General features: G+C 71.1%; 47 protein-coding genes and 2 pseudogenes (2 of these 49 cut by a window edge). 24 read left to right on the top strand and 25 right to left on the bottom strand.

The features are described from left to right. Window positions 1–1085 carry the 5' portion of an exo-alpha-sialidase gene (locus tag ACFZDA_RS04690; protein WP_391074894.1) on the bottom strand. 25 nt of this gene lie to the left of the window's left edge, so only the first 1085 of its 1110 coding nucleotides appear in the window; it begins with the start codon at window positions 1083–1085; its stop codon lies off the left edge, out of view. A 118-nt stretch (window positions 1086–1203) separates the two neighbouring features. On the opposite strand from ACFZDA_RS04690, the gene ACFZDA_RS04695 reads away from it, so the two are divergent. Beyond that, window positions 1204–1806: a hypothetical protein gene (locus ACFZDA_RS04695; RefSeq protein WP_391074897.1), complete on the top strand. Its 603-nt coding sequence runs from the start codon at window positions 1204–1206 to the stop codon at window positions 1804–1806. A gap of 60 nt (window positions 1807–1866) precedes the next feature. Here the strand turns inward: ACFZDA_RS04695 and ACFZDA_RS04700 are convergent, their stop codons facing one another. Further along, window positions 1867–2097, bottom strand: a complete 231-nt coding sequence (locus ACFZDA_RS04700; RefSeq protein WP_010036946.1) for a hypothetical protein — start codon at window positions 2095–2097, stop codon at window positions 1867–1869. A gap of 58 nt (window positions 2098–2155) precedes the next feature. On the opposite strand from ACFZDA_RS04700, the gene map reads away from it, so the two are divergent. Further along, a complete protein-coding gene (map, locus tag ACFZDA_RS04705) occupies window positions 2156–3013 on the top strand; it encodes a type I methionyl aminopeptidase (protein WP_391074901.1) in 858 nt (285 codons plus the stop codon). A 58-nt stretch (window positions 3014–3071) separates the two neighbouring features. On the opposite strand, the gene ACFZDA_RS04710 is transcribed toward map, so the two are convergent. After that, the gene (locus tag ACFZDA_RS04710; RefSeq protein WP_391074904.1) at window positions 3072–3716 is read right to left on the bottom strand and encodes a PhzF family phenazine biosynthesis protein; all 645 of its coding nucleotides are present in this window, start codon (window positions 3714–3716) and stop codon (window positions 3072–3074) included. A 203-nt stretch (window positions 3717–3919) separates the two neighbouring features. Between ACFZDA_RS04710 and efeO the strand changes: the two genes are divergently transcribed. From efeO to ACFZDA_RS04730, 4 genes are all read left to right on the top strand, one after another. Further along, window positions 3920–5068, top strand: coding sequence for an iron uptake system protein EfeO (gene efeO / locus ACFZDA_RS04715; protein WP_391074907.1), 1149 nt, complete (start codon window positions 3920–3922; stop codon window positions 5066–5068). Window positions 5069–5079: 11 nt separating this feature from the next. Next, the gene (efeB, locus tag ACFZDA_RS04720; protein WP_391074910.1) at window positions 5080–6318 is read left to right on the top strand and encodes an iron uptake transporter deferrochelatase/peroxidase subunit; all 1239 of its coding nucleotides are present in this window, start codon (window positions 5080–5082) and stop codon (window positions 6316–6318) included. Window positions 6319–6323: 5 nt separating this feature from the next. Beyond that, complete coding sequence (efeU, locus tag ACFZDA_RS04725; RefSeq protein ID WP_391074913.1) at window positions 6324–7169, top strand: iron uptake transporter permease EfeU; 846 nt, start codon at window positions 6324–6326, stop codon at window positions 7167–7169. A 125-nt stretch (window positions 7170–7294) separates the two neighbouring features. Continuing rightward, window positions 7295–8296 carry a hypothetical protein gene (locus ACFZDA_RS04730; RefSeq protein ID WP_391074916.1) on the top strand — a complete coding sequence of 334 codons (1002 nt, stop codon included), beginning with the start codon at window positions 7295–7297 and terminating at the stop codon, window positions 8294–8296. A 22-nt stretch (window positions 8297–8318) separates the two neighbouring features. Here ACFZDA_RS04730 and ACFZDA_RS04735 read toward each other — a convergent pair whose 3' ends face one another. Beyond that, window positions 8319–9053, bottom strand: coding sequence for a bifunctional DNA primase/polymerase (locus tag ACFZDA_RS04735; RefSeq protein ID WP_391074919.1), 735 nt, complete (start codon window positions 9051–9053; stop codon window positions 8319–8321). 249 nt (window positions 9054–9302) lie between these two features. Between ACFZDA_RS04735 and ACFZDA_RS04740 the strand changes: the two genes are divergently transcribed. Beyond that, window positions 9303–10223, top strand: coding sequence for a glycerophosphodiester phosphodiesterase family protein (locus ACFZDA_RS04740; RefSeq protein ID WP_391074922.1), 921 nt, complete (start codon window positions 9303–9305; stop codon window positions 10221–10223). Here ACFZDA_RS04740 and ACFZDA_RS04745 read toward each other — a convergent pair. After that, the gene (locus tag ACFZDA_RS04745; protein ID WP_391074925.1) at window positions 10202–10828 is read right to left on the bottom strand and encodes a TetR/AcrR family transcriptional regulator C-terminal ligand-binding domain-containing protein; all 627 of its coding nucleotides are present in this window, start codon (window positions 10826–10828) and stop codon (window positions 10202–10204) included. The genes ACFZDA_RS04740 and ACFZDA_RS04745 overlap by 22 nt on opposite strands. 103 nt (window positions 10829–10931) lie before the next feature. Here ACFZDA_RS04745 and ACFZDA_RS04750 point away from each other — a divergent pair, with 103 nt between their 5' ends. Continuing rightward, window positions 10932–11141 carry a DUF6243 family protein gene (locus tag ACFZDA_RS04750; protein ID WP_391074929.1) on the top strand — a complete coding sequence of 70 codons (210 nt, stop codon included), beginning with the start codon at window positions 10932–10934 and terminating at the stop codon, window positions 11139–11141. Window positions 11142–11243: 102 nt separating this feature from the next. After that, window positions 11244–12587 carry a S28 family serine protease gene (locus ACFZDA_RS04755; protein ID WP_391074931.1) on the top strand — a complete coding sequence of 448 codons (1344 nt, stop codon included), beginning with the start codon at window positions 11244–11246 and terminating at the stop codon, window positions 12585–12587. A gap of 28 nt (window positions 12588–12615) precedes the next feature. Here ACFZDA_RS04755 and ACFZDA_RS04760 read toward each other — a convergent pair whose 3' ends face one another. Beyond that, on the bottom strand, window positions 12616–13602 hold the full coding sequence (locus ACFZDA_RS04760; RefSeq protein ID WP_391074935.1) for a small ribosomal subunit Rsm22 family protein: 987 nt from the start codon (window positions 13600–13602) through the stop codon (window positions 12616–12618). A gap of 153 nt (window positions 13603–13755) precedes the next feature. On the opposite strand from ACFZDA_RS04760, the gene ACFZDA_RS04765 reads away from it, so the two are divergent. Next, the gene (locus tag ACFZDA_RS04765; protein WP_391074938.1) at window positions 13756–14994 is read left to right on the top strand and encodes an extracellular solute-binding protein; all 1239 of its coding nucleotides are present in this window, start codon (window positions 13756–13758) and stop codon (window positions 14992–14994) included. Between the two features lie 70 nt (window positions 14995–15064). Here ACFZDA_RS04765 and ACFZDA_RS04770 read toward each other — a convergent pair whose 3' ends face one another. Next, complete coding sequence (locus ACFZDA_RS04770; RefSeq protein ID WP_391076735.1) at window positions 15065–16180, bottom strand: serine hydrolase; 1116 nt, start codon at window positions 16178–16180, stop codon at window positions 15065–15067. 11 nt (window positions 16181–16191) lie between these two features. Next, window positions 16192–17559 (bottom strand): Bcr/CflA family efflux MFS transporter, encoded by a 1368-nt coding sequence (locus ACFZDA_RS04775; RefSeq protein WP_391074942.1) that lies wholly within the window; start codon window positions 17557–17559, stop codon window positions 16192–16194. 86 nt (window positions 17560–17645) lie between these two features. Between ACFZDA_RS04775 and ACFZDA_RS04780 the strand changes: the two genes are divergently transcribed. Continuing rightward, a complete protein-coding gene (locus ACFZDA_RS04780; protein ID WP_391074945.1) occupies window positions 17646–18680 on the top strand; it encodes a Gfo/Idh/MocA family oxidoreductase in 1035 nt (344 codons plus the stop codon). A 68-nt stretch (window positions 18681–18748) separates the two neighbouring features. Then, window positions 18749–19507 carry an SDR family NAD(P)-dependent oxidoreductase gene (locus ACFZDA_RS04785; protein ID WP_391074948.1) on the top strand — a complete coding sequence of 253 codons (759 nt, stop codon included), beginning with the start codon at window positions 18749–18751 and terminating at the stop codon, window positions 19505–19507. A gap of 278 nt (window positions 19508–19785) precedes the next feature. Here ACFZDA_RS04785 and ACFZDA_RS04790 read toward each other — a convergent pair whose 3' ends face one another. From ACFZDA_RS04790 to ACFZDA_RS04800, 3 genes are all read right to left on the bottom strand, one after another. Next, window positions 19786–20931, bottom strand: coding sequence for a D-alanyl-D-alanine carboxypeptidase family protein (locus ACFZDA_RS04790; RefSeq protein ID WP_391074951.1), 1146 nt, complete (start codon window positions 20929–20931; stop codon window positions 19786–19788). Between the two features lie 120 nt (window positions 20932–21051). Continuing rightward, complete coding sequence (locus ACFZDA_RS04795) at window positions 21052–22038, bottom strand: aldo/keto reductase (RefSeq protein ID WP_391074954.1); 987 nt, start codon at window positions 22036–22038, stop codon at window positions 21052–21054. Between the two features lie 59 nt (window positions 22039–22097). Beyond that, window positions 22098–22424, bottom strand: a complete 327-nt coding sequence (locus tag ACFZDA_RS04800) for a nuclear transport factor 2 family protein (protein ID WP_391074957.1) — start codon at window positions 22422–22424, stop codon at window positions 22098–22100. Window positions 22425–22579: 155 nt separating this feature from the next. On the opposite strand from ACFZDA_RS04800, the gene ACFZDA_RS04805 reads away from it, so the two are divergent. After that, window positions 22580–23137, top strand: coding sequence for a DoxX family membrane protein (locus ACFZDA_RS04805; RefSeq protein WP_391074960.1), 558 nt, complete (start codon window positions 22580–22582; stop codon window positions 23135–23137). 61 nt (window positions 23138–23198) lie between these two features. After that, a complete protein-coding gene (locus ACFZDA_RS04810; protein ID WP_391074964.1) occupies window positions 23199–23543 on the top strand; it encodes a MazG-like family protein in 345 nt (114 codons plus the stop codon). Between the two features lie 22 nt (window positions 23544–23565). Here the strand turns inward: ACFZDA_RS04810 and ACFZDA_RS04815 are convergent, their stop codons facing one another. From ACFZDA_RS04815 to ACFZDA_RS04875, 13 genes are all read right to left on the bottom strand, one after another. After that, window positions 23566–24342 carry a hypothetical protein gene (locus ACFZDA_RS04815; protein ID WP_391074967.1) on the bottom strand — a complete coding sequence of 259 codons (777 nt, stop codon included), beginning with the start codon at window positions 24340–24342 and terminating at the stop codon, window positions 23566–23568. 57 nt (window positions 24343–24399) lie between these two features. Then, window positions 24400–24912 (bottom strand): hypothetical protein, encoded by a 513-nt coding sequence (locus tag ACFZDA_RS04820; RefSeq protein WP_391074970.1) that lies wholly within the window; start codon window positions 24910–24912, stop codon window positions 24400–24402. Beyond that, window positions 24885–26162, bottom strand: coding sequence for an MCE family protein (locus tag ACFZDA_RS04825; RefSeq protein ID WP_391074973.1), 1278 nt, complete (start codon window positions 26160–26162; stop codon window positions 24885–24887). The genes ACFZDA_RS04820 and ACFZDA_RS04825 overlap by 28 nt, the downstream gene beginning before the upstream one ends. Further along, on the bottom strand, window positions 26159–27463 hold the full coding sequence (locus tag ACFZDA_RS04830; protein ID WP_391074975.1) for an MCE family protein: 1305 nt from the start codon (window positions 27461–27463) through the stop codon (window positions 26159–26161). Before ACFZDA_RS04830 ends, ACFZDA_RS04825 begins: the two co-directional genes overlap by 4 nt. After that, window positions 27460–28584 carry an MCE family protein gene (locus ACFZDA_RS04835; protein ID WP_391074978.1) on the bottom strand — a complete coding sequence of 375 codons (1125 nt, stop codon included), beginning with the start codon at window positions 28582–28584 and terminating at the stop codon, window positions 27460–27462. The genes ACFZDA_RS04830 and ACFZDA_RS04835 overlap by 4 nt, the downstream gene beginning before the upstream one ends. Continuing rightward, window positions 28581–29747 carry an MCE family protein gene (locus ACFZDA_RS04840; RefSeq protein ID WP_391074981.1) on the bottom strand — a complete coding sequence of 389 codons (1167 nt, stop codon included), beginning with the start codon at window positions 29745–29747 and terminating at the stop codon, window positions 28581–28583. Before ACFZDA_RS04840 ends, ACFZDA_RS04835 begins: the two co-directional genes overlap by 4 nt. Further along, a complete protein-coding gene (locus ACFZDA_RS04845; protein WP_391074984.1) occupies window positions 29744–30781 on the bottom strand; it encodes an MCE family protein in 1038 nt (345 codons plus the stop codon). The genes ACFZDA_RS04840 and ACFZDA_RS04845 overlap by 4 nt, the downstream gene beginning before the upstream one ends. Beyond that, entirely contained in the window at window positions 30778–32019 is a 1242-nt protein-coding gene (locus ACFZDA_RS04850; RefSeq protein ID WP_391074987.1) for an MCE family protein, read from the bottom strand. Before ACFZDA_RS04850 ends, ACFZDA_RS04845 begins: the two co-directional genes overlap by 4 nt. Window positions 32020–32027: 8 nt before the next feature. After that, on the bottom strand, window positions 32028–32831 hold the full coding sequence (locus ACFZDA_RS04855; RefSeq protein WP_391074989.1) for an ABC transporter permease: 804 nt from the start codon (window positions 32829–32831) through the stop codon (window positions 32028–32030). A gap of 3 nt (window positions 32832–32834) precedes the next feature. After that, window positions 32835–33605, bottom strand: coding sequence for an ABC transporter permease (locus tag ACFZDA_RS04860; RefSeq protein WP_391074992.1), 771 nt, complete (start codon window positions 33603–33605; stop codon window positions 32835–32837). Next, window positions 33602–34531: an ATP-binding cassette domain-containing protein gene (locus ACFZDA_RS04865; protein WP_391074995.1), complete on the bottom strand. Its 930-nt coding sequence runs from the start codon at window positions 34529–34531 to the stop codon at window positions 33602–33604. The genes ACFZDA_RS04860 and ACFZDA_RS04865 overlap by 4 nt, the downstream gene beginning before the upstream one ends. Window positions 34532–34721: 190 nt before the next feature. Continuing rightward, complete coding sequence (locus ACFZDA_RS04870) at window positions 34722–35810, bottom strand: sigma-70 family RNA polymerase sigma factor (RefSeq protein WP_391074998.1); 1089 nt, start codon at window positions 35808–35810, stop codon at window positions 34722–34724. Between the two features lie 54 nt (window positions 35811–35864). After that, complete coding sequence (locus ACFZDA_RS04875) at window positions 35865–36887, bottom strand: lytic murein transglycosylase (RefSeq protein ID WP_391076738.1); 1023 nt, start codon at window positions 36885–36887, stop codon at window positions 35865–35867. A gap of 255 nt (window positions 36888–37142) precedes the next feature. Between ACFZDA_RS04875 and ACFZDA_RS04880 the strand changes: the two genes are divergently transcribed. The 7 genes and pseudogenes from ACFZDA_RS04880 (at window position 37143) to ACFZDA_RS04910 (ending at window position 45706) form a co-directional block, all read left to right on the top strand. Then, window positions 37143–37781, top strand: coding sequence for a hypothetical protein (locus ACFZDA_RS04880; protein WP_391074999.1), 639 nt, complete (start codon window positions 37143–37145; stop codon window positions 37779–37781). Window positions 37782–38032: 251 nt separating this feature from the next. Continuing rightward, window positions 38033–38794: a hypothetical protein gene (locus tag ACFZDA_RS04885; RefSeq protein WP_391075002.1), complete on the top strand. Its 762-nt coding sequence runs from the start codon at window positions 38033–38035 to the stop codon at window positions 38792–38794. A 5-nt stretch (window positions 38795–38799) separates the two neighbouring features. Then, window positions 38800–39066: a DUF6177 family protein gene (locus ACFZDA_RS04890; protein WP_391075003.1), complete on the top strand. Its 267-nt coding sequence runs from the start codon at window positions 38800–38802 to the stop codon at window positions 39064–39066. A gap of 130 nt (window positions 39067–39196) precedes the next feature. Continuing rightward, window positions 39197–39469 (top strand): hypothetical protein, encoded by a 273-nt coding sequence (locus ACFZDA_RS04895; RefSeq protein WP_391075007.1) that lies wholly within the window; start codon window positions 39197–39199, stop codon window positions 39467–39469. Continuing rightward, window positions 39466–43962 carry a hypothetical protein gene (locus ACFZDA_RS04900; protein ID WP_391075010.1) on the top strand — a complete coding sequence of 1499 codons (4497 nt, stop codon included), beginning with the start codon at window positions 39466–39468 and terminating at the stop codon, window positions 43960–43962. The genes ACFZDA_RS04895 and ACFZDA_RS04900 overlap by 4 nt, the downstream gene beginning before the upstream one ends. 76 nt (window positions 43963–44038) lie before the next feature. Next, window positions 44039–44909: pseudogene (locus tag ACFZDA_RS04905) on the top strand (IS5 family transposase). Window positions 44910–45010: 101 nt separating this feature from the next. Continuing rightward, window positions 45011–45706 carry an alpha/beta hydrolase gene (locus ACFZDA_RS04910; RefSeq protein ID WP_391075013.1) on the top strand — a complete coding sequence of 232 codons (696 nt, stop codon included), beginning with the start codon at window positions 45011–45013 and terminating at the stop codon, window positions 45704–45706. A gap of 239 nt (window positions 45707–45945) precedes the next feature. Here the strand turns inward: ACFZDA_RS04910 and ACFZDA_RS04915 are convergent, their stop codons facing one another. Beyond that, window positions 45946–46569, bottom strand: a complete 624-nt coding sequence (locus ACFZDA_RS04915) for a TetR family transcriptional regulator (protein WP_391075016.1) — start codon at window positions 46567–46569, stop codon at window positions 45946–45948. Window positions 46570–46889: 320 nt separating this feature from the next. On the opposite strand from ACFZDA_RS04915, the gene ACFZDA_RS04920 reads away from it, so the two are divergent. From ACFZDA_RS04920 to ACFZDA_RS04930, 3 genes and pseudogenes are all read left to right on the top strand, one after another. Continuing rightward, window positions 46890–47909 (top strand): FAD-dependent oxidoreductase, encoded by a 1020-nt coding sequence (locus ACFZDA_RS04920; protein WP_391076741.1) that lies wholly within the window; start codon window positions 46890–46892, stop codon window positions 47907–47909. 94 nt (window positions 47910–48003) lie between these two features. Continuing rightward, window positions 48004–49635 (top strand): DHA2 family efflux MFS transporter permease subunit, encoded by a 1632-nt coding sequence (locus tag ACFZDA_RS04925; RefSeq protein ID WP_391075019.1) that lies wholly within the window; start codon window positions 48004–48006, stop codon window positions 49633–49635. 1717 nt (window positions 49636–51352) lie between these two features. Beyond that, a pseudogene (locus ACFZDA_RS04930) lies at window positions 51353–57200 on the top strand (protein kinase); it runs 443 nt beyond the window's last position.

Below are 57200 nucleotides of genomic sequence, written 5' to 3' on the forward strand. Positions count from 1 at the left end.
CGCCGGAAGGCGATGGTCTCGTAGGCGCTGAAGTCGCCGGTCTCATACAGCAGACCGACGGTGTCAGCGTCGACGCGCACGAGGTCGGAGTAGGCGGCGGGCAGGCCGTCCACGGTGTGGACCGGGCGCCAGGTGGTGCCGCCGTCGGTGGAGGCGCGGATCGTCATGAGCGCGCGGAAGCCGGGGTCGGCGGGGCCGGAGCAGAGCAGCAGGTCCGGGTCGCGGAGCTGGAGGACGCTCGCCTGGCACACGGGGGCGGTCAGGCCGGCCTGTGGACGGACGGGTTTCACCAGGGTCTCGCCGCCGTCGGCGGAGTGGGCGTCGGCGCGGGTGCCCGGCGAGGGGGAGTCGTTGCGGGTGTTGAAGTAGACGCGGCCGTCGGGGAGTTCGGCGGCGGTGGTCTCGTTGGCGTTGATGTGGCCGTCGGTGTCGTCGTCGACGTAGCCGATCCGCCAGGTCGCGCCCCGGTCGTCGCTGAGCAGGCAGTGGCCGCCGTCGTATCGGCCCTCCGTGCCGTTGTCCGTGCCGGTGGGCGGCAGGGAGTGGTTGGCGGGGACGACGATCCGGCCGGTGCCCAGTTGGAGGGCGTGGCCGGGGCCGGTGGCGTACCAGCGCCAGTGGGGTTCCTCGGCCTGCTGGGTGATCTCCCTCGGCGGGGACCAGGTGAGGCCGTCGTCGTCGCTGTGCCGCACCCAGACACGGCGCCCGTCGGCCGCGCTCACCGTGCCGCGCCGGATGGCGTCCTCGGTGGCGAGCGCGGCGTTGCGTACGTGTACGAGGAGGACGCGGCCGGTGTCGAGGACGACGGGCGCCGGGTTGCCGGCGAGGGCGTCGCCGTTCTCCGCGACGACCAGGAGCGGGCCCCAGGTGCGGCCGCCGTCCGTGGAGCGTTTGAGGACGATGTCGATGTCCCCGAAGTCGTCCCGGGAGCCGACGCGGCCCTCGCAGAAGGCGAGCAGGGTGCCGATGGGGGTGCCCCCGCTTGAGCGGAGCCGGGAGTGGGGGACGGTGACGACGGCGGCGGGGATGCGGAAGGCGGCATACCCCTCCCGGCCGGCGCGGAAGGGGACGCTGGTCTCGGTCATGGGCGGGTTCCCCTGGGTGTTCGACGACGGTACGGATGACCGGTCCATCTGCCCAAGCCGGGCGAATTCATGGTGAATTCCGCGTCACGAGTGACCGGTCCGGGCAGGATGCGGCCATATGGATGCCGTACGGGTCGCGCTGTTGCGAGAAGTGCTCGCCGGGACGGAGTGGCTGGGCGCCACACGGCGGTTCGCCGGTGCGCTGCGGGGGTCGGTGGTGTCGCACGGCGGCGGGCTGCTGCTCGTCGGCACGCCGGAGTACGAGCCGTGGCACCTGGCGGCGCACCTGGTGGACGAGGCGGCGTGGTCGGGCACCCCGGAGCTGGCCCCGACGCTGGTACGGCATGACGCGCGCCCCTCGGATCCGGCGCATCTGGCGGTCGGCCTCGGGCGCCTGGAGGCGGCCCGGCGGGGCGAGACGCTGCTGGTGGTGTCCCCCGAGGGCCTGTCCTCACCCCTGCTTGAACGGGTGTTCGACGCCCGGCGCGCCGGGGCGACGGTGCTGTCCCTCGGCCCCGGTGAGGGCGAGCTGCCGGCGATGGCCCACGAGTGCCTGGCCGTCCCCGACGGCTCGGAGCTGGACCTGGACACGGTGCAGCACCTGGTCAGCGCGGCGGCCGGGGAGAACGCCCTGCCGACGCCGCGCGGCCGGCGCCGCTTCCGGGACAGGGTGGCGAGACTGGCGGAACACCTGACGGCCCCGCCGCCGGCGCGCTGGTAGGGGCGCTAGCCGGTTGCGGTGGTGCGGCTGCGCGAGGGGCGCGCAGCCGCCGGGATGCGCCTACTCGTCGTTACGGCCGCCCGCCGGGGCGTCGTGCCACTTGGGGTCGTTCTCCCACTGCAGGTTGCGCGCGCGGGCGGTCTCCATCGCGTGTTCGGCCTCCGTGCGGGAGGCATAGGGTCCGAACCGGTCCTTGTTGGGGCATTCCGGCCCCTCCTCGACCTTCTTGTGTTCCAGGCAGTAGTACCACTCACCCGGTTTGCCGACCGTCCGCTTCTTGAACAGGGCCATGACCAGCTCCTCTCGCCACCGTCATGTTCCCCCATGGCCGCTGGTTAGACTCGCTGGCATGTCTGGCCAGTCGCTGCTCGTACCGGGGGAGCTGTCCCCCACCCGTTCCGTGCCCGGAAACATCCGCCGCCCCGAGTACGTCGGCAAGCCCGCGCCGACGCCGTACACCGGACCGGAGGTGCAGACGCCCGAGACGATCGAGGCGATGCGGCTCGCCGGCCGGATCGCCGCCCGGGCGATGGCGGAGGCCGCGAAGCTGATCGCCCCCGGGGTGACCACCGACGAACTGGACAGGGTGGCGCACGAGTACATGTGCGACCACGGCGCCTACCCTTCGACGCTCGGCTACCGGGGCTTCCCGAAGTCGCTGTGCACCAGCGTCAACGAGGTCATCTGCCACGGCATCCCGGACTCGACCGTCCTGCGCGACGGCGACATCGTCAACCTGGACGTGACGGCGTACATCGGCGGCGTGCACGGCGACAACAACGCCACCTACCTGGTCGGTGACGTCGACGAGGAGTCGCGGCTGCTGGTGGAGCGGACCCGGGAGTCCCTCAACCGGGCGATCAAGGCGGTCAAGCCGGGCCGGCAGATCAACATCATCGGCCGGGTCATCGAGTCGTACGCCAAGCGCTTCAGCTACGGGGTGGTCCGGGACTTCACCGGCCACGGCATCAACTCGTCGTTCCACTCGGGCCTGATCATCCCGCACTACGACAGTCCGCACGCGACGACGGTGATCCAGCCGGGGATGACGTTCACGATCGAGCCGATGCTGACGCTCGGGACGCACGAGTACGACATGTGGGACGACGGCTGGACGGTCGTGACGAAGGACCGCAAGCGGACGGCCCAGTTCGAGCACACCCTGGTGGTGACGGACTCGGGCGCGGAGATTCTCACACTCCCGTAGCTCCCGGCGCCGCCCCGCTCCGGATCGGGGGTCGGTCGATCTCACCGAAGTACCCGGGTCAGCGTTCGAGGTGCACCCGGCCGCCGACCTCGGTCCAGCCGCCCGGCTGGGGTGCGGTGAGGATCTGGGAGCCCGCACCCTGGGTGATGTTGAGGGCCCGGCCGAGCCGGTCGGTGAGCAGCAGGGCCGCCGCTCCGGTCGCCTCGTCCTCGTCGATCCCGTCGCCGCGTCCGGGGAAGGCCCGGGCCCGCACCCGTCCGGCGGGCTCGTCCTGCCATGCCCAGGCGTACACCCACTCCCCCGGCGGCGGCACGGCCAGGCCGTCGACCTCGGCGGCGCTGCCGTACTGCCGCAGGGTGCGCTGCGGCACCCACTCCGCCCGCGCCTCGATCCAGCAGAACTCGCCGTCCTGCCGGGCACCGACCACCCCGGCGGGCGTGACCAGTTCGGGCACGTCGAGCAGCCAGGCCGTCCCGACGCACGGGTGTCCGGCGAAGGGCAGGCGCAGGGTGGGCGTGTAGATGTCGATCACCCCGCGCTCGGGGTCGTCGACGAACACGGTCTCGCTGAACCCGAGCTTCGCGGCGAACGCCTGCCGCTCGCTCCGCTCGGGCAGCACGGAGCCCTCGCGGACGACACCCAGTTCATTGCCGTATCCGCCGTCCGGCCCACAGAAGACGCGGAGCACGTCGTAGTCAGTCACGGAGGCATTCAAACATCGCGCGCCCGGCCAGGTCGTCCCAGGCGTCCGGACCACCCGGAAAGGGCCAGGCACGCCCACCCCGGTCCTCCCGAAGCGCGACTTTTGACCTCCCCTTGACCAATTCATGGCGGCGATTTTGAGTCACTTAAGTAATCCTTATCTAGCTTAGGTGAGCCTCACCTTCCCCGTAACCTGGAGCTTTCATGCGACCCGCCAGCCCTGTATCCGTCGTGATCGCCGCAGCGGCGGCTCTGACCGCTGTCACCGGCTGTACGGAGAAGAGCAACGCCAAGGACGGCGACCATGTGGTCCACGTGACGGCCACGGACGACAAGTGCGCCGTGTCGAAGAAGGAGTTCCCCGCCGGGCACGTCGAACTGGCCGTCGAGAACAAGGGTTCCAAGGTCACCGAGGTCTATGTGCTCTTCCCCGACGACCGTGTGGTCACCGAACGGGAGAACATAGGCCCCGGCACCAAGCAGCGGGTCACCGCCGAGGTGAAGGCCGGCGACTACCAGATCGCCTGCAAGCCCGGCATGAAGGGCAAGGGCATCCGACAGGCCGTCAAGGCCACCGGCGGCAAGGCGGTCAAGCGCGACCCGCGCCTGGACGAGGCCGTGGCGGCCTACCGCGCCTACACGCAACAGCAGGCCGACGAGACCCTGCCCAAGGCCGAGGCCTTCGCCCGGGCCGTCAAGGACGGCGACCTGGACGCCGCGAAGAAGGCCTACGCCCCCTCCCGCATCGGCTGGGAGCGCACCGAGCCGGTCGCCGAGTCCTTCGGTGACATCGACCCCAAGGTCGACGTCCGCGAGGACGGCCTGGAGGCCGGCCAGGACCCGGCGAAGGACTGGACCGGCTGGCACCGCCTGGAGAAGGCCCTCTGGCAGGACAAGAAGATCGGCGACCGGGAGAAGGAGCTCGCCGGCCGGCTCATCACCGACCTGAAGGACTGGCAGGAGCGGGTCGGCAAGGCCGGCATCACCCCGACCTCGATGGCCAACGGCGCCAAGGAACTCCTCGACGAGGTCGCCACCGGCAAGGTCACCGGCGAGGAGGAGCGCTACTCGCACACCGACCTGGTCGACTTCAAGGCCAACGTCGAGGGCGCGCAGAAGTCCTACGAGCTGCTGAAGCCGGTCGCGCGGGAGAACGACAAGGCACTCACCACCGAACTGGACAAGCAGTTCGCCACCTTGAACACGCTGCTCGACAAGTACCGCCCGGACACGACGTCGTACGACTTCACCTCGTACGACAAGGTCGGCAAGGCCGACCGCAAGGAGCTCTCGGACGCGGTCAACGCGCTGGCGGAGCCCCTGTCCAAGCTCGCCGCCGCAGTCGCGAAGTAAGGGGCCGCGCGATGACGGACAACGAGACGCCCTCCCCCTCCCGGCGCGCTCTGCTCGGCTGGGGCGGCGCCGGCCTGGCCCTCGGCGCCGCCGCGGCGGGCGGAGCCGTGGCGATGGCCCGCACCGACGACGGCCCCGCGCCGGACACCGGAACCGCGATCCCCTTCCACGGCCCGCACCAGGCGGGCATCGCCACCCCGGTCCAGGACCGGCTGCACTTCGCCGCGTTCGACGTGACGACCGACGACCGGGCGGAGTTCGTCCAGCTGCTGAAGGACTGGACGGAAGCCGCCCGCCGTATGACGGCCGGGCGCCCGGTGGGCGAGGGAGGCTTCGGCGGCCTCCCCGAAGCGCCCCCGGACGACACCGGCGAGGCGCTGGACCTCAAGCCCTCCCGCCTGACCCTCACGATCGGCTTCGGCCCGAGTCTGTTCGAGAAGTTCGGCCTGGCGGAGCAGCGACCGGCCGCTCTGGTGGACCTGCCGAAGTTCGCGGGCGACAACCTGGACAAGAACCGCAGCGGAGGCGACCTGTGCGTCCAGGCCTGCGCGGACGACCCGCAGGTCGCCGTGCACGCCATCCGCAACCTGGCCCGCATCGGCTTCGGCAAGGTCGTCATCCGCTGGTCGCAGCTCGGCTTCGGCAAGACGTCGTCGACGACACCCGAGGCACAGACGCCGCGCAACCTGATGGGCTTCAAGGACGGCACCCGCAACATCGCGGGCACGGAGACGGACCGGCTGGAGAAGTTCGTGTGGGTGGACGGGAAGGACGGCCCGTCCTGGATGACGAACGGCTCCTACCTCGTCGCCCGCCGCATCCGCATGCACATCGAGACCTGGGACCGCACCTCGCTCCAGGAGCAGGAGGACATCTTCGGCCGGGACAAGGGCGAGGGCGCCCCGGTCGGCAAGGCGAAGGAGCGCGACGAGCCGTTCCTGAAGGCGATGAAGCCCGACGCGCACGTCCGGCTCGCGCACCCCGACGCCAACCACGGGGCGACGATCCTGCGCCGCGGCTACTCCTTCACCGACGGCACGGACGGACTGGGCCGCCTGGACGCGGGCCTGTTCTTCCTGGCCTACCAGCGCGACGTCCGCAAGGGCTTCATCCCGATCCAGCGCAACCTGGCCACGGACGCGCTCAACGAGTACATCCAGCACGTGGGTTCGGCGCTCTTCGCCATCCCGCCGGGCGTCCGTGACAAGGACGACTGGTGGGGCCGGACGCTGTTCTCCAAGGAGGCCTGAGCCCGTTGTTCTCCAACTACCTGATCGGTCTGCGCGAGGGCCTGGAGGCGAGCCTCGTCGTCTGCATCCTCATCGCCTACCTGGTCAAGACGGACCGCAGGGACGCGCTGCGCCCCATCTGGATCGGCATCGGCGTCGCGGTCGCCCTCGCGCTCGGCTTCGGCTGCGCCCTCGAATTCGGCTCCCAGGAGCTGACGTTCGAGGCGCAGGAGGCGCTGGGCGGATCCCTGTCGATCCTCGCGGTCGCTCTGGTGACGTGGATGGTGTTCTGGATGCGGCGCACCGCCCGGCACCTGAAGTCCGAACTGCACGGCAAGCTGGACGCGGCCCTCGCCATGGGGACGGGCGCGCTGGTCGCCACGGCGTTCCTGGCGGTGGGCCGGGAGGGCCTGGAGACGGCCCTGTTCGTCTGGGCCTCGGTCCACGCGGCCAGCGACGGCAGCCCGCGCCCCCTTCTCGGTGTCGCCCTGGGCCTGTTGACGGCGGTCCTGCTGGGCTGGCTGTTCTACCGGGGTGCCCTGCGCATCAATCTCGCCCGGTTCTTCACGTGGACCGGCGGCATGCTGGTCGTCGTGGCCGCGGGCGTACTGGCGTACGGCTTCCACGACTTGCAGGAGGCCCGCTTCCTGCCGGGCGAGAAGAGCCTGGCGTTCGACATCAGCGACACCGTCGATCCGTCCAGCTGGTACGGCACCCTCCTGAAGGGCATCTTCAACTTCCAGCCCGACCCGACGGTCCTCCAGGTCACGGTGTGGCTGCTGTATCTCATCCCGACCCTGGCCCTGTTCCTGGCCCCGGTGGGTTTCGGACGCGGCCGGACCACCCCAAAACCGGTACGCGACAGGGTCTGACGCCGCTGAGGCGGGTGGGTCCGCAGCTCAGCGGACCCGCGCAGGCCGCCGCAGGCACCCCCCGCCAGGCCGCCGGAGGCACCCGGTAGGGTTCGCCTCCGGAAAGGGGAAGGTGAAGGAACCCGATGAGCAGGGATCGCGACCCTCGAACGCTCCGCAGGTCCGCCCGGAGCGCCCTCATAGCAGCCTCGGTGACCGCTTTGTCGTTGACGGCGAGCGGCTGCGTGGTGGTGCACGGCGAACGGGAGATCCTCCCGTCCACCACCCGCGCCGAAGCCGCCAAGGCCCTCCAGGAGTTCACGACCGCGTACAACGCGGCGGACGAGGCCTACGACGCCTCCCTGGACGCCGACCACACCACCGGCGCCCTGGCCGACATCGACTCGGCCCGCCTGAAGGCCGGCAAGACGAACAACCCGGACGGCAACCCGAACCACACGCCCCTGAAGCTGACGGACGCGAAGTACACGATCCCCAAGAAGGCCGGCTGGCCCCGCTGGTTCCTCGTCGACGCGGCCGGCAACAAGGGCGGCGCCGCCCGCTGGCTGCTGGTGTTCACCCGCAGCAGCCTGGACGACCCCTTCCAGGTCGCGTACCTCACCCTCGTCGCACCGGGCAAGGTCCCGCAGTTCAAGAAGGACGCGGACGGCTGGGCCGAGTCCGTCCCCGTGAACTCGACCGGCCTGGCCGCCACCCCCGGCGACCTGAGCCAGGACTACACGTCCTACCTCAAGAACGGCGGGGACACCTTCGCCGACGGCTCCCACACCAGCCAGTGGCGCGCCCTGCGCGCGAAGAACGCCAAGAAGCCCGGCCTGGTCACGCAGTACGTCGACGAACCGCTGACGAACGGCGACTACCAGCCCCTCGCCCTGCGCACGGCGGACGGCGGCGCACTGGTGTTCTTCACGACACGGCACTACGAGAAGCAGACGGCCTACGCGGGCACGACGTTCCCCATCCCCAACAAGGACGTCCTCGCACTGACGGACGGCGAGGTCAAGCAGTCCCTCCTGATGGAGTTCGTCTCCAACGAGGTGGCCCTGGACCCGCCGAAGGGCAGCGGCAGCCGCAAGGTGACGATCCTCGGCCGGATCCAGGGCATGACCTCGGCAGAGGGCTCCTGAGGGCGGACGAGGCCGGGTCGGCTCAGTGCCGCAGCGGCCAGGCCGCCCCGGCGTGGTCGGTGTGCTCACCGGCGTACCGGGCACAGGCCTCGGTCAGCGTCTCCAGCAGGCTCAGCGGATCCGGCAGCGGATGCTCGGGCCCGCGCACCCAGTGCACCGTCTGGGCCTCGCCGGGCAGCCGCGCCGGCGGTACGAGGACGTAGGAGCCGCGGCAGTGCCACCGCAGCCCGGGGTGCTCGTCCATCGTCTCGGGGTGGCAGTCCAGTTCGCACGGCCACCACTCGTCCTCCTCCTCGGGCGTCCCGCGCGTGAGGGTGAAGAACAGCATGCGGCCGTCGCCGCTCTCTGCGACGGGCCCGACCTCGACTCCGGCGGCGAGCAGCCGCTCCAACGCACTGCGACCGGCATCGAGGGGCACGTCGAGGACGTCGTGCACCATGCCGGTCGCGGTGATGAAGTTGGCCTGCGGCTGATGGCGGGCCCAGCGTTCGATCTGGGCGCGGTCGGTGGTCGACTGCGTCTGCCAGGCGAAGGACACCGGGTGCCGGGCCGGGGTGGGACAGCCCACGCGGTCGCAGGAGCAGCGGTAGCCGGCCGGGTGGGCGGCGGGCGCGAGCGGCAGTCCCGCTCCGGCGGCGGCGAGCAGCAGGGCCTCACGGCCGCCGTCACCGGCGGTCTCCTTGGGCCGGCGCCCGGCGCGCAGCCACCGGGTGAGTTTGCCCTGTAGGCCGGTCCTGCCGCCGTACTCTGCGCTCATCTATCCCCTCGCCTCGCTGTCGTGCGGAACAGCATGCCTCATGCTCCCATCTTCCCGCGCGCCGGGGGGCCAGTGCCCACATCCGGGGCAGGAGGGCCGAGACGGGTACCGGTGGGGCGAGACGGATACCGGAGGGCGAGACGGGTACCGGTGGGGCGAGGCATATGCCCGTGGGGCGAGAGGTACTCCGCACCGTGATGGGGTGTCATTGCCCGCTTTGCCGCGACATGGCGGCCTACCGTGGTCGCCATGGTCACAAGGATCGCGCTGACGGGCCTCGCCTCCGCGGTTTCGGTGGTCTCGCTGACCCTCACGGGACCGGCCGGCGCCGCCCCGGCCCTGCCGGCGGGCATCCGTCCGCCGCAGGGGCGCATCCTCCCCTTGGAGTGGGGCACCGGCCCCCTGACCGTGGCGGCGCTCCCCCGGATCACCTACGTCGCCCACCGCGGCGGCGCCCGGGAGGTCCCCGAGAACAGCATGACGGGGCTGGTGGCCGCCTACGAGCGCGGTACGGCGCAGGTGCTGGACTTCGACACGCGGCTGCTGCGCGACGGGACGCCCGTGGTGTTCCACGACGAGACCCTGAACCGCACCACCTACCTGGGCGGTGAGGTGCGCGGCCTCGACGCCCGGGAGTGGCGGGGCGTCCGGCTGCGTCCGAAGGACGCGCTGCCCGGCAGCTGGCGGTCGGAACGGCCGCCGACGGTCGCCGAGGTGCTGGACCGTTTCGGCGGGCGGATCGTGCTGATGATGGAGGCGAAGGACCCGCGCAGCCTGGACCGGCTGGCCGGGATGGTCCGGGCCCGTGGCCTGACCCGCTCGGTGTTCGTGAACTCCAACGACCCCGAGGTGGCCCGGCGCGTCCACCGCCTCGGCCTGCTCACGCAGTTGTGGCGCTCGGCACGGCAGCTGCGCACGGACCGCCCGGAGCGCTGGCGGTCGTACGTGGACCTGCTGGACGTGGACCACCGGGCGCGTGACGCGGATCTCGCCCGGGCGGTGAGGTCGGGGATCCGGCGGGTGTGGGCGCACACGGTGGTGACGGACGCACAGCGGGACCGGGTGCTGGCGCTGGGCTGCGACGGGGTGATCACGGACGCGCCGGGGCGCCTGGCGCGGCCCGCCCGACAGGGCACCCGGCACGGCCCTCAGCGCGGCGCGAGGCCGTGAAGGGCGTAGTCGACGAGGGTGTCGGTGTACTCGTAGGAGATCGGGCCGGTGTGCTGGAGCCAGCGCTGGGCGAGCGGGGAGATGAAGAACTCCAGCGCGATGCGCGGGTCGATGCCGGGCCGCACCTGCCCGGCGTCCTGGGCGGCGCGCAGCCGGCCGATGTAGAGGTCGAGCGAGGGCTGCATCAGCTTGGCCACGACCTCGCGGCCGAGCCGCTCGTTCACGACGCCCTCGGCGGCCAGCGCGCGGGACGGCGCCTCGAACCTCGGGTCGCGCAACTGGTCGACCGTGGCACGCAGGACGCCCTTGACGTCGGCGGCGAGGTCACCGGTGTCGGGGAAGGCGTACGGCACCGGCCCCGCTTCCCGCAGGGACTGCTCGCCCAGGTCGAGGAACGCCTCCATCAGCACGTCCGCCTTCGACGACCACCAGCGGTAGATCGTCTGCTTCCCGACGCCGGCGCGGGCGGCGATGCCCTCGATGGTGGTCTTCGGATAGCCGACCTCCACGACGAGCGCGAGGGCGGCGTCGTAGATGGCACGACGGGACTTCTCGCTGCGCCGTGTGGCGTCGGGGGTGGGCTGTGCGGACTTCTGTGCGGCCATGCCCCGAATTTATCAGGTTGACAAGACGGAGCGTCTCGCGGACATTGGAGAACCATTACACGAGACGAACCGTATCGTCGCGAAGGAGAGGAAGGAGCCCCGCATGACCCGAGGCGGAGCCGGAAACCTGCTGGGTGTCGGCGGATCGCGCCAGAAGCTCGGCCGCAAGGCGCTGCGCGGCGGCGGCCGGGGCGGCCGGATCGGCGGCGGCCTCGACCCGCAGGCCCACAAGCGCGAGTTGCTGCGCAAGCTCCAGGAGAAACGGCGGCAGCAGGCAGGACAGGAGGGCCGTACCACCGACGAGTCGTCGTGAGCCTCCCCCGCCCGGGGGAGACGGTCCCCTCACGCGCGGGATCCTCCCGGGGCGTCCGCCGGATGTACTGAAGCGGCCGACGGACACCCGGGAGGACTCACGATGCGCGTGTGGACGAGACGACGACTGCTCACCTCGGCGGCGACTGCCGTCTCGGCGGCGGGTCTGGCCGCGACGACGGCCCTGCCCGCCCGGGCGGCGGCCGGAGCGGCCCGTCCCGGCGGCGACCTCGCGGACGCGCTGCGGGCGCTGCCCGGACTGCGGCTGATCGAGGAGCGGCAGGACGCCGAACCGGGCTACCGGCACTTCGTCCTCGGCCTGCGCCAGCCGGTCGATCACACGAACCCCGCGGCCGGCACCTTCGAGCAGCGCCTCACCCTGCTGCACACCGCCGCCGACCGGCCCATGGTGCTCACCACCACCGGCTACCACGCGATCCTCACGCCCTGGCGGAGCGAACCGGCGATCCTGCTCGGAGCCAACCAACTCCAGGTGGAACACCGGTACTTCGGCGCCTCGCTCCCCGCCGGGCCCGGCTACTCCCACCTCACGATCCGCCAGGCCGCCGACGACCACCACCGCGTCGTCCGCCTCTTCCGCCGGCTCTACCCGGGCGCGTGGATCTCCACCGGCGCCAGCAAGGGCGGCATGGCCGGCGTCTACCACCGCCGCTTCCACCCCCACGACGTGGACGGCACGGTGGTCTACTCGGCGCCGAACAACGTCGACGACCGGGACGACTCCGCATACCTCCGCTTCCTGGAGACGGTCGGCACCGCTCCCGACCGCGAGGCCGTCAAGGCCGCCCAGCGGCGGATGCTGCTGCGCCGGACCGAGATGGTCGCCCGCTACGAGGCCTGGGCGACCGGCCGGGGCGACACCTTCCGCATCATCGGCAGCGCCGACCAGGCGTTCGAAATCGCCGTGCTGCGGGTGCTGTTCATGTTCTGGCAGCGCGCGACGCCGACCGACGTCAACGCGATCCCCGGCCCTGCGGCGACGGCTGACGAGTTGTACGCGTGGCTGGACGCATGGGCGGGACTGTCCCTGTACGCCGACTCGGCGGCGCGGCGGTACGTCCCGTACTGGTACCAGATCGGCACGCAACTGGGGTACGGCGATGTCCCCACCGCTCATGTGGCGGACCTGCTGCGCCACCCCGACGGCATCGCGGCGCGCAGCTTCGTCCCGCGGGACATCCCGATGCGCTTCGACCCGGAGGCCATGCCGGACATCGACCGCTGGGTCCGCCGCCGCGGCAGCCGGCTGCTGTTCGTCTACGGCACCCAGGACCCCAGCGTGGCCGAGTACTTCCTCCCCGGCGGGGACGACTCACACCTGCTGTGGGTGCCGGGCGGCAATCACGGCGTCGACATCGCCGACCTGTCCCCCGCCGGCCGGGCGTCGGCGCGGGAGGCGTTGTCCCGCTGGGCCGGTCAGGGGTGACGGGCTCCTCAGGGTTGACCGGTTCCGGTCAGGGCGCCGGAGGCCAGGCGTCGCCCCAGTCCGCGTCCCGTGCCGCCTTGTAGAGGTCGCCGTGGCGTTTGGTCACGGTGGTGCGACGCAGGGACGGTTCGGTCTCGCACAGGTCGAGGAGGACCTGGCCCTTGCGGATCTGCGGGCGCCTCACGACGCGGGAGGGTGCCGGGGTGACGGGGAAGCGGGCTGCGGCGACGTAGCTGAACTTCTCGTCCTCGTAGGGGAGGGAGCCGCCCTTGACCTGGCGGTGCAGGGAGGAACGGCTGACCCGGGCGGAGAAGTGGCACCAGTCCGTGCCCGGGGCGATGGGGCAGGCGGCGCTGTGCGGGCAGGGCGCGGCGACATGGAAGCCGGCGCCGACCAGCCGGTCGCGGGCCTCGATGACGCGGGCGTAGCCGTCGGGGGTGCCGGGTTCGACGATCACCACGGCCTGGGCGGCGGCCGCGGCGGCGTCGACGAGGGCGGTGCGGTCGGGGGCGGTCAGCTCGTTGAGGACGTAGGAAACCGTGACGAGATCAGTGCTCTCCAGGGTGAGCGCCGCTCCGATCCGAGAGCGCTGCCACCGTACGTCCCGCAGGGCCGGGTCGGCCGCGGCGATCTCCCGGCCCAGGGCGAGCGCGGGCTCGGCCCAGTCGAGCACGGTGACCGGCCGCTCCCCGCCCCAGGTCGCGCTCACGGCCCAGGCCGCCGCACCCGTACCGCCGCCGACGTCGGTGTGCGAGCCGGGCACCCACGCGGGCGCGGTCTCGGCGAACGCTTCCAGCGCCGAGCGCACCGCCTCGAAGGTCGCGGGCATCCGGTAGGCCGCGTAGGCGGCCACATCCGCCCGGTCCCGCAGGATCGGCGCGTCGGTCGGGGTGGCCCCGCGGTAGCTGGCGATCAGCCGCTCGACCGCCTGCGCGGCCTGCCGGGGCGGCAGCCCGTCGAGCAGACCGGCGAGGGCGGTACGGAGGGTTTCGGCCGGGGGTGCGGGGGCGTTCACCCGGCGATTCTACGAGGGTCCCGAGCCCGGAGACTCACCCGTCCGGACCGGTTCTCCGGCGAGCCGCCCGGACGGTGAGCACGGACCTGCGTGCCCATGTGAAGCATGCCATAATACGTGCATATGCCACTAAAGGGGAAGTCTGGACATGCCGTGAAAGGGCCGCTCACCGCAGTGCGGGCCGCCGTCGCCCTGGCGCTGGCCGGTACGCTGGTGATGGCGTGCGGCGCCGACGGTGGCGGCTCGAAGCCGTTGACCTGGTCGATGTGGGCCGACGGCGGTGAGGAACAGCAGGTCTGGCATGAACTCGCGGACCGTGTGTCCCGCGAAGATCCGCAGCTCACGATCAAGCTGGAGACGTCGTCCTTCGACGACTACTTCACCAAGCTCGGCACCCGTTTCGACAAGGGCGACGCGCCCTGCATCGTCTCGATGCAGTCGCTGCGCACCGCGGGCTACACCCGGGGCATGCTGCCGCTCGACGGTCTGATCGCCAAGAACAAGTTCGACGTGACGGATTTCGACAAGTCCATCATGAAGGGGCTGAGTGCCGGCGGGAAGCAGTACGCGCTGCCGTACGACTTCGGCCCGGTGATCCTCACGTACAACAAGGGCATGTTCCGCAAGGCCGGGGTGCCGGAGCCCAAGCCGGGATGGACTCTGGCCCAGTTCGAGTCGGTCGCACGCAAGCTGACCGGAGACCGGAAGTACGGGTTCGTGGCGACGCCTCAGGATCTGTGGATGTTTCCCATGGTGCTGACCAAGACCGGTGCGCAACCCACCGACGCGGCGGGCGATCTGCGGCTGACCACCGCCGCCATGACCAAGGGCGTGCAGTGGTACGCCGACCTGGCGGCCAAGGAGAAGGTCGCTCCCCACCTGCCCGCGTCCGGTGCCGCGTTCTTCGGTGAGCGCATGTTCCTCAGCGGCGATGTGGCCATGAGCGCCAGCGGGCCGTGGGCGCTGCTGAACCTGAAGAACCAGGCCGGCTTCCAGGTGGGCCTGACCACGATTCCCGCCGGCCCGGACGGAAGCAGGACGTACTCGGCCGGTTCCGGATTCGGCATCTCCAAGTCCTGCCCGGACCCGGAGCGGGCGTTCAAGGCGATCACGGTGATGACCGCCAAGAATCAGCTGGAGTGGCTCGGCAGGGTGGGACGTGCCTATCCGTCACGCGAGTCGGCACAGCATGCGTGGTACGAGAACGCCCACCTCGCCGGCGCCCGAGAGGTCCTCGAAGCCGCCAACGCCACGTCGATTCCGCTGCGTACGACGAAGAACTGGGAGCAGGTCAACCGCCTGCTCAACCAGGACGGGGCCCAGCTCTTCAACGGGACGGGTTCCGCGAAACAGGTCCTGGAGCAGGTGCAGAGACAGGCCGGGCGGGATTGATCGGTACCGAAGCGGGCTGAGGGGCGCGTGGACGCACAGGCAGCAGGGGGATCTGCCACGAGGGCGGTTCTCACATCCCCCGCAACGCCCTGGCCACCCGCGACCCCGCCGCCGCCCTGGGCGCGCTGTCCGGCCGGCGACGACGGGGGTGGACCGCGTTGGTGAGGAGGATCAGGAACGTGCCCGTCGCCGGGTCGAGGACGAGGGACGTGCCCGTGAATCCCGTGTGGCCCGCCGCGCCGCGCCCCGCCAGGTCCCCCATGAACCACCGCTGGTCGAGGGAGAAGCCCAGGCCGGGCGGTGTGAAGAGGAGTTCGACGAAGTCGGGGCCGAGGATGCGGGCGGGGCCGTAGGAGCCGCCGGCGAGGAGGGTGCGGCAGAACACCGCGAGGTCCCGGCCGGTGGAGAACAGGCCCGCGTGTCCGGCCACGCCGCCCAGCGCCCAGGCGTTCTCGTCGTGCACCTCGCCCCGCAGCATCCCCCGGTCCGCCTTGGCCCACGGCCGCCGCTGGTCCTCCGTCGCGGCCGCCCCGGGGCACGGCCCGAAGTGCGTCGCCGTCATGCCCAGCGGCCGGGTGATGCCGTCGCGGAAGAGGACGTCGAGCGTGCGGCCGGTGAGGCGTTCCAGGAGGTGCTGGAGGAGCAGCATGTTCAGGTCGGAGTAGCGGTAGGTGCCCGGTGCCCCGACCGGCGCCTCCGCCCGCAGCGCGGCCAGCCGCCCGGCGTCGTCGGCGCAGTCGTACAGCGGGAGTTCGGGCCGCAGCCCGGAGGTGTGGGTGAGCAGCTGCCGCACGGTGATGCCGTGCCGGGCGGCCGCCGTGAAGTCGGGCAGGTACGCGCCCACCCGCGCGTCGATGCCCAGGGTGCCGCGCTCGATCTGCTGCACGGCGGCCACGGCGGTGAACAGTTTGGTCAGGGACGCCAGGTCGAAGGGGGTGCCGACGGTCATCGGGACCCGGTCCTCTACGGGCAGGTCCACGCCGGTGTCGGTGTCCTCGTCGTAGGCCGAGTACCGCACGGCCCAGCCCGCCGCCTCCTCCACGGCGATCACCGGGCCGCGGCCGACGACCACGACCGCGCCCGGCGCCCAGGGGCGCTGCCCGGTGGTGAGGACGTGGACCTCCCGGACCAGTTGACGCAGTTCCCCGCGGTCGAGCCCGGCCCGTTCCGGCGTGCCGTGGCGCAGTCGTGGTGCGCTCAGCTCCCTGCTCCCTCCACGCTCGCGCGCCTGCCGTCCGTTTTCCCGTCCGTGGTCTCTTCCGTCTTGCGGTCCGGGGTCTGTGCCGTCTTGCCGTCCGTCTTCCAAGGTCGGCACATTCCCACGAAACAGGCCAGTGCCACCAGGGCGGCGGCCAGTTGGACGACGGCCATCGGGACGGCCGTGTCCTCCCCGGCGACGCCGACCAGCGGGGAGGCGATCGCGCCGATGAGGAACGACGACGTGCCGAGCAGGGCGGACGCGGAGCCGGCGGCGCGCTTGGTGCGCATCAGGGCGAGGGCCTGGGTGTTGGGCAGGGTGATGCCCATCGCGGACATCAGGACGAACAGCGCGACGGCGACGGGCGCGAGTGAGACCTCGCCGAACACGCCCAGGGACATCAGCAGCAGCGCGGTCGCGGCCGTGATGACGATGGTCAGGCCGGTCCCCAGGACGCGGTCCAGGCTGACTCGGCCGACCAGGATCTTGCCGTTGATCTGGCCGACGAGGACCAGTCCGACCGAGTTGACGCCGAACAGCAGGCTGAACGTCTGCGGGGAGGCCCCGTAGATCTCCTGGATGACGAACGGGGACGCGGAGATGTAGGCGAAGAGGGCGGCGAAGGCGAAGCCGCCGGTGAGGGTGTAGCCGGCGAAGGAGCGGTCGGCGAGCAGGCCGCGCATCGCGCGCAGGGCCTCGCCGACACCGCCGCCGTGGCGCCGGGCGGGCGGCAGGGTCTCGGGCAGCCTCGTCCAGACCAGGACCCCGATCAGGATGCCGATGGCCGTGAGGACGACGAACACGCCCCGCCAGTCCGTCACGCGCAGGACCTGCCCGCCGATGAGCGGCGCGACGATCGGGGCGACCCCGGAGATCAGCATGAGGGTGGAGAAGAAGCGGGCCATGGCCATGCCGTCGTACAGGTCGCGGACGACGGCCCGGGCGATGACGATCGCGGCGGCGCCCGCGAGGCCCTGTGCCAGCCGGAAGGCGACGAGGAGTTCGACGGTGGGCGCGAGGGCGCACAGGACGGTGGCGACGACGAAGACGCCGAGCCCGGCGAGCAGCGGGCGCCGGCGTCCCCAGCGGTCGCTCATCGGCCCGACGACGAGCTGGCCGAGCGCCATGCCGGCCAGGCAGGCGGTGAGGGTGAGCTGGACGGTCGCGGCGGGCGCGTGCAGGGAGTGGGTGACCTGCGGCAGCGACGGGAGGTACATGTCCATCGCCAGCGGGGGTACGGCGGTCAGGCTGCCGAGGAGGAAGGTGACCAGGAGCCCGGTGCGGCGGTGCGCCGTGAGGTCGGGGGGCTCCGTCCCGGTCGTGGCCCCCTGCGCGGTGTTCGGTATGGACGCCCCACCCTCGGGCATGAGTCCCTCCCTTTTCGAGTCGATCGCCACCTATGCTCTCAGCTCGTACGGACTGCTCGGGGTCACGAGGTGAAGGCGGGGCGGGAATGACGGCGGACACGGTGCGGTGGGGGATCCTGGCGACCGGCGGGATCGCGGGTGCGTTCACCGCGGACCTGATCGACCTGCCGGACGCCGAGGTCGTGGCGGTGGCGTCCCGGTCGGAGGCGTCCGCGCGGACGTTCGCGGAGCGGTTCGGGATCCCCCGTGCGTACGGCGACTGGGAGGCGCTCGCCCGGGACGAGGACATCGATGTCGTCTACGTCGCCACCCCGCACACGGCGCACCGCGCCGCCGCCGGTCTGTGTCTGGCGGCCGGGCGGAACGTGCTGTGCGAGAAGCCGTTCACGCTGAACGTGCGCGAGGCGGCGGAACTCGTCGCGCTGGCGCGGGAGCACGGGCGCTTCCTGATGGAGGCGATGTGGATGTACTGCAATCCGCTGGTGCGGCGGCTGACGTCGCTGGTCGAGGACGGCGCGATCGGCGAAGTGCGCACGGTCCAGGCCGATTTCGGGCTGGCGGGTCCGTTCCCGCCCTCGCACCGGCTGCGGAACCCGGAGCTGGGCGGGGGCGCGCTGCTCGATCTCGGCGTGTACCCGGTGTCGTTCGCGCAGCTGCTGCTCGGGGAGCCGTCGGACATCGCGGCGAGAGCGGTGCTCTCCGACGAGGGCGTCGATCTCCAGACGGGAGCACTGCTCTCCTGGGAGAGCGGCGCTCTCGGCTCGGTGCACTGCTCCATCGTGGGCGGCACGGCGACCTCCGCCTCGGTCACCGGCTCCCAGGGACGTATCGACATCCCGCACGGCTTCTTCTTCCCGGACCGCTTCGTGCTGCACCGGGACGGCCGCGACCCCGAGGAGTTCACGGCCGACCCGGCGGACGGGCCCCGCAACAGCCTCCGGCACGAGGCGTCCGAGGTGATGCGCGCCCTGCGCGCCGGCGAGACCGAATCCCCGCTGGTCCCGCTCGACGGCACGCTCGCCGTGATGCGGACGCTCGACGCCATCCGGGACCGCGTCGGCGTCCGCTACCCGGGCGAGACCCCGGACGAGGACCGCTCGGCCGAGCTCACACCGGCTTGAGCCCCTGCTCCCCCGCCTGAGTCGGCTCCGGCTGCCTTCGCATGGGGCCTCCCGTACGCTGCGGGCCCATGAATGCCAAGGAAGATGCGATCGCGGTGGTGACCGGGGCGGGCTCCGGTATCGGCCGTGCGGTCGCCGTGGAACTGCTCGGCGCCGGCTGGTCGGTGGCGCTGGCGGGGCGGCGGGCGCGGGCGCTGGAGGAGACGGCGGCCCTGGTGCCCGAGGGTGCCTCGCTCGTCGTACGGACGGACGTCTCACGGCCCGAGGACGTGACCGCCCTGTTCACGGCCACCGTCGAGCGTTTCGGGCGGGTCGACCTGCTGTTCAACAACGCGGGCACGTTCGGGCCCGGCGGCGTGCCGTTCGAGGAGCTCCCCTACGAGGCGTGGCGGCACGTGGTGGACACCAACCTCAACGGGGCGTTCCTGTGCGCGCAGGCGGCGTACCGGCAGATGAAGGAGCAGGAGCCGCAGGGCGGGCGGATCATCAACAACGGTTCGGTCTCCGCGCACGCGCCCCGCCCGCACTCGGCGGCCTACACCGCGACCAAGCACGCGCTGACCGGTCTCACCAAGTCCCTGTCGCTGGACGGGAGGCCGCACCGGATCGCCGTCGGACAGATCGACATCGGCAACGCGGCGACCGACATGACGGCCCGTATGGAGACGGGAGCCCTGCAAGCCAACGGGGAGGTCGCCCCGGAACCGGTCATGGACGTCACCGACGTGGCACGCACGGTCCGGCACATGGCGGAGCTACCCCTGGAGGCGAATGTGCAGTTCGCGACGGTACTGGCCACGGCGATGCCGTACATCGGGCGCGGCTGATCCCGGAGCGGCACTCGTCAACGCGTCAACCTGCACAAGCGGAATATGAACGTCCGCCCTGTTGCGGCCAGTCGTGCGCTTATGCTCAAATCTCCTACACGAAAGCTTCACAGTTGGGGCAGAGAGCTTCCGTCGGCCACATCCAGGGGGGCGGGCGGCAGTCGTTCCACGGCACCGGGTGGGGGTGGACCCCGCGTGGGACCGCGGGGTACGCACCGGTACGAGTGGAACGACTGCCGCCCAACATCAACGGCGGGGTGCCGTAGGGCCGTTGGACGTCATTCGCGGTGCCGTCCCTTCGCAGGCCGGCGCACCACGCGCCGGCGCAGCACCCAGGCCCCGCCCGCCAGGAGCGCGACCGCGGTACCGGCGCCTTCCACCAGCCGCCCCGCCGAGGGCCCGGGCGACGCGACCGTACCGGCGTCGGCGGTCCCGCGCCTCGGTGCCGGCTCCGCCCCCTGCCCCGCGCTCACCGGCTCCACCAGCGTGCCCACCGCCCGTGCCGAGGCACCGTGCGCGAATCCCCAGTCGAGCAGGGCGGCGGCCTCCTCGTAGACGGCGTCGGCGCTGTCGGCGGGGTGCATGACGGTGACGAGCAGGGTGCGCCCGGCACGCGTGGCGGCACCGGTGAAGGTGTTGCCGGCGTGGGACGTGTAGCCGTTCTTCACACCGATCAGCCCCGGATAGGCCCGCAGACCCCACGCCCCGCCCAGCAGCCGGTCGGTGTTCTGGATCTGGAACGTCTTCCCGCCCCCGGCCGGGAAGTCGGCCGTCCGCGTACGGCAGTACGCGCGGAAGCCGGGGTCGCGCAGCCCGTGCCGGGCGAACAGCGTCAGGTCGTACGCCGAGGACAGCTGCCCCGGGTGGTCGAAGCCGTCCGGGCTGACCACGTGCGTGTCGAGGGCCTGGAGTTCCCGCGCCTTGGCCCGCATCTCGGCGACGGTCCTCGCCACACCGCCGTTCATATGGGCGAGGACGTGCACGGCGTCGTTCCCCGAGCGCAGGAAGACCCCCTGCCAGAGCTGGCCGACGGTGTACGTGCTCCCGGCCTGGATGCCGACGAGGCTGGAGCCCGCCGGGATGCCCGCGAGGTCGGCGGCGGTGACGGTGTGCCGGCTGCCGGGCGGGAACCGGTCGAGCACCGTGTCGGCGAACAGCATCTTCAGCGTGGACGCGGGCGGCAGCCGCCGGTGCGCCCGGTAGGCGGCCAGCACCTCGCCGCTGTCCTGGTCGGCGACCAGCCAGGACCGTGCGGTGAGCCTCCCGGGCAGTGCGGCGGTGCTGCCCGCCTGCACCGCGTCGCTGCCGAGGCGGTCGCCGCCCAGCACGGGCCCGGAGGCCCGGGCGGGTGCGGCGGCGGCCACCGGGGCGGCCACCGCCAGGGCGAGCACGGAACGTCTGGACAGCCGGGCGGAGTCACACATCCCGCGACGTTACGAAGCGAAACCGCCTCGGCGTGCACGGAACGTTCAAAGACTCGCCCAAGGTCCCGCAATGATCACGGCCGCTCGGCGCGTGCCCGGACGCCGCCCGGCGCCAGGTGGTCACCGCCCGAGCAGCCGGTCGACCTCGGCCAGCTGCGCACCGGTCAGTGCGCCCTTCTCCAGCGCTCCGGCGTTCTGCTCCGCCTGGGCGACCGAACGGAAGCCCGGGATGGGGATCGTGCGCGGGCTGCGCGCCCACAACCAGGCCAGGGCGCCCTGGCCGAGCGTGCGGCCCTCACTGGTCAGGACGTCCCTGAGGGCGTCGATGCGGGCGAGCCACTCCGGGTCGGCGCCGGATCCGTCACCGAACCCCTGCAGCCAGGCCGGGGGCCTGCTGCGGATGTCACCGGCCTCCAACGGCTGCCCCGCCCGGCGTTTGCCGGTGAGCAGCCCCATCGCGAGCGGGCTGCGGTTGACGCTCGCCAGGCCCGCCTCCTCGCACAGCCGGATCATCGCGGGCGCGTCCTGGAGAACGTTCAGGGTGTGCTGGACGGCGGCGCAGTGCGGCCCCTCGGCGAACACGGCGGCGCGTGCCGGGTCGTCGGTGCTCCACGCGTAGGCCCGTATCAGCCCCTCGCGGACCAGTTCCTCGCACGCGTCCCGGAGCGGGGCGGCCTGCTCGGTGTCCGCGTCGGAGAGGTGGAACTGGTAGAGATCGACGTAGTCGGTGCCGAGCCGCTCCAGGGATGCGGTCAGGGCGCGGCGCAGGTAGGTCGGGGAGGCGTCGCCGCCGGTGCGGGTCCGGGTGTCCTCGTCGAACACGTTGCCCCACTTGGTGGCGACGACCGCCTCGGCCCGGCGCTTGCCGAGGGCCCGGCCGAGCACGCGTTCGCTGTGTCCGGCGCCGTAGGTGTCGGCGGTGTCGAAGAAGGTGACGCCCAGGTCGAGGGCGCGCCGCACCGCCCGCACCGACTCCTCGTCGTCGACCTTGCCCCAGCCGAGCGGCCGCCCGTCCGTGTCCTGCCATTCGCCGCCGATCGCCCAGCAGCCGAAGCCGAGGGCGCTCACCTCGATGCCGCTGCGTCCGAGCGACCGTGTGGTTTCCATGTCCGGGAGGCTAGGAGTTGGAGCGCACGCGAACACAAGCCCTCGGCGGGGGTGGTTTTTCAGGCCTGGCCGGTCTCGAAGCGGGAGATCCTGCCGTCGTCGTCCACGGTGAAGCTCCACCGGGTGCGCATCTCGCCCCAGGTGTCGTTGCTGTAGCGGGCGATGAGGGCGCGACCGCCGCTGGACTCGTTGTCGACTTCCAGGTGGCCGTGGGAGGAGAAGATCTCCCGGTCGATCCAGTCGGCGAGGTCGCGGTCGGAGCCGTCGTCCGCCATGGTCGCGCCCGGCGCGAGAAGCGCCATGAAGGCCTCGCGGTCGTGGTTGTTCACGGCGGTCACGAAGGCGCGGACGGCCGGGTCGCTGAGACGCGTGGTCTGAATCGTCATGCCCGTCAGCCTCGTACCGGCCGCCGGACCACGCCACCGGTGCCACCCGAACGGCGTCCCGGGCGGGTCCGCCGGGTGTCGGGGGGTGTCAGGGGTGCGACGGTGGAAACGCGACGGGGAGTGTTCTGTTCGTGCTGTCTGCTCCGGGAGACGACGTGAGGCGTGACGACCGACGTGATCTGGGTCTGCTGCTGCTCCGGCTGGGGACGGGCGGTGTGCTGGCCGCGCACGGCACGCAGAAGCTGTTCGGCTGGTTCGGCGGGCACGGCATCGAGGGGACCGGACAGTTCATGGAGTCCGTCGGCTACGTCCCCGGCAAGGCGAGCGCGACGGCCGCGGGCCTCGCGGAGACCGGCGGCGGCACCCTGCTGGCCCTGGGCCTCGCCACACCGGCGGCCGGCGCCGCGGCGGCCGGTGCGATGGCGGGCGCGGCGGCGGTGCACGCGCCGAACGGCTTCTTCAACCAGAGCGGCGGCTACGAGTACGCGGCGTCCCTGGGCCTCACCGCCGCGGGCCTCGCCGTCACCGGCCCGGGCCGGCTCTCCCTGGACCACGCGCTCGGGCACGCCGTGAACCGCGGCTGGATGCTCCCGGCGGCGTTCGCGGCGACGGCGGCGGGGACGGCGCTGATCGTGGGGGTGCGCAACCGGCGGCTGCGCAAGGCGAAGGAGGGCGAGCAGGAGGCGCTGTTCGAAGAGGAGTACATGGAGTAGAGCAGTACATGGAGTGACAGCGGCAGGGGGCACTGTCAGACCCTCGTGGCAGGCTGCCGCCATGAGTGATCACACGGCGCCCGTGCCCGACCTGTGGGCCACCATCGACACCCTGTCCGAGTGGCTCGACACCCTCCGCCCGGTCGAGGGCCGCGAGGGCGTGCTCCTGCGCATCCTGAAACTGTCCGAGGAGGTCGGCGAGGTCTCCGAGGCGGTCATCGGCGTGACGGGGCAGAACCCGCGCAAGGGCGTGACGCACACGTGGGACGACGTGCAGGCGGAGCTGTGCGATGTCGTCATCACGGCACTGTTGGCGCTGCGGACGCTGACGCCCGAGGCGCGGGAGGTGTTCGGGCGGCATCTGGAGGGGGTGCGGGAGCGGTCGCTGGGTTCGGCGGCGGGTTGATCCGAACGCTCCCGGGACATCGTCACAACGCGTCCACCGCACTCACCTTCCACCCTTCACCCGTGCGGTCCATCGTCATCCGCACCCGGTTCTGGTCCACTCGGGCCCCCGAGACCTGGGTGCTCCGGGTGACCTGGTTGACGAAGAGCAGGACCACGACCTTGTCGGGGGAGGCCGAGACGACGGAGGCGGCCGGGGCGCCGCCGGAGCCGGGGGCCGCGACCCTAGCCTTCACCACCCCGTGGTACTTCTCGGCCGTGGGGGCGACCACGGTCTTCGTGGTCTTGCCGTACTCGTCGCGGAAGTCGCCGGTCAGGTGGGCACGGGCCCTGGAGAAGTCCTTGTCCAGGTGGCGGTAGTCGTACGACAGGACGACCGGCGCCGCCTTTCGCGCGGCCGCGAGCGCCTCGGTCCGGGCCGTCTCCGACAGGCGGCCGTCGCGGTACTGCCGTCCCAGGGCGGCGAGCGCGACCAGGCCCACGACGAGCAGGACGGCCAGGAGCAAGGTGAGCGGCCTCCGACGGCCGCCGGGCCCGGGCTCGCTCCGCTCCTGTGGCACGTCCTCCTCGGCCGACTCCGGCGACGGCTCCGGCGGGTCGTCCCAGCCGTCCTCCGGGGCCTCGACGAGGGCGGTGCGTCCGGCGCGTGGCCGCTCGGCCCGGCGCGGGGACTCCTCGTCTCCGGCCGTCGCCGCGCCCGCTTCACGGTGGCCCCGCTCCGCGCGCTTCGCCGCCGCGCGGGCGGCCGCCGTCATGGTGCGGCGGGTACCGGGGGCGCGGCCGGTGGTCGTCTTCGGCATGGTGGTACTCCTCGTGCTCCTCGTCGGTGTTTGCCGGTCGGCGGATCGGCCCGTGGCTCAGCCGACGAACTCGACGTCGGACGTCAGCCAGCGGCCGTCCTCGTGCACGAGGTCGAGCTGGAGCCGGTACGTGCGCGCCTCTCCCTCGGGCGCGGCGGTGTTGGTCACCTTGCTGTCGGCGACCACCAGCACGCGGGCCGAGTCCTCGTCGGAGCGGACGATGCCCGCCTCCAGGACCTGGCCCTGCGACACGGACTTGTTCTGGGCCACCAGCTTCGTCAACTGGTTCGTCTGCGCGGTGAACTGCTTCTTGAACTCGCCGGTCGCGCCCGCCAGTACGTTCGCGCTGTCGCGGTCGTAGTGCCGGTAGTCGAGGGAGGTGAAGTTCAGCGCCGACTGGCGGGCGGCGGCCAGAATGCCCTGGCGTCGCTGGTCCGCTTCGCGCTGCTGGTAGAGGCCGAAGGCCAGCCAGAGTGACAGTGCCGTGGTGACGACGGTCGCCGCGACGAGCCCTGCCGTCATCACTCCGGGGCGCACCGGCTTCATGCCACGGGGCCAACGAGCAGCCATTGCCACGACTCCTTTCCGAACACGGCCTGCTGGCCGCCCGTCGAGCCGATCTCGACGTTCCTGCCGTCCGGGCCGGTGGTGGTACCGGTCTCCGGGTCGTAAGGGGTGACGTACGCCGCCTGGTTCGCGCCTTTGCCGGCGGTCGACGCGCCGGGGGCGTTCTGCGCGCCCCGTACCGACGACTGGCTGCCGCGCGGGAGCGTGCAGCGGGCGTCGGTGTTCGCCTCGCGTCGGCTGGTGTCGGCGGGGTCGCGGCGTGCCGTGCCGTAGCCCTGGGTGCAGGCCGGCGGGTCGTCGGCGTTCAGCACCAGGCCGAAGTGGGTGGTGCCGTCGCCCGGGACGACCGTGTAGCTGCCCGCGACCATCAGCGGGAAGGTGACCAGGGCCTGCTCCACGCCGGGGAGGCGCGCCAGCGTGACCTGGCCGCCGCTGATCAGGTTGGCCAGCAGGACCGACAGCTGCGGCCCGGTCGACTTCAGCAGCGAGTTCAGCTCCTGCGCCGCCGGCCGTGCGTTGCCGATCAGCTTGCGCAGGTCACCGTCGCTCGCCTTCAACTGGGCGGAGAGCGCCGCCAGATCGCGCGCGAACGACTTGATCGACGAGCCCTGGTCGGCCTGCGTCTTCAGGACCTTGCGTGAGTCCTCGATCAGGGCGGTCGTCTCCGGCAGGGCCTCGGACGCCGACTCGACCAGGGTGTTGCCCGAGTCCACCAGGCGGCTCAGGTTCGGGCCGGTACCGGCGAACGCCTTGCCCAACTCGTCGACCGTGACGCCCAGGTCGTCCTTGCCGACCGAGTTCACCAGGCGGTCCAGGCTGAGGACCATGTCCGTCGTCGACAGCGGCACCCGCGTGCTCCCGCGCGGGATCGTGCTGCCGTCCAGCAGGTACGGGCCGCGGGAGGTGCGGGGCTGGAGGTCGACGTACTGCTCGCCCACCGCCGAACGGTTCGCCACCACGGCCAGCGTGTCCGCCGGGATGCGCGGCGCCCCGTCGTCGATGTCGAGCGTGACCGAGACCCCGTCCGGGCCGGTCAGGCGCAGGGCGCCGACCTTGCCCACCGGCACCCCCCGGTAGGTGACCTCGGCGCCGGGGAAGACGCCCCCGGAGTCGGCGAAGTCGGCCCGCACGGTGTAGCCGCGGTCCAGGACCTCGTCCACCAGGCCCGTGTACTCGGCGCCGACGTAGGACACGCCCACGGCGGTGAGGGTGGCGAAGGCGATCAGTTGTGCCTTGACCGTACGGGTGATCACGGCTGGACCCCCTTCAGCATCAGCTCGGCGAGTTCGAGGTCGATCCCCTCGGGCCAGTCGCCCCCGGTGCGGTGGCCGCCGGAGCCGTAGCCGGCGGTGCACACCGGCGGGCACAGCGGCTCGTCACCGCCCGAGGGTGCCGACGGGGCCGACGGCACGCTCGGACCGCTCGGCAGCGCGGTGGGCTTCGGCACGTCCGGCAGATCCGGTGCCTCCGGGAGATCCGGTACGTCCGGCAGGTCCGGGGCCTCGGGAAGCTCCGGTATCCGCGTGTCCCCGCCGTTCCGGCCGCCCGGCTCGTCCGTCAGGTTGCCGTAGATGCCGGGCAGGTCGAGGTCCGCCGTGATGTGCAGGTTGACGTAGTCGCCCTTGATGGCGTCCACCACGTTGCGCGGGAACGGGTACGTCGTCAGCAGCTCCAGGGAGTTGGGCAGGTCGCTGCCCGCCTTGTTGAGCTGTCGCAGGATCGGCCGCAGCCGCTTGAGGTTGGCGACCGTGTCCTCGTGGGAGGCGTTGACCACCTTGGTGCCGGTCTTGCCCAGCTTCGACAGGGCGGTGAGCATCCTCGTCAGGTCGCGGCGCTGGTCGGCCAGGACCTTCAGGGCGGGCGGCATCGCGTCGACGGCGTCGGCGATCGTCTTCTTCTCCTTGCCCAGCCGTTTGGCCAGCCGGTCCACGGCCTTCAGCGCGCGGACGATGTCCCGGCGCTGGTCGTCCAGGCCGCCGATGAAGGTGTCGAGCTCCTTGAGCAGGGACTTGACCCGGTTCTCCCGGCCCTCCAGGGCCTTGTTCAGTTCCGTGGTGATCGTCTTGAGCTGGGCCACGCCGCCACCGTTGAGGAGGGCGGACAACGCGGACAGCACCTCCTCGACCTCCGGGTTGCGGCCGCTGCGGGCCAGGGGGATCACATCACCGTCGCGCAGCCGGCCGACCGGTGTGCTGTCCGGCGGGGCGGCCAGCGCCACGTACTTCTCGCCGAGCATGCTGGTCTGCCGCAGCCCGGCGACGGCGTTGGCGGGCAGCTTCACCGAGTCGGCGACCCGCAGGCGGACCCTCGCGTGCCAGCCCGCCAGCTCCACCTTCTCCACCGCGCCCACGGTGACGTTGTCGACCTTGACCGCCGACTGCGGCACCAGGTCCAGGACGTCGCGGAACTCGACGGTGACGTGGTAGGCGTGGCCGTCGGCGGCTGCTCCGCCGGGGAGCGGGACGTCGTACCAGCCGTTGAACTCACAGCCGGACAGCAGCAGCGTCCCGATGGCCGCCCATGCGACGGCCCCGCCCTTGCGCGGTGGCCTCATGCGCGTGCCCCCAGGATCCCGCCGAGGGTGCGGTCGACCGTGCCGGTGACCGCGGTGCCCTCGGGCACTTCGGGCACTTCCGGCAGGGAGTCGAAGAGGTCCCTCAAGTCCCGGCAGTCGGTCTTCTCCCCCGTCGTCTTCAGGATCGAGCACAGCAGGGAGGCCGGATCCTGCGGGTGGTCGGGGTTGTTGCGGGTGTCCAGGGTGCCGGCGGCGGGGTTGTAGGCGTTGTTCAGGTTCGACATGCCCGTCGGCGCGACCTCCAGCAGCTCCTCCAGCGCCGCCCGTTGGGTGACGAGCACCTTGGTCACCTTGCTCAGGCCCTCCACGTTCGACGTCAGGGACTTCTTGTTCTTCTTCACGAAGGCGGACACGTCACCGAGCGCCGTGCCGAGGTTCTTCAGGGCCGCCGCCAGGTCCTTGCGCTCGCCCGCGAGTTGCCCGGCGACCTTGGCGAGGCTGCTGTTGAACGACCGCACGCTCTTGTCGTCGGCCGCCAGCGCCGCCGTGAACACCTGGAGGTTGCGGACCGTGCCGAACAGGTCCGTGCGGCCGTCGGAGAGAGTCGTGACCGCCTCCGAGAGGTCCTCGACCGTCCGGTGGAGGTTCTTCCCCTGGCCGTCGAGGTTGTCGGCGCTGACGCCGAGCAGCCGTGACAGGGCGCCGTCCTTGTTGGCGCCCTCGGGGCCGAGCGCCTCGGCCGTGGTGTGCAGGCTGTCGAAGACGCGGTCCAGTTCGACCGGTACGGCGGTACGCGACTCGGGGATCTCGTCCCCGTCCCGCAGCACCGGACCGCTCCGGTACACCGGCAGCAGCTGCACGTAACGGTCGCTGACCACCGAAGAGTTGATGATGGCGGCCTGCGCGTCCGCCGGGACCTTGCGGTCCGCGTCGTACTCCAGCTCCACCCGCACCCGGCCGCCCTGCGGTGTGATCTTCCTGACCTCGCCGATCCGCACGCCCAGCACGCGGACGTCCGAGCCGGGGTAGATGCCGACGGTGCGGGGGAAGTACGCCGTGACGCGGGCCGGCTCGGTCCGCGGCCACAGGGCGTAGGTGAGCGCGGCGACCAGGGCCAGGGCGGTCAGCAGGGCCGCGCGCTTCTTCCAGCGGTTGCTCATCGCGCACCTCCCGTCCGCGTCCGCGGCACCACCGGGGCGGCGACCAGGTTCTGGACGTAGGAGTCGAACCAGCGGCCGTTGCCGAGGGTGTTGGTGAAGACCCGCACGTAGGGGGCGAGGAGCTTGATGCTCCGCTCCAGGCCGGCTTGGTTGCGTTCGAGCATCTTCACCACCGTGTTGAGGCCCTTGAGCGCGGGCCCGATCTCCTTCTCGTTGTCCTGGACCAGCCCGGAGAGCTGGATGCCGAGCGCGGCGGAGGTCTTGAGCAGCTTGTGGATCGCCGCACGCCGCTTGCTGATCTCCTTGAACAGCTTGTCGCCGTCCTCGACCAGGGCGGTGAAGTCGCCCGACCGGTCGGCGAGTACGCCCGTCACGCCGTTCGCATGGTCGAGGAGCTCCCCGAGGGCCTTGTCGCGCGAGGCCACCGTCCGGGAGATCTTCGACAGGCCCTTGATGGACGCCCGTACCTCTTGCGGTGAGTCCTCGAAGGTGGTGGAGATGGTGTCCAGCGCCGTGGCCAGCCGGTCGGTGTCGACCTTCTCCGTCGTGGTGGTGAGATCGCTGAACGCCTGCACGACGTCGTACGCGGGAACGGTCCGCTTCAGCGGGATCTCGCTGCCGGGCTCCAGCCGGCCCCGTCCCTTGGGATGCAGGGCGAGGTACTTGGCGCCGAGGATCGTCTTGACCCGGATCGACGCGCCGGTCTCTGTGCCGAACGCCGGCTCGTCCTTGATCTTGAAGGTGACCTTGACGTGGTCGCCGTCCAGGTCGACCTCCTCGACCTTGCCGACCTCGACCCCGGCGATCCGCACCTCGTCGCCCGGCTTGAGACCGCCCGCCTCCGCGAAGGCGGCGCTGTACGTCTCACCGTCGCCGATCACCGGAAGGCGGTCGGCGTTGAACGCGGCCGCGGTCAGCAGCGCGAGGACGGTGAGGCCGATCGCGCCGATGACGATGGGATTACGCTCGCGGAAGGGGCCGAGGTGCGGGCGGCGGAGCCGTATCCTCGGCAACTTCGGCGGGTCGACACGGACCTTGACCAGCGGCTGCGGACGCGGCTTGCGGCGCGGCAGGAGCCGTACCTTCGGCAGTCGCACGTGAGGCAGCTTCGGCGGCTCCACCCGCACCTTGACCAGCGGCTCCGGGCGGCGTTTGCGGCTCATGCCCCACACCTCGCCCTCGCCACGTGCATCTCGGGCGTGAACACCTGCTTCGTCTTCGGCAGCACGATCCGGCCGTCGAAGTCACACAGGTAGAAGTTGAACCACGAGCCGTAGGACGCCGTCCCCGTCAGTTCGTCCAGCTTGTTCGGCAGCCTCTTCAGCACGCCCTCCACGGTCTTCTCGTTGTCGTTCAGCGTCCCGGTGAGGTCGGTCAGCTCCGCGATGTCGTCCTTCAGCGGCGGACGCGCGTCCTTCAGCAGGCCCGAGGTGGCCTCCGTCAGATCGCCGACGCTCACCAGCGACTCCCCGATGGGCTTGCGGTCGGCGGACAGACCGGAGATGACCCGGCGCAACTGCTTGAGCAGTCCGGAGAAGCGGGCGCCGCGCTTGTCGAGCGTCTTCAGCACGGTGTTGAGGTTGTCGATCACCGAGCCGATCAGCTTGTCGCGGCCGGCCAGCGTCGTGGTGAGCGACGCCGTGTGTGTCAGCAGGCTGTTGACGGTGCCGCCCTCGCCCTGGAGGGTCTTGATGATCTCGGTGGCGAGCTGGTTGACGTCCTTCGGGCTGAGCGCGGCGAACAGCGGCTTGAAGCCGTTCAGCAGCGCGTTCAGGTCGAGGGCGGGTTGGGTGCGCGCGAGCGGGATCGTGCCGCCGGGGCGCAGCCGGGTGCCGTCGCCGGCGCCCTCGGTCAGCGCGACGTACCGCTGTCCGACCAGGTTGCGGTAGCGGATGACGGCGCCCGTGCTGGTGAGCAGCGGCCGGTCCCGGCTGACCGTGAAGGTGACCTCGGCCAGCGTCCGGTCCTTGATCCGGATGCCCTCCACCTCGCCGACCCGCACTCCGGCCACCCGGATGTCGTCGCCCTCCTCCAGGCCGGTGACGTCGCTGAAGACCGCGCGGTACTCGTGCTCGGGGGTGAAGGAGATGTTCACGATGGTGGCGGCGAGCAGGGCCGTCGCCACCACCGTCACCAGCGCGAAGAGACTGAACTTGATCAGTGGAGCGGCGGTCTGGCGGGCTCCCGTGGTGCTCATGCGACGCTCACCGCCGTCCCGCGCGCCATCGGCCCGAACAGCAGCGTCGCGACCGGCGGCACCTCGTCCGCGGGCACGCCCAGCACCGGCGCCACGAGCGAGCCGACGGCCCGCTGCTCTGCCCGGGTGGCGGAGACGCCGAGCGGACCGCCCGAGGCCGTACCCGGCTTCCTGGAACCGTCGTCGAGGTGGGCGCCGGGCGCCGGCACCGGAGGATGCGGCAGATCACGGCAGTTCGGGCCCGACCGCTCGCCGTAGCGCGGTTCCTCACCCGGTTCGTACGCGCCCTGCGGCCGTACGACCTCCAGCGTGATGTGCATCCTTCCGCCCCGGAACGCCTCCTCGGACGCCTTCTCCTGCCGGACCAGGCCCGCCAGCAGACAGGGGTACTGGGGCGAGTAGCGGGCGAACAGTTCCAGCGTGGGGCGGGAGACCCGGCCGAGGGTGATCAGCCGGTCGCCGTTGGCGTCGAGGAAGTCCTCGGCGGTGCCCGCGACGGTCGCCGTGGTCGTCAGCGCCGCCGCCAGCCGGTCCTTCTGATCGACGATCGTGCGGCTGGTGGTGACGGTGTTGCGCAGGGTCTCCATCAGGTCGGGCGCCGCGTCGCCGTAGACCTCGGCGACATCGGCGAAGCGTGCGATGTCCTCTTTCAGGGACGGCAGGTGCGGATTGAGGCGGCGCAGATAGGCCTCCACTCGCGTGAGGTTGTCGCCGATCCGGTCGCCGCGTCCCTCCAGGGCGGTGGCGAACGCGGAGAGCGTGGCGTTGAGCTTGCCGGGCTGCACGGTCCGCAGCAGCGGCAGCAGATCGTTCATCAACTGCTGGACCTCGATGCCGACGCGGGTGCGGTCCTGGGTGATGACGTCCCCGGCGCGGATGGGGCGGCCCGATGAGCCGCGCGGCGCGACCAGGTCGACGTACTTCTCACCGAACAGCGTCTTGGGCAGCAGGCGTGCGTGCACGTCGGACGGGATGTGGGCGACGTGCTCCGGCTTGAGCGCGATGTCGAGCGTCGCCTTCGTCCCGTCGGCGTGCACCGCGCGCACCTCGCCGACCAGCAGCCCGCGCAGCTTGACGTCGGCCCGCGGATCGAGCTGGTTGCCGAGGCTGTCGGCCTCCAGCGTGATCCGCACGACCGGCGTGAACACCTGCCGGTAGACGGCGACGGACAGGGACAGCAGCAAGGCGAGCACGGCGATGAAGACGACACCGTACAACCGCAGTCTCAGCACTCTCATGCGCCGGCTCACCCCGCGATCCGTACGGTCGTGCTGGCGCCCCAGATCGCCAGCGACAGGAAGAAGTCCAGGACGTTGATCGCCACGATCGAGGTCCGCACCGCACGGCCCACCGCGACGCCGACGCCCGCCGGGCCGCCGCTGGCGTAGTAGCCGTAGAAGCAGTGCACCAGGATGATCAGGACGGCGAAGACCAGCACCTTCCCGAAGGACCACAGCACGTCCACCGGGGGCAGGTACTGCTGGAAGTAGTGGTCGTAGGTGCCCGCCGACTGCCCGTAGTAGCCGGTGGTGATGGTGCGGGCGGCCAGGTACGAGGACAGCAGGCCGATCACGTACAGCGGGACGACGGCCACGAACCCGGCGATCATCCGGGTCGTCGCGAGGAACGGCAACGAGGGCACGCCCATGACCTCCAGCGCATCGGTCTCCTCGCTGATCCGCATCGCGCCGAGCTGGGCGGTGAACCCGGCGCCGACGGTCGCGGAGAGGGCGAGCCCGGCCACCAGCGGGGCGATCTCGCGGGTGTTGAAGTACGCCGAGAGGAAGGCGACGAAGTTGGAGGTGCCGAGCTGGTTCAGGGCCGCGTATCCCTGCAGCCCGACCTCCGTGCCGGTGAAGAACGACAGGAAGGCGATCACGCCGACCGTGCCGCCCACGACGGCGAGCGCGCCCCGGCCGAAGCTCACCTCGGCCAGCAGCCGCAGGATCTCCTTCTTGTAGCGGCGCAGGGTGCGGCCGGTCCAGGCCAGCGAGCGCCCGTAGAAGGACAGTTGGGCGCCCAGTTCCTCCAGACGGTTCAGCAGCGCCATGCCTCATCCCCTCTGCGGAACGACTTGGAAGTACACGGCGGTCATCACGAAGTTGGTCACGAACAGCAACATGAAGGTGATCACCACCGACTGGTTCACCGCGTCGCCCACGCCCTTGGGTCCGCCCTTCGCGGTCAGCCCCTTGTAGGAGGCGACGATCCCGGCGATCGCGCCGAAGACGAGTGCCTTGATCTCGGCCGCCCACAGGTCGGAGAGCTGGGCGAGGGTGGTGAAGGAGGCGAGGTAGGCGCCGGGAGTGCCGTTCTGGAGAACGACGTTGAAGAAGTAGCCGCCCGCCACGCCCACCACCGACACCAGGCCGTTGAGCAGCACCGCCACCAGCATCGACGCCAGCACGCGGGGGACGACCAGCCGGTGGATGGGGTCGATGCCCAGCACCTGCATCGCGTCGATCTCGTCGCGGATCTTCCGCGCCCCGAGGTCGGCGCAGATCGCCGTGCCGCCGGCGCCCGCGATCAGCAGCGCGGTGACGATCGGCGAGGCCTCGCGCAGTACGGCGAGCACGGAGGCGGCCCCGGCGAAGGACTGGGCGCCCAACTGCCGGGTGAGGCTGCCGATCTGGAGCGCGATGACCGCTCCGAACGGGATGGAGACCAGGGCCGTGGGCAGGATGGTGACGCTTGCGACGAACCAGGTCTGCTGGATGAACTCCCGGGCCTGGAAAGGCCGTCGGGGGATCGTCCGGACGACGTCCAGCGCCATCGCGAAGAGGCTGCCCGAGTGCCGCAGCGCTCCCACGGGTGACAGGCTCATGCGTCGGCCCCCTCCTTGTGGTGGAGACGGGTTTCGCGCCGTGCGATCGCCTGCCAGCGGGGCGGCCGGGCGATGCCCGGCCCCGGCAGCAGGCGCGGAGTCAGCTCCTGGACGTGCGCACTGTCGTCGACCTGCGCCAGCTCCTGCTCGACCTGGGCGGCGTCCTTCTCCTCCGCCATGCCGATCGGGCCCTGCATCCGGCCGTTCAGGAACTGCCGTACGACCGGCTCGTCGCTGGCCAGCAGCTCCTCGCGCGGCCCGAACATCACCAGCTCGCGGCGGAACAGCAGCCCGATGTTGTCCGGCACCTGGCGGGCCGAGGCGATGTCGTGCGTGACGATCAGGAAGGTCGCGTCGATCTGGGCGTTGAGGTCGACGATGAGCTGGTTGAGGTAGGCGACACGGACCGGGTCGAGACCCGAGTCGGGCTCGTCGAAGAGGATGATCTCGGGGTCGAGGACGAGGGCCCGGGCCAGCCCGGCCCGCTTCCGCATACCGCCGGAGATCTCACCGGGCAGCTTCCCTTCCGCCCCGATCAGCCCGACCATGTCCATCTTCTCCAGCACGATGCGCCGGATGTCGCTCTCGGACTTACGGGTGTGCTCGCGCAGCGGGAAGGCGATGTTGTCGTAGAGGTTCATCGAGCCGAACAGCGCGCCGTCCTGGAACAGCACGCCGAAGAGCTTGCGCACCTCGTACAGGTCGTGCTCGCGGAGCTTGGTGATGTCCCGGCCCTGGATCGTGATCGAGCCGCGCTCCGGCTTGAGCAGGCCGACGAGCGTCTTGAGGAACACCGACTTGCCCGTGCCGGAGGGGCCGAGCATGACCGAGACCTCCCCGGCCGGCAGCGTCAGCGAGACGTCCTGCCAGATGACCTGGTGACCGAAGGACTTGGTCAGTCCTTCCACACAGATCTCGACACCCATCCGGTCCACCCTTCAGCCCGTGGAGCAGCTCCGACATCTGCTCTACGGGGAGGGGCGGGGTGTCCGTCGCTCGGGGGGCGGATTTTTTTCGAGTGGGTTCCGGGCGGGTTTCCCGGCGGGGTTCCGGGCGGGATGCCGGGCAGGATTCCCGGCGGGATGCCGGGCAGGATGCCAGGCGGGATTCCGGACGCTATGGAAGCGGGCTCGGAGTGGGCACGGGGAGCGAGGCGGACGGTGTGGCGGGGGCTTCCGGAGCCTGCGGAGTTTCCGGGACCGCCGTGTCCGTCGGCAGGGCGGAGGGCTCCACCGGCAGGTCGGGAACCTCGGGCCTCGGGACGTCGGGCACCTGCGGGACCTCCGGCGCGGACAGCACGGGCAGCGGCGACACGGGAACCTCAGGTACGTCCGGGACCTCCGGCAGCGACGGCACGGACAACGGAAGGAACGATTCCCCGGCGTGGGACTCGGCCGCTCCGCGCTCGTCCGCCGCAGCCGTGGGCCCACTTCCCCCGGGCGTACGGCCCCCGCCACGACCGTCCGGCCGAACCGCCTCCGCGCCCGGCGAGGCGACCGCGGGCCGAGGCGCCACACCACCCTCACCCCCGCCGCCACCACCGTCGAGGGCGTACGGCAGCACGAACCCCGCCACCACCAGGGACGCCGCCGTCGAGGCGACCGCCACGGCCTGTGCCCTGCCGACTCCGCGCGGCCGTCCCCAGCCGATCAGGAACAGCGCGAACCCGAGCGTGGCGGCCAGCGACTGCCGCAGCGTCCGCCGGGCGCGGGCCAGCAGCGACTCGACGGTCCGGTAGCTCAGCCCCATCCGGACGGCGACCTGGCCGACGTCCAGGTCCTCCGACTTCAGCCGCAGCGCCTCGGCCTGCCGGGCGGGCAGCTCACCACTGCGCACCGCCAGCCACTTCGCCTCGGCCCGGTCGCACACCGCCTCCTCGACGGGCACCGGGCCGGGGGCGATGAGTGTCGGGCTGGTACGCACCTCGGCCTCGCGGTTCACCTGCCGGTAGCGGTCGACGCACAGCCGCATCGTCACCGTCGTCAGCCAGGCCGCGAGCCGCTCCTCGTCCAGGTCGGGCCGCTCGGCGGCGCGCAGCATCGCCTCGTGCACCGCGTCCTCGGCGTCCTCCGCACTCATCGACCTGCGCCGGGCCACCTTGAGCAGGTGCTCGCGGTGGCTCCACATACGCCGCCACCGCTCGTCGGCCGCGGTCACCCCTGCAGGTGTCTCTGCGGGCATGTCCGCAGGCATGTCCGTCGCCATGAGAGCCCCTTCGCGCTCGCCCACCGGTCTCGTGCTGTCCGGCGGGGGGCGACATTACCGCCCAGTATCGGCGGTTGTGGAGGGGGAGACGGCCATCGAGTCCGCGCTGTTACGGGTGAGCGGGGCGCCGCTGGGCAGCAGGTCGGGGGCGGGGAGCTCCAAGTCCGGGTCGGGGGTGGGGAGTCGTGGCTCGTCCGGGTTCTCTGGGTCGGTGGCGGCCGGGGAGGCAGGGGCCGACGGGGGGTGAGACGGCGGGGCACTCGGCCGGACGGAGGGTGTCGGTGTCGGCGAGGCCTCCTTCGGCTTCGAGGAGGACTGCGACGGCTCGGGGCGTGGGGAAGAGGCCCCGGCGACGGATCCGGCGGAGCCGTCCGGCACCACCCGGTGCCCTTCCAGGAAGTACGCGTACCAGGACCGGACCGTGCGCAGATAGGCCGCCGAGTGGTTGTAGCCCAGGATCGCCCGGTCCAGCTCGGCGGGAACGGAAAGATCCCGCCCGCCCGCACACAGATACCGTCCGGCGGCGAGTGCCGCGTCGAAGACGTTGTTCGGATCCGCACGCCCGTCGCCGTTGCCGTCCGCGCCCCAGCGCGCCCAGGTCGACGGGATGAACTGCATCGGCCCGACCGCGCGGTCGTATGCCGCGTCCCGGTCGTGGGCGCCGCCGTCGGTGTCCCGGATCAGCGCGAAGGCCGCGCCGTCCAGCCGCGGCCCGAGGATCGGCGCCAGGGTCGTACCGTCCGACGCCACCCTGCCACCGCGCGCCTGCCCCGACTCCACCTGCCCGATCGCCGCCAGCAACTGCCACCGCAGCCGGCAGCCGGGCACTTCACGCGCGAGCCGGCGCTCGGCCCGCCGATACGCGGCGAACACGCTCACCGGCAGCGCGCCGCCCACCTCCTCCTCCGCCGCCTGGCCGCCCGCGCGTTTCCCGGCCCGCAGCGGCGGCAGCTCGGTCCGGTACGGCGCGTCGCCGGACACGCTCGGTCCGTCCTCGGCGGGTGCCTGACCGCGCGCGGGTGCGGCTGCCCGCGCCGGGACCGCCACCGGCGCCTGCGACGCGGTGAGCGCCGCCATCGCCACCACTGCGGCAGCCGCACCTCTGACGCGTTTGCCCCTGTGCCCCGCCACGTCCTGCTCCCCTCCCTGTGAGCTTCCTGTCATCTGCTCTACGGGGGAGGGCGGTGGGTCCGTCGCGGGGTCTTGCGCATGCTTCAGCGGCGCCCCGGCGGCCAGAGCCACGAACATGGATCCGGCGGCAGCCATGGCGGGGCTGATGGCAATCTCCCTGCTGAGCCGCACGGATCCTCGCCCGATGGTCAGGGCCAGCCCATGGCTCGCGGCGGCGAGACTGAGCAGCGGGTCCGCGACGCGGTCAAGGGCATCCCGGGCAAGAAGAGGCCCAAGCCGAACGTCCTTGACAGGGTGTTGGAAAGGCTCGCCACGGAACCCGACGGTCAACGGATCGCCGAGATCATCGGCTCCGGGCAGTTCAATCTGAGCGACGAGTGCGGGCAGGTCGTGTCGTCCTTGGGGGCGAACAGAGCGCAAATGTTCCAGCCAGGGGCCGACCAGCTCATATTCGCGGATGACCTACACACCATCGACTTCGAGCAGAAGTACCCACCTGGCGCTGATATGGACATTCGTATCGCCGACGAGTCCGGTGAGGTCTACGCCTTCCAGATGAAACACCTCAACGACCCGCAGGATCCGGTGGGTGAGATCACGCGGGGCAAGTACTTGCTTCAGCTGGCGAAATCCGAGGCCAACCACCACATACTTCTGGTGGACGGGGGCCGGGGGACGCGCGCGGACTGGATGTCCAACGGCTCCTACGATGCCCTCATGGACATCCACCGCGGTGGGCGCGGACCGAAAGGCGAGGGCATCACGTTCGTCATACGTCTTGAGGACGGAAACCTTGTCGTCCCGCCTGGAAGCAAGCTCGATCCCAAGGACATGCTGTGATCACCTCTCAACCAATCGGCCACTGGACTTGGGAAGTCACACCCGGCACTGGCGGACTTCGGCCCGTGCGGGCTGCGGAGACCGCTGTGGCCGTGTGGTCTGTTCTGGCCGGGCACGAGCTGGCGACTCCCGTGGGCAAGGCCAGCGTTTCGGTCCGGTCCGTGAATGACACACGGGACGTGCGTGTCCGGGCCGATGGCCTGAGCCTGGAACCGGAGCCGCTGTCCCCTGGAACGACTCTGTCGCGTGCTGTGGCCGAGGCCGAATCCCTCGAAGGGGATTTCGTAGTCGGTGTTCGGATCGAATGCCCTGGGTACTGGCTGGAACCAGGAGCCAAACATCGGGCGGAAAAACTGTTCACCATCCAGGTGGACATCTGGAAGAGCAGTCTGCTCGTGGTGACGCTGGAAACGTACGCCGACGCATGGTTGACGATGGACACTCGCGACCGGGAGCAGCCCGAGATCTACGCGGAGAATGCGCCCCGGCTCGCCGCTGCACTGGAGGGGATTTCAAACCTGCTAGGCGGCGCTCCGACGCCGGGCGACCCGAACCGTCACGCGACTCCCACGGAGTCGGGATTCGAAGATCCCAGGATCGAAGGGGCTGCTTACGACGATTCCTGGGGGACTTTCGAGATCCCGGCACGATCGCGTCTGCTCCGGTCCAGAATTCCGGCCTCAGAGGACGAGTACCAGGAGATCACGGACCACCCGGTACGTTACTTCACGATCCGACGCGACGGACAGACCATGGGGTATGTCTGGGCCTCAGTGGGTGACGAGGCTGCGGGCTACGAACCTCGAACCGCCGCTGGAGAGGGAGCATTCGAGGTGGGTGCCGATTGGCTGCTACGCCTGCGGGACGCCCGAAGCCAAGGGCTCAACGCTCTCGCAGCACTGACTTGGGTAGCGCAGAGGCCACCGCGGCCGGAGGCCGGCCTTGTTGTTGAGGACACCCCTCAAGTAGCACCGTCCTTGGACGCTCTCGAAGAACTTTCGGGCCGGTACTGACCCTCATGGCTCGACAGTCTCAGTCAACTCGCCGCGACCTCACGGTCCCCTCACACCTCGAACTCCCGCCGATCCCCGTCACGTTCACGCTCGGCCACGACGAGATCGAACGCATCGGCCCTGCCCACGCCGCGCACCCGCCCCAGGGCCCCACACCCGCGCGGCTCGGCCCCGCGGCGCAATCCGCCCTTCACTACTGCCTGGGTGACGGAACCGATGCCCGGGCCCGGACGACGTTCCAGCGCCTCGTCCGGCATCTGAAGCAGACATGACGGCGCACCGGCGGCGCAGGCCGTGTGCGGGGTGCCGGCCCGTTCGCTTCGTTACGATCGTCCTGGGGGTCGCCGCCGTACGGGAGGGCATGGGCAGATGAACCGGAGACTGGGTACTGCCATATCGGCCGTGCTGGGGATCGTCGTCGGTGTTCTGACCAATCTGGTCACCTCAAATCCCACGGTGCCGCTCGTCGTGGGGTTCGCCGCGGCGGCGGTGCTCTGGGTCGCGCTGACCGTGCTCCACCAGACCGGCTCGTCGTCGCCCCCGACGCCGACGGCGCAGACGCACGGGGCCAACAGCCCCATCATCAACGCCGACAACAACAGCGGCACCATCGGCATCAACACCCCGCCGCGCGTCACCGAGGAACCCGAAGCCGACGGCAACACGACGTCATGAGAAGGCTGTTCGGGACGGGCGGCACCTCGCTCAGCACGTCCGGGGACTACTCCCCGATCATCAATGCCCCGAACAACAACGCGCCCATCACCGTGCACAACGGCGTACAGCCGTACCGGCTGGTGGACGCCCCGCAGGCGTACCGCGGGTACGTCGATGCGTTGACCCCGACCTATTACGAACACAACCCGCTGGTCGCGGAGTTCCACCGGTTCCTGGGCCGACGAGACCGGGGGTACTTCGCGGTGGAGGCCGAGCCGGGCATGGGCAAGTCGGCTTTCGCGGCATGGGTGGAAGGTCGCCAGGAGACGGACGCCGCGCACTTCGTGCAGAAGGGGGCCGGGGCGGAGCAGACCGCGCCGGCCGTGCGCAGCCTGGGCGCCCAGCTCATCACCGCCTGGCGGCTGGACGATCTGGCTCCCGACGGTTTGCTGTCCGGCGGCAGTGGAGAGCCCGAGTGGCTGGCCCTCGTCATCGAGAAGGCTGCGGCGCGGCGGGACGAGCAGGAGCCGGGGCGGCCGATCGTGATCGTCGTCGACGCCCTGGAAGCCGTCAGCGAATACCCTGCGCTGGAGTTGCCGTTCGGGCTGCCGCGACACCTCCCGAACGGGGTGTACGCGGTCGTCACCGCACGCACCGGACGGTTGCGGAACACCCCGGCGGACCAGACGCACCGCGTCACGCTCCCGCCGGACGACCCCGGCAATCTGACGGCGCTGGACGGGTTTCTGCGCACTCGCTCACGGGAGGACACGTACCTGGCCCGCGCCCTGGACCGGTACGGCGTCGGTGAGGGCGCCTTCGCCGCGCAGGTCCTGGAACGCAGCAGGGGCTCCTGGGTCTACGCCCACTACGTACTGAAGTCCATCGGTGAGGACCCACAGACGGTCCGCCGCCTTCCCGATCTGCCCGTCGGCCTGGACGACTACTACAAGGTACGCGTCCTGCCGCTGTGTCTCGGCCCGGACCGGCAACCGGACGAGCGGCGGATCGCACTGCTCGCCGCTCTCGGCGCGGCCGCCGAGCCCGTGGACGGCCCCACGCTCTGCTCGCTGGCCGGGACGGACGAGCCCTCTTTGGTGGACACCCTGATGCGGGACGGGCTGCGGCCGTTCTGCACGGTCGTCACGCCCGAGGACGACCCGGACGGGCCGCCTCGTTACACGCCCCACCACCCCAGCCTCCGCGAGTACCTGTCGGGTTCGCCCGATGCGGCCCTCAGGCAGGCCACCCGCGCGGCCCACGCCCGCATCTGCGACCGGTATCTGACGGCGTGGGGCGGGCTGGACTCGGGGCTCGACGCGCTGGCGAGCCACCCGGAACTCGCCGATGCGGACGCCGGATATCCCGTACGGCAGATGGTGTCACACCTGCTGGCGGCGGGCCGGGAACCGGAGGTGCACCGGCTGCTCGCGGTGAGCCGGCGCGGGAAGAATCTCTGGTACGCGGTGCACGAGCGAGCGGGTGGCATCGGCGCCTATCTGCGGGACATCGAGCTGGCGGAGGCGTCGGCCGGCGAGCTCGGCACGCGGCTGCGCTACCGCCTCATCCGGGCGAGCGTGACCTCCGCGGTCACGGCCCTGCCACCCGGGCTGGTGAGGGAGATGGTCACGCGCGGCTTGTGGACGGCGGAGCAGGCATTTCACCGTGTCGAGCGCATGGGGGACCCCACTCTTCAGGCACGGGCGCTGCAGATGCTCGTACCGGATCTGCCGAAGCGGCTGCACCCAAAGGTGCTCGCGCTCGCCGCCGCGTACGGGGACGAGGATCGCGCCCCTGTGCTGGAGAAGATCATTCCGTTGCTGGACGACGGGCTGATCGCGGCCGCCGTCGAGCCGGTCCTCGCCACCGACGGCGGTCTGCCGCTGCCCGGGCCACTGGTCGCGCTGGCCCCCCGGCTGCCGCACGCCGAGCTGAGGGGTCTGGCCCATCACCCGCTTCTGGCGGACAAGCACGGCAACAAGGCCTACGTACGAGCCGCCGCCGCCCTGTTCCTGCATCCGGACCGGGTCGCCGGGGCCCGGAAGGCGCTGCGGATTCTGCGCTCGGTGAAGTATGTGCCGTACCCGGACCAGCTGATCGCCCTGCTCACGCCCATGCCTGCCGACGAGACGTTCGACGACGTGGTCACCCTGCTCGAGGACAGGCAGCAGAAGCTGGGCCGCGGTGCGATGTCCACGCCGGGCGCCCACGGGTCCGCGGACCGCACCGAGCGCCTGTTGTCCGTGCTGAACGCCGGCGCGGACATGAAGGTGGCCGCCTTCGTGCTCCACCGGGCGGTAGGCCTCGACTTCAGCAGGCCCCGTGCGTCCGACCTGCTGGACACGGCGCTCGGGCTCAGGCTGGAACAAGTGGGCCCGGGCCTGTTGTACTACGCGCTCGTCGATCGGCTGTCGACCACCGCGGTGCGTGAGTGGCTGAGCGCGCTGTTCCCCCCGGAGGGAAAGCCGGGGCGCCGGCTGTTCACGGAGTGCCGGCACGTCCTGCTCGGTGCCCTGCTCCGGCGGCTGCCGCCCGAGGAGGCCCGCACGTACGCCGAGGCGGAGATCCGGGCCGTCCCGGAGATCCCGTCGTCATGGGAGTCCCGGGCGCACCTGGTGGCGTACCTGTCCCCCGAATCCCGCCGTCGCTACGTGGAGGAGGTCAGCGGCGGGTGGGGAAGGTACGGCGGCGCTGTGGGCAACGCCCTGCACTGGCAGACGCTCGACCTGATCGGTCCGCATCTGGGCGAGGAGGAGTTCGGCATCGTGCTGGAAGGGGTGAGCACGGAAGACGCATGGGAGTCGCGCGCCCGTCTGACGGCCCTCGACGCGCTCGCCCCTTATCTGCCCGACCACATGCTGCCGCAAGCCGTCGCCGACAGCACCCACCGCTCTGTCCGCGGACAGGCCGAGGCTCTCTCCTGCCTGGCCGAGCTGGCACGGCTTCTCCCCCCGGAGCGGCGGAGGCCCATCGAGGAGCGGAGCCTGGCGTTCGTACGGGACGTCCTGGCGCCGCCGACCCAGGCCGATGGGGTGGCGGAGCTGGCTCCCGCTCTGTCGGCGGACGCCGCCGTGCGCGCGCTGGCGATCCTGGAGTCCGCGCCGGACACCCCGCCGCTGTGGATGCGGACCCGGGGGGTATGGGAGTGGGATGGCGCACAGTCGTCGGACGCCTCCGCGAGCGCGCGGTTGGTCGCGCGGCCGGTGTACGAGCTCGGTGGCGGTGCGCGGGCGGTCGAGGCACTCAGCGCGGTGCTGCCCGATGAGGCTCTGCCGCGGGCGTGGGCGGTCGCCGCACGCGGCGCGGAGGACGGCCCCGCACAAGTCGCTCTCTGGGCACGCCGGCTCGTTTCGCGTCTGTTCTCCGCGGGGTGGGGAGGACTCCTCGACGACGTACTCCCCAGAGCTGCCGAACACATACCACTGGCCGGCGAGAACGACGTGGCGCACTTTCTCCGTTTCGCGGACCTGGTTCCGGTGGAGCAGGTCCGGCGCGCGCGGGATGCCCTGCTGGCACGCCGCGACAGCCCGCCCCGCCGCGCCGAAACCCTCGCGTATCTGAGCCGCCGTCTCCCCGAAGCCGAGAAGCACTCCCTGGCAAGGGTGGTGCTGGACATGCTGGCGGACGCGCGGCGGGCCCACCAGGACGCCGCCACATGGCATCGCTGGATCGATCCATGTGCCTTGGGGCACCTGTACCGGGCCGGGGCCACCGCAGCGGCGACCGAGGCGCTACGTGAACTGCTCTCTCCGGACATCGCAGGGTACGTGCTCGAACATTTCGGCCCCCCGCTGCCGGCACCGGTCGTCGAGGAAGCCCTGGCCATGGCCTTCGCGGACGACTCCGACTTCAACAGGGCGCACATACTCGGTGCCCTCGCCCCCAGCCTCGACGAGAACCAGATCCGAACCGTCCTCCGGGACGTCGTGGACGCCGAATCGGTCGACCATGACCACCTCCAACTGCTCACCGCACTCGCCCAGCGGCTCGAGCACTGCGGTGCGGACGCCCTCTTACCAGCAGTGGTCCAGCACGCCTGGCGGGCTGGAGAAGCGGAACTTGCGAGTGGCGCGGACGCCTTTCGCACGTTCGTTCCCCTGCTGCGCCGGCTCGACGCCGCCAGGTGCCGGGTCCTGGTGGAACAGGTCATCGACCACCACACGCCCGGCACGTCCACCTCCTGGAAGCCCGAATCCGACTTCGAGTCCTGCGTCGCGGTCCTGGAACCCGAGGAACTCGCCCACCTGTACGACCGCGTCACCCGGGCCCGTAACCCCGCCTCCCGGGCCGCCGCCCAGGCCACGGTCCTGCGCCGGCTGGGGGACGAATGGCCTGGTGCCGACTTCCCCGGCGCCACTGATCTGCCGTCCACCTGGCCCGCCGACATCGACCGGCCCACGCTGTGCCGGCTGCTCGCCGCGTCGGCATGGTGGATACGGCGGCAGCGTGGCAACGAGGCAGTCGGGGAAGCGGCCGGGGCCCTGCTCGACGTGTGCACCTGGTGGCCGTGAAACGCGGGCCGGATCGGCTGTGACCTGCTAGGGCGTGTATCGAAAGTAGATCTTGAACGTGAGATGATCTTGGTTCGTGGCACGTGGAGATCTGACGGACGCGCAATGGGCGGTGCTGAAACCGCTGTTACCGAAGGGCAAGAAGCCTGGACGGCCGCCGACGTGGGCCAGGCGGCAGCTGATCGACGGCATACGGTTCCGGGTCCGCACCGGCATCCCGTGGCGGGACCTCCCCGCCGAGTACGGGCCGTGGGGCCGGGCGTACGACCTGTTACGTCGCTGGCAGCGGGACGGCACCTGGCATCGGATCTTCACCGAGCTTCAATCCCAGGCTGACGCGAAAGAGCTGATCACCTGGGACATCAACGTCGACTCCACGGTGTGCCGGGCCCATCAGCACGCCGCCGGTGCGAGGAAAAGGGCGAGCTGCAGAAGGAGCCGCCCGGCGGCGTCACTGTCGAGCCGGACGACCATGGGCTCGGGCGCTCGCGCGGCGGCCTGACCACCAAGCTGCACCTGGCCGTCGAACAGGGCCAGAAGCCCATGTCCATCGTGATCACGGCCGGGCAGCGGGGCGATTCCCCGCAGTTCGGGCCCGTCCTGAACAAAGTCCGTGTCCCGCGTCCTGGGCCGGGCAGGCCGCGCACCCGGCCCGATCGCGTGCGCGCCGACAAGGCGTACGCCTCCCGGAAGAACCGCGCTTACCTGAGGAGACGCGGGATCCGCTGCACCATCCCCGACAAGGCCGACCAGGCCCGCAACCGCAGGAAGCGCGGCGCGCGCGGTGGACGGCCGCCGAAGTTCGACCCGCAGGACTACAAGGCTCGGCACGCGGTCGAGTGCGGCATCAACTCAAACGGCACCGGGCCGTGGCCACGCGGTACGACAAGCTCGCGGTCCGCTACGAGGCCACCGTCCTCGTCGCCGCCATCAACGAATGGTTGTGAACGGCCGTGTTGTGGTGGCGCGTGAGCTTCTTCGAAGCCAAGCGTTCTGCTGTCGGCCAAGACAGTCGCGGCTCCGACGGCATGGGCGACAGGATCGTCACATGCAGCCGATCTTCGTTCTCGTGCACAGTCCGTCTGTGGGCCCTTCGACCTGGCACCCTGTGGCCGAACACCTGACGGCGGCGGGATACCAGGTACGGGTGCCGTCTCTGCTGAACGTAGGCGCCGGTGCTCCGCCCTTCTGGCCCCGCATGGTCAACGCCGTCCGCGACGACCTCCGACAGGTCCCGGCCGACAGCTCCCTCGCGTTGGTGGCACACAGCAACGCTGGCCTGTTTCTCCCGGCGATCCGCTCGGGCCTGGACCATCCGGTGACCAGCTCCATCTTCGTCGATGCCGCGCTGCCGGCCCGAACCGGACCCACCCCTGTCGCCTCACCCGAGTTGCTGGAGTTCCTCCGCCCGATGGCCGTGAACGGCAGGCTGCCGCGCTGGACCGACTGGTGGGACGAGGCAGACGTCGCACCCATGTTCTCCGATCCGTCGATGCGGCAGACAGTCATTGAGGAGCAGCCGACCCTGCCGCTGTCCTACTACGAGCAGCACATCCCGGTCCCCGACGGATGGGACGATCACCCCTGCTCCTACTTGCTGTTCGGTCCTCCGTATGACGACCTTGCCGACGAGGCGCGCGGACGCGGCTGGCGTGTGGCACACCTGCCCGGCGCACACCTCCATCAGATCATCGATCCTGCCGGCACAGCCCGGCACCTCGTCTCACTGGCCACTACGACCTGATCCACTTCCGATACACGCCCTAGGTCGGGTTGCAGAGGCGATCGGAGGCAGTCAGAGGCAACCGCCCTCTGTATTGGTCCGAGTCTGCCCAGGTCAGACGGCGTTGATCGGGCCGTGAACCCGCTGACAGCACTCGGAATCGACCTCGGCCGAGGCGCGATGGGGACGTCTGCCTCCGGCATCGGAGCCAGGGGCCGACCGCATCAGATGCCTGTGCAACGAGGCCGGCCGTGCCCTTCTCAGCTGTGGCGCGGGCGAGGCAGCAAGGCGAACGCGCTCTCCGCTATCGAGGTCAGGCGGGCGGGACTGTGGCCGTACGCGCCTACGACATCGCTCCCGCGGATGATGGTCAGCAGAAGGTAGGCAAGGTCGTCGGGATCCGCGTCGGGGTCGATGTCGCCGTTGCGCTGCGCCGCTCGCACGCACTCGGCCACCGCCGTCACGACCACGGAGAAGCAGTCGTTGGCCAGGCGTTCCACCTCGGGGTCGGAGGCGCCGAGCTCCAGGGCCATCTTGGCGGCGAAGCAGGCCGCCGTCGCCCGGTCAGGGGCGGGGGGTACGTCGGCGGCGAGTGGCACCCCGTGGACGGCGCGGAGCAAGTACCCGTGCAGTCGCTCCAGGGCGCCCTCGTCCGGTCCGGCGAGCGCCTTCGGCGCAAACTGCCCCAGCCGGGCGAAGTACCCGCCCATCGCCTGCAACAGCACGCCGTGCTTGCCGTCGAACGCGGCATAGAGGCTGCCGCGGCCCAGGCCGGTGGCGGCGCTGATGTCGTCGACGCTCGTGCCGTTGTAGCCCGAGACGCGGAACTGCCGCTCGGCGGCATGGAGGACGTGATCGCGGTCGAAGCTTCGTGGTCTCGCCATACACCGAAGGTAAAGCCGACCCGCCGTACTTGACAACTCAGTACAGAACTACCTAGGTTTCGGACTGTTCAGTACACAACCGCCCTGAGCTCACCGGACAAGGTGCGTGCACGCCTGGCGCGATGGAGAGCAACCGATGCCTTTGCACTCCTGCGCACGAACGTCGGGCTGTCCTCGGCGCGGGGCACTTCCTTGCACCTCGAACAGCCCAAGACGGTCGCCGACCACATCCTGGGCTTCCTGAACCGCTGACCACCCTCCAACCACCCGGAACTCGAAAGGTCGACCGAACCATGACTGACAAGGAAAGGCAGGAGGCCATGGCTGTGACGACTCCTCCGTACACGAGCGACGCACTGGCCGAGGGGACCGTCGACGCGGTGGTGATCGGCGGGGGCGCCGCGGGGCTGAACGGTGCACTGATCCTCGCCCGCTCCCGCCGCTCGGTCGTCGTGATCGACAGCGGCTCCCCGCGCAACGCGCCCGCGGAGGCCGTGCACGGCCTCATCGCCCTGGACGGCACCCCGCCGCCCGAGATCCTTCAACGGGGCCGTGAGCAGGTGCGCCAGTACGGCGGACGCGTCGTGTTCGGCGAGGTGGTCGCGGCCGAGTCCGCCGCCCCGTCGGCGGACGGGGACCTTCGGTTCACCGTCACCCTGGCCGACGGCCGCCGCATCACCGCCCGCCGCGTCCTGGTGGCCACCGGCCTCACGGATGTGCTGCCACAGGTGCCCGGGCTCGCCGAGCACTGGGGGCACAGTGTGGTGCACTGCCCGTACTGCCACGGCTGGGAGGTGCGCGACGAGCCCATCGGCATCCTCGCCACCGGCGCGGCCTCCATCGGCCACGCGTTCTTGTTCCGTCAACTGACCGAAGACCTGACCTACTTCACCCACGGCACCGACCTGGACGAAGACAGCCGCGCCCGCTTCGCCGCCCGCGGCATCCGCGTCATCGACACCCCGGTCACCGAGGTCGTCAACGACGAGGACGGTGCCCTCGCCGGGGTGCGCCTGGCCGACGGCCAGGTCGTGGCCCGCCGCGTCGTTGCGGTCGCCGCGCAGATGCAGGCCCGAACCCAGGGCCTGGAAGGTCTGGGCCTGCCGGTGCGGGACCTGCCGAACATGGGCCGCGGTTTTGCCTCCGGTATGGCCGGCGCCACCGAGGTGCCGGGTGTGTGGGTGGCCGGCAACGCCACCGATCTGGTCGCCCAGGTCGGGGCCTCCGCAGCGGCCGGCGCACTGGCCGGCGCCGACATCAACAGGATGCTGGCCATCGCGGACACCGACACGGCCCTCCAGGGGATCGCCGAGGGAAGCCCACAAGGGGCCACAGGATGATCTTGAAGCCCGGAGATCTCAGCCCGTCGCCCGCTCGCCTCACGGGCAATTGAGTGATTCCGCTCGTCCGCCCCGTCCCTCTCAGGAGCTACTGATGCCCTTCCTTGCGAACACCCCCGTGGAGAAAATGAACGGGCCTTACGCGCGGCGCTGGTGGGCGCTGCTCGTGCTGTGCCTGAGCCTGCTGATCACGGTGATGGCGAACACGTCGCTGATCGTCGCCGCCCCCGACATGACCACCGAGCTGGGCCTGAGCAGCAGTGATCTGCAGTGGGTCGTCGACGGCTACACCGTTCCGTACGCGGCGCTGATGCTGGTGCTGGGCTCGATCGGCGACAAGTACAGCCGGCGTGGCGCGCTGGTGCTGGGTCTGCTGATCTTCGCCGGCGGTTCGGTGATGGGGAGCATGGTCGACGAGACCTCGCTGGTCATCGTGGCCCGCGCGATCATGGGTTTCGGTGCCGCGGTCGTGATGCCGGCCACGCTGTCCCTGCTGGTCGCGACCTTCCCCCGGAGCGAGCGGAGCAAGGCCATCACCGCCTGGGCCGCGACCTCCGGGCTGGCGGTAGCCGTCGGCCCGCTGGTCTCCGGCTGGCTGCTTGAGGACCACGCCTGGGGCTCGACCTTCCTGATCAACGTGCCGATCGCCGTCGTCGCCGTGTTCGCCGCGCTCGCCCTGGTACCGCCGTCCAAGGCGGAGGGCATGGGCCGGATCGACTACGTCGGTGGTCTGCTGTCGATCGTCTCCGTCGGCTCCCTGATCTACGCCGCCATCGAGGGCCCGCACTTCGGCTGGGGCGCCGGCCCCGTCACCGCCGCCGCGGTCGCCGCTGCCGGTCTGGTCGCCTTCGTCGCCTGGGAGCTGCGGCACCCGCACCCGATGCTGAACGTCCGAATGTTCGCGCTGCGGCCCTTCACCGGCTCGATGCTCGCGGTGATGTTCTTCTTCTTCGGCATGTTCGCCGTGCTCTACTACTCGACGCAGTTCCTGCAGTTCGTCCTCGGCTACGACGCCCTGGACACGGGCCTACGGCTGCTGCCGCTGGGCGGTGCGGTGTTCCTCGGGTCCGCGGCGACCGGGACGCTCACCCCGAAGCTGGGGGTGAGGACGATGGTCGTGACCGGCATGACCGTCGGCACGGCGGGCATGTTCCTGCTCACCCAGATCGACAAGGGGTCGACGTACGGGGACTTCCTGACGCCCCTGATGATGCTGGGCCTCGCGCTCGGACTGAGCATCTCCCCGGCGACCGACACGATCATGGGCTCCTTCCCCGAGTCCGAACTGGGCGTCGGCGGCGGTGTCAACGACACCGCGCTGGAGCTGGGCGGTGCGCTGGGCATCGCGGTGCTGGGCTCGCTGCTGGGCACGGCCTACCGGGACGAGCTGACCGACCTGGTGGGCAACCGGCTCCCGGCGGAGGCGATGGAGATCGCCAAGGACTCGGTCGGTGGTGGCCTGGCCGTCGCGGAGCGGGTCGCGCAGGATCCCTCCGCCGGGCCCCAGCAGGCCCAGGCCGCCGTGGACGCCGTCCACCAGGCCTTCGCCCACGGCGTCGCCCAGGCCAGCCTCGTCGGCGGGATCATCATGGCCGCCGGAACGCTGATCGTCCTCGCGGTCCTGCCGGGCCGGCGCGGGTTCGCGAGGAAGAGCGCCGAGCCGGGGGCCGGGACGGCGGCGAGCAAGGCGGCGACTGTGCGGGAGCACACCGGGGCCACCCGCTAGATCACCGGCGGGGCGTCCACTGGATCGCCGGGGACACGCCCGCCGGAGCGACGGGCACCGCCTCCGCCGGATCGCCCGCCAGGCGCGTCGGGCAGGAGCCCGGCGGCGCGAGATGCGCAGGGCGCGGGCGTGGTCCACGGTCCACGGCCACGCGGATCCTCTGCCGGAGCACCCCACCATCCTTGGCCTCCGGGCCGCCCCGGGGCTCTCCTCCGGGGCGGCCCGGAGGCCAAGGGCCGTGAGGTGACAGCGGCGGTCGCCGCAGACGCCGCCCTGCGCCGGCACGCGACCGCCGCTACGCCGCACTCCGCTATGCCGCACCCGCCGCTGCTCGCACCCACACGGCGGCGTCGTGCCACTGCCCTGCGGCCCTGCTCGCGCCCCCGCCCTCTGAGCCTCGCGCCCCCACGGCGCCGCTCGCGCCGGCACCCCTCTGCCGCCGTCACCCTCAGCTGCTCGCACCCTCGCGACGGAGCCACGCGCGGATTCGACCCGGCCAGTTTGTTCAATAAGTAAACATGGCCCTTGACCTGCAAAAATGAATAGCGGCAGACGAGTCAGGTTAGCCCCACCTGAGCCAACAGCGGCGGCTCGGATCCCCCTTCGTAAGCGAGAGACAGCTCGCGTCGGGCTCGCGTGGGGCGCGTTCCACAGCTGCCACCCTGCGCATCTGTTCTTGCACATGGACCGGGATGCGGATTAGGGCGCCTCCGTCCGCGATGGCTCGGGAGTCTGTTGACGTACCCACCAAGTCGCGTACGTCGAAAACTAGTTGCCCATCGCCGGGTCGAGCTTGCGGGCCACCCTCATCAGCCCCGGCACCCCTACCTGGAACAGGTCCTCGTGATCCAGCCCCTGCTCCAGGTAGGCGCGGATGAGCGAGCGCCCCAGCCGAAAGTTGTGCCGGACAAGGGTAGTCCCGCCTCCGGATCCTGAGGTCGCCGGACAGCAGTGCACACAGTTCCGCCTCCTCAGGCTCCTATGCGACGCGGTCGGCACCGCCGGGCACGAGCACAGCCAGGCCGACTCCGCTTCCGCGCTGAGGATGCGACTGTCGGGCCGCGGTCGAAAGCGGCCCATGTGCGCCACGGACAGGGCGGCCGCCACAGCATCGGCTGAGTGGCCAGTTTCCGGCGGGCCCTCCTACTCCGCTGTTCCTCGGCCACCCTCCGGCAGCGATGAGGCCACCTGCGCCGACGCCCGGTCCGTCCCGGGTTCGGCATCCCGCACCCTCATCCCCGCCCGAAGCTCGCCCGCTTCACATGCGGTCAGCCCGGCCAGCCGGATCACTCCATCGAACGCCTGGGAAGTCACACATCCGTCGGCGTCCGCGTAGCACACCAGTGGCGCCCGCACCCGCCCAACACAGATCAGCACATTTTCTTCACGGACTCGTGCAACCTTTTCCACATCCGGGGGGTCCGCATCTACATGCGCACGCACGTCCTGGACATGCAGGCCCAATCGGGCCAACTCGCCCCACGGCCGGCCCCGCTCGACCTGGCCGAGTCAGCGCCCCCCGCTCGCTTCACAATGAGACTCGAGAAGCATGTTGACGATGTCAACGTATTGCCGATCTATCAAATGTGAACTACATCGCGTACGGTGACGACTGCCTCACTGTCTGTTCTGACACGATGGGCCATGCGGCAGCAGGTCAGGGGGCGCGTTCCGTTTCGGAACCGCGAGAACGCGAGCAGCAGACAGAGGAGCGGCAGTGAGCCAGGATCTCGTCGACGGCAGATTCCGCATCGGGCGCGTCATCGGCAGGGGCAACATGGGGGAGGTCCACCAGGCCGAGGACCTGCGCGCTCCCGAGGGCTCGCCCGAGCGTACGGTCGCCGTCAAGACGATCCTGCGTCGCCGCACCGGAGGCCGGATCGACACCGGCGGCGACACCAAGGCCGTGGAGCGCTTCGCCCGCGAAGTGAACATCATGCGCCAGCTGGATCATCACCCCAACATCACCAGGCTCGTCGCCGGCGGCATCGCCGCGGACTGCGACGATCTGCCCTATCTCGCCATGGAGTACCTGAACGGCGAGTCGCTGCGCGACCTGATCGAGGAGGAGTCGCAGCTCCCGGTCGCCTGGGTCGCCGCCATCGGAGCCCAGATCGCCGCCGGCCTCGCCGCCGCGCACGCGAAGGGCGTGGTCCACCGGGATCTGAAGCCCGCCAACGTCATGCTCACGCGGGGCGGCACGGTCAAGGTGCTCGACTTCGGCATGGGCAGCATCGTCGACGACCCGGACCAGACCCGCCTGACCAGCACCGGCGTCAGCGTGGGCACCGCCCGCTACATGGCGCCGGAGCAGTGCCAGGCCAAGCAGGTCACGCAGGCCGCCGACCTGTACGCTCTGGGCTGCGTGCTGTACGAGATGCTGGTCGGCGTCCCCCCGTTCACGAGCGAGTCGGCATACGAGCTCGCCGAGCGCCATGTCCACCAGGAGCCCAGCCCCGTCCGCGCGATCCGCGGCGGTATCCCCGCCGAACTCGCCCGGCTCGTCGACCGGCTGCTGGCCAAGGACCCGGCGAACCGCCCCGCCGACGCCGTGACCGTACGGGACGCCCTGCTCCCGCTCGCCGTACCGGCGGACGACGCCTGCCTCGTCCCCGCGTGGATCGAGCGGGACCCGACACTCCCCCTGCGCGAGGCCACGCCGGCCCCGGCGATCGCCCTCTCACAGCAGCCTGCCCCCGTGACCGGCTCCGGCACGGGCATGGACGTCTTCGGTGTCCACCAGGCCCTGATCCGCGACTACCGCTCCTTCACCGAGGGCGGCACCGTCATCCGTGACGAGCGCATTAAGGCCTACGTCGAGAAGGATCTCGACGACAAGTCCCAGTGGCCCAACCCCTGGCTGTCGCTCAACCCGTTCTTCCAGGGCGGCGGAACAGTGGTCGAACTCGCCCAGCAGAAGGTGCTGCACCCCGAGTGCGCCCGCATCTTCCAGGCGAAGAAGACCGAGGGCGGCACCGTCTGCGACGGCCGGCCGCTGCTCCTGCACCGGCACCAGCGCGACGCCATCGACGCCGCCGCCTCCAGGGCGTCGTACGTCCTGACGACCGGTACCGGCTCCGGCAAGTCGCTCTCCTATATCGTCCCGATCGTCGACAAGGTGCTGCACGAGCGCGACGAGGAGGGCCCGAACGCTCCGAAGCGCGTGCGGGCGATCATCGTGTATCCGATGAACGCGCTCGCCAACAGCCAGCTGCGGGAACTGGAGAAGTTTCTGCGCGACGGCTACGGCGCGGGCCGCGAGCCCGTCACCTTCGCCCGCTACACGGGGCAGGAGGACGACGAAAAGCGCAAGGAGATCCGCGACAACCCCCCGGACATCCTGCTCACCAACTACGTGATGCTGGAGCTGATGCTGACCCGCCCGGCCGACCGGGCGAGCCTCATCAGGATGGCGCGAGGCCTGGAGTTCCTCGTCTTCGACGAACTGCACACCTACCGTGGCCGCCAGGGCGCCGACGTCGCACTGCTGATCCGCCGTGTCCGCGAGGCCTGCCAGGCCGAGAGCCTGCAGTGCATCGGCACGTCGGCCACCATGTCGACGGAGGGCACGCTGGAGGACCAGCGGCAGGTGGTCGCCGGCGTCGCGACCACCCTGTTCGGCACGACGGTCCGCCCCGAACACGTCATCGGCGAGACCCTGGTCCGCGCGACCGGCGAGGCACCCGACACCGTACCGGCCGAACGCCTCACCTCCCCCGCCCCCCGCGCCTACGACGACCTGGCAAGCGATCCTCTGGCCCGCTGGATCGAGGACCGCTTCGGCCTCGTCGAGGACGATGCCACGGGCCGCCTCGTACGTCGCCCGCCGACGCAGATCGAGGTCGCGGCGCGCGAGTTGCACGAGACGTCGGGCGTCGACGAGGAGCAGTGCGCGAAGGCGATCCGCGCCACCCTGGAGGCCGGCTCGCAGGCGCTCAACCCGCGCAACGAACGGCCGCTGTTCGCGTTCCGCCTGCACCAGTTCCTCTCCAAGGGCGACACCGTCTACGTCACCCTGGAGGACAAGTCCTCCCGCCACCTGACCCGCTCCTACTAGCTCGAACAGCCCGGCAGCGGAGGCAAGTTGCTGATGCCACTGGCCTTCTGCCGGGAATGCGGCCAGGAGTATCTGACCGTGTGGCGTACCGAGAAGGACGGCGAGGTCCGCTACGAGGCGCGCCGCGACACCTCGGCTACCGGCGGCCGGCAGGGCGACGGCTACCTCTACGTCGACCACGAGCGCGAGTGGCCGTCCAACGTGCAGTACGCGGTGGACGACCGCCGACTGCCCGAATCCTGGCTGGAGTTGGACGACAAGAGCCAGGAGGTCGTCAAGCGCGCCTACCGCGACCGGGTACCGAAGGCCGTCACCGTGGACACGCTCGGCCGCGAGGGTCAGGGTGAGCTCAAGGCCGCGTTCATCCCGTCGCCGTTCCTGTTCTGCCTGCACTGCGGTGTGGCGTACGAGCAGACGCGCGGCCGGGACTTCGCCAAGCTGGCGACGCTGGACCAGGAGGGCCGCTCCTCCGCGACCTCCTTGGTATCGGCGTCCATCGTCCGCTCGCTGAAGTCGGTACCGGAGGAGGCCCTCGACCCGAGGGCGCGCAAGCTCCTCACGTTCGTCGACAACCGGCAGGACGCCTCCCTCCAGGCCGGCCACTTCAACGACTTCGTGCAGATCACGCAGTTGCGCGGGGCCCTGTACCGGGCGGCCCTGGACGCCGGCGACGACGGCCTGCACCACGAGGAACTGGCCTCGGCGGTGACCAACGCGCTCACCATCGCCCCCGCCGACTACACCGGCGAGAGCGAGCTGCCGCCGTCGCTGGCCCGCAACGCGGCCCGCACGCTGCGCGACGTGGTCGCCTTCCGGCTCTACCTCGACCTGGAGCGTGGCTGGCGCATCACCATGCCCAACCTGGAGCAGACGGGCCTGCTGGAGATCGACTACGAGGATTTGGGCTGGGTCGCCGACAAGCAGGACCGTTGGGAGGGCACGCACCAGGCGCTGCGCGACGCCGACCCTGCGTTGCGGGCCGAGGTCATGAAGGCCCTGCTGGACGAGATGCGCCGCTCGCTCGCCATCGACGTGTCGTACTTCCGTGACGACGCCTTCGACTCCCTCCAGCGCGCCAGCGAGGAGCGGCTGGTCGACCCGTGGGTGCTGGCCTCCGCGGACAAGCCCCGGGTCGGCACCGCCTACCCGCACCCCTCCCGGCGGGGCACGGACCGTTCGAGCCTGTTCCTGTCGGCGCGGGGCAGGTTCGGCAAGTTCCTGCGGCGCACCGACCGTACCTTCCGCGACCTGGACCAGGACGACCTGCAGCTGATCATCGCGGAGCTGCTGAAGGTGCTGACCAAGGCGGGCCTGGTCAAGGAGGTGGAAGTCGCCCCGCAGCGCACCGGCCGTTACCGCAGAGCGTCCTCCGCGGCCATGACCGGCTACCGGGTCGCCGCCCAGTCGCTGGTGTGGCGCGCCGGCAAGGGCGAATCGGGCGCGCACGACCCGCTGACCCGCACCTACCAGAGCGGCGACGGCCCGCGCATCAACACGTTCTTCCTCAAGCTGTACCGGGAGACCGCCGACGCCCTGTCCGGCCTGTACGCCCGCGAGCACACCGCCCAGGTGTCCCCGGAGGACCGCGAGGCCCGTGAAAAAGCGTTCCGCAACGCGGAGTTGAAGCTGCTGTACTGCTCGCCCACGATGGAGCTGGGCGTCGACATCTCCGAACTCAACGCGGTGATGATGCGTAACGTGCCGCCCACGCCCGCCAACTACGCCCAGCGTTCGGGCCGCGCGGGCCGCAGCGGCCAGCCCGCGCTGGTCACGACGTACTGCGCGACGGGCAACAGCCACGACCAGTACTACTTCCGCCAACCCTGGCGCATGGTGGCGGGCGCGGTGGCCCCGCCCCGCCTGGACCTCGCCAACGAAGACCTCGTCCTCTCCCACCTCCAGGGCATCTGGATCGCCGAGGCCGGCCTGCGCCTGGGCCGCTCCATCCCCGAGGTGCTCGACGTGTCGTACCCGGATTCCGGCGACCGCCCGGACCCGGCCCTCCACCTCCTGCCGGACATCCGGGACGCGGCCCACGACGACGGCGCCCAGCGGCGCACGGTGAACGCCGCACTGCGCGTCCTCGGCCCGCTGTTCAGGGACTTCGCGGACACCACGTGGTGGCACGACGACTGGATCGACGACAAGGTCCGGACGGTCGCCGAACGCTTCGACCGCGCCTTCGACCGCTGGCGCAGCCTGTTCCGGGCCGCCCTGGACGACCAGTACGTCCAGAACAAGCGCCGCCTCGACTACAGCCTCACCGAAAGCGACCGCAACCGCGCCAACGCCCGCCGCCGCGAGGCCGAGACACAGCTGAACCTCCTCATGAACGAGAGCGTCGACAGCAAGTCGGTCCTCTCCGACTTCAACCCCTACCGCTACCTGGCCTCCGAGGGCTTCCTGCCCGGCTACAGCTTCCCGCGCCTGCCGCTCGCCGCGTACATCCCGACGATCGGCCGCCGCCGCGGCGACGGCGACTACCTCCAGCGCCCCCGCTTCCTCGCCATCCGCGAGTTCGGCCCCGGCTCACTGATCTACCACGAGGGCGCCCGCTACCAGGTCACCCGCATCCAGCTGCCCCCGGACTCCTCCGGCGAGCTGACCACGGGCGAGGCCCGCCGCTGCGCGAACTGCGGCTACCACCACGAACCCAAGGAACGCGAGGACCGCTGCGGCTTCTGCAACGAGCCGCTGGGCGCCGCGACCTACGGCCTGCTGCACCTGCACACCGTGTACACCACCCGCCGGGAGCGGATCTCCTCGGACGAGGAGGAGCGGCGCCGGGCCGGCTTCCGGCTGGAGACGTCGTACCGCTTCCACGACCACGGCGTCCGCAAGGGCCGCCTCAACGCGACGATCGCCGCCCCGGACGGTGAGCTGGCACAGATCACGTACGGCGACTCCGCGACCGTCCGCATCACCAACACCGGGCGGGTACGCGCCCGTACGGACGAGCCGCCGGGCTACTGGCTGGACCTGGCCGACGGCCGCTGGATGAACGACAAGGACGCCGCCGAGGCGTCCGGTGACTCCAGCGAGCTGCCGCTGGTGGACGCGGACGGCAACGAACGGCGCCGCAAGAAGCGCGTCATCCCGTTCGTGGAGGACCGCCGCAACATCCTCGTCGTCACCCTCGACGAGGCGCTGCCGGAGCCGATCGCACTCACGCTGATGTACGCGCTGGAGCGCGGCATCGAGGCCGCCTTCGAGTTGGAGGACGCCGAGCTGTCCAGCGAGCTGCTGCCGCCGGACGACGGTCCGAGGCGCCGCATCCTGTTCATGGAGGCGGCGGAGGGTGGCGCCGGCGTGCTGCGGCGCCTCCAGGCCGAGGACGACGCCCTCGCGAAGGCGGCCCGCCGGGCCCTGGAGATCTGCCACTTCTCGGCGGACGGCAAGGACGAGGGCGACGAGGAGCACCGCCCGGGACGGGCCTGCGCGCTCGGCTGCTACGAGTGCCTCCTGACGTACGGCAACCAGCTCGACCACGCCCAGATCAACCGGCACA

Source organism: Streptomyces sp. NPDC007991 (assembly GCF_042958445.1).
GTDB lineage: Bacteria > Actinomycetota > Actinomycetes > Streptomycetales > Streptomycetaceae > Streptomyces.

Excerpts from the sequence above, each read along its gene's own strand:
- ACFZDA_RS04695 (WP_391074897.1), top strand. The coding sequence starts at position 1,204 with ATGGATGCCGTACGGGTCGCGCTGTTGCGAGAAGTGCTCGCCGGGACG.
- ACFZDA_RS04700 (WP_010036946.1), bottom strand. The coding sequence starts at position 2,097 with ATGGCCCTGTTCAAGAAGCGGACGGTCGGCAAACCGGGTGAGTGGTAC.
- map (WP_391074901.1), top strand. The coding sequence starts at position 2,156 with ATGTCTGGCCAGTCGCTGCTCGTACCGGGGGAGCTGTCCCCCACCCGT.
- efeO (WP_391074907.1), top strand. The coding sequence starts at position 3,920 with ATGCGACCCGCCAGCCCTGTATCCGTCGTGATCGCCGCAGCGGCGGCT.
- efeB (WP_391074910.1), top strand. The coding sequence starts at position 5,080 with ATGACGGACAACGAGACGCCCTCCCCCTCCCGGCGCGCTCTGCTCGGC.
- ACFZDA_RS04730 (WP_391074916.1), top strand. The coding sequence starts at position 7,295 with ATGAGCAGGGATCGCGACCCTCGAACGCTCCGCAGGTCCGCCCGGAGC.
- ACFZDA_RS04735 (WP_391074919.1), bottom strand. The coding sequence starts at position 9,053 with ATGAGCGCAGAGTACGGCGGCAGGACCGGCCTACAGGGCAAACTCACC.
- ACFZDA_RS04740 (WP_391074922.1), top strand. The coding sequence starts at position 9,303 with ATGGTCACAAGGATCGCGCTGACGGGCCTCGCCTCCGCGGTTTCGGTG.
- ACFZDA_RS04745 (WP_391074925.1), bottom strand. The coding sequence starts at position 10,828 with ATGGCCGCACAGAAGTCCGCACAGCCCACCCCCGACGCCACACGGCGC.
- ACFZDA_RS04750 (WP_391074929.1), top strand. The coding sequence starts at position 10,932 with ATGACCCGAGGCGGAGCCGGAAACCTGCTGGGTGTCGGCGGATCGCGC.
- ACFZDA_RS04755 (WP_391074931.1), top strand. The coding sequence starts at position 11,244 with ATGCGCGTGTGGACGAGACGACGACTGCTCACCTCGGCGGCGACTGCC.
- ACFZDA_RS04775 (WP_391074942.1), bottom strand. The coding sequence starts at position 17,559 with ATGCCCGAGGGTGGGGCGTCCATACCGAACACCGCGCAGGGGGCCACG.
- ACFZDA_RS04780 (WP_391074945.1), top strand. The coding sequence starts at position 17,646 with ATGACGGCGGACACGGTGCGGTGGGGGATCCTGGCGACCGGCGGGATC.
- ACFZDA_RS04785 (WP_391074948.1), top strand. The coding sequence starts at position 18,749 with ATGAATGCCAAGGAAGATGCGATCGCGGTGGTGACCGGGGCGGGCTCC.
- ACFZDA_RS04790 (WP_391074951.1), bottom strand. The coding sequence starts at position 20,931 with ATGTGTGACTCCGCCCGGCTGTCCAGACGTTCCGTGCTCGCCCTGGCG.
- ACFZDA_RS04795 (WP_391074954.1), bottom strand. The coding sequence starts at position 22,038 with ATGGAAACCACACGGTCGCTCGGACGCAGCGGCATCGAGGTGAGCGCC.
- ACFZDA_RS04800 (WP_391074957.1), bottom strand. The coding sequence starts at position 22,424 with ATGACGATTCAGACCACGCGTCTCAGCGACCCGGCCGTCCGCGCCTTC.
- ACFZDA_RS04810 (WP_391074964.1), top strand. The coding sequence starts at position 23,199 with ATGAGTGATCACACGGCGCCCGTGCCCGACCTGTGGGCCACCATCGAC.
- ACFZDA_RS04815 (WP_391074967.1), bottom strand. The coding sequence starts at position 24,342 with ATGCCGAAGACGACCACCGGCCGCGCCCCCGGTACCCGCCGCACCATG.
- ACFZDA_RS04820 (WP_391074970.1), bottom strand. The coding sequence starts at position 24,912 with ATGGCTGCTCGTTGGCCCCGTGGCATGAAGCCGGTGCGCCCCGGAGTG.
- ACFZDA_RS04830 (WP_391074975.1), bottom strand. The coding sequence starts at position 27,463 with ATGAGGCCACCGCGCAAGGGCGGGGCCGTCGCATGGGCGGCCATCGGG.
- ACFZDA_RS04835 (WP_391074978.1), bottom strand. The coding sequence starts at position 28,584 with ATGAGCAACCGCTGGAAGAAGCGCGCGGCCCTGCTGACCGCCCTGGCC.
- ACFZDA_RS04840 (WP_391074981.1), bottom strand. The coding sequence starts at position 29,747 with ATGAGCCGCAAACGCCGCCCGGAGCCGCTGGTCAAGGTGCGGGTGGAG.
- ACFZDA_RS04845 (WP_391074984.1), bottom strand. The coding sequence starts at position 30,781 with ATGAGCACCACGGGAGCCCGCCAGACCGCCGCTCCACTGATCAAGTTC.
- ACFZDA_RS04850 (WP_391074987.1), bottom strand. The coding sequence starts at position 32,019 with ATGAGAGTGCTGAGACTGCGGTTGTACGGTGTCGTCTTCATCGCCGTG.
- ACFZDA_RS04855 (WP_391074989.1), bottom strand. The coding sequence starts at position 32,831 with ATGGCGCTGCTGAACCGTCTGGAGGAACTGGGCGCCCAACTGTCCTTC.
- ACFZDA_RS04860 (WP_391074992.1), bottom strand. The coding sequence starts at position 33,605 with ATGAGCCTGTCACCCGTGGGAGCGCTGCGGCACTCGGGCAGCCTCTTC.
- ACFZDA_RS04865 (WP_391074995.1), bottom strand. The coding sequence starts at position 34,531 with ATGGGTGTCGAGATCTGTGTGGAAGGACTGACCAAGTCCTTCGGTCAC.
- ACFZDA_RS04870 (WP_391074998.1), bottom strand. The coding sequence starts at position 35,810 with ATGGCGACGGACATGCCTGCGGACATGCCCGCAGAGACACCTGCAGGG.
- ACFZDA_RS04875 (WP_391076738.1), bottom strand. The coding sequence starts at position 36,887 with ATGGCGGCGCTCACCGCGTCGCAGGCGCCGGTGGCGGTCCCGGCGCGG.
- ACFZDA_RS04880 (WP_391074999.1), top strand. The coding sequence starts at position 37,143 with ATGGCTCGCGGCGGCGAGACTGAGCAGCGGGTCCGCGACGCGGTCAAG.
- ACFZDA_RS04890 (WP_391075003.1), top strand. The coding sequence starts at position 38,800 with ATGGCTCGACAGTCTCAGTCAACTCGCCGCGACCTCACGGTCCCCTCA.
- ACFZDA_RS04900 (WP_391075010.1), top strand. The coding sequence starts at position 39,466 with ATGAGAAGGCTGTTCGGGACGGGCGGCACCTCGCTCAGCACGTCCGGG.
- ACFZDA_RS04910 (WP_391075013.1), top strand. The coding sequence starts at position 45,011 with ATGCAGCCGATCTTCGTTCTCGTGCACAGTCCGTCTGTGGGCCCTTCG.
- ACFZDA_RS04915 (WP_391075016.1), bottom strand. The coding sequence starts at position 46,569 with ATGGCGAGACCACGAAGCTTCGACCGCGATCACGTCCTCCATGCCGCC.
- ACFZDA_RS04920 (WP_391076741.1), top strand. The coding sequence starts at position 46,890 with ATGGCTGTGACGACTCCTCCGTACACGAGCGACGCACTGGCCGAGGGG.
- ACFZDA_RS04925 (WP_391075019.1), top strand. The coding sequence starts at position 48,004 with ATGCCCTTCCTTGCGAACACCCCCGTGGAGAAAATGAACGGGCCTTAC.